We start from the raw sequence: 57,671 nt of genomic DNA on the forward strand, positions 1-57,671 counted from the left end.
GGTACAGTGACTCATGCCCAAGCTGATGCTGCCGCAGATATTGCAAGTAAAATCAGTGGCGTGCAAAAAGTAATTAAAGTTTTCAAATATCTCAACTAATCGTCAAAGTGCGGTAAAAATTCAACGAATTTCAATCGCACTTTTCTCATTTTTACAAGTAAAAAATTTAATTTTTGCTCTTTCGAAAAAAACATTTATTTTTAAATAAGTTACCTATTGTCAATAATTCAAGCAAAAAATTTATTGCTTGATCTCAATCAAAAAACACATTACCTTGTGCGTGTTTTTATTAAAAACACTATATCTTGTGTTTAACATCGCATAATAACAAGGGTCGTACAATGAATAAAAGCTTAATGGTAACCAAGCGTGATGGCACGCAGGAACAAATCAATCTTGATAAAATCCACCGTGTGATTACGTGGGCTGCAGAAGGACTGGAGAATGTATCCGTCTCACAAGTGGAATTGCGTTCTCACATTCAGTTTTATGAAGGCATTCGTACTTCAGACATTCACGAAACCATTATTAAAGCAGCTGCGGACTTAATCAGCAAAGATACGCCTGATTATCAATACCTTGCTGCGCGCCTTGCGGTGTTCCATTTGCGTAAAAAGGCTTACGGTCATTTCGATCCGCCGCGTTTATACGATCATGTGAAAAAACTCGTGCGCATGGGCAAATACGATCACGCCTTGTTGGATGATTACACCCGTGAAGAATGGGACACTATGGACGGATTCATCGACCATTGGCGTGATATGACGTTCTCTTATGCTGCCGTAAAACAATTAGAAGGTAAGTATTTAGTTCAAAACCGTGTGACGGGTGAAATCTACGAATCAGCACAATTCCTCTATTTACTGGTTGCCGCTAGTTTATTCTCTAAATATCCAAAAGAAACGCGTTTGGATTATGTAAAACGTTTCTACGATGCAACATCCACCTTCAAAATCTCATTACCAACGCCCATTATGGCGGGCGTGCGTACACCAACTCGTCAATTCAGCTCTTGCGTATTAATTGAATGTGATGACAGCTTAGATTCAATCAATGCAACGGCATCAGCTATTGTGAAATATGTTTCACAACGTGCGGGGATTGGTATTAATGCAGGTGCAATTCGTGCACTAGGCAGTGAGATTCGTGGCGGTGAAGCATTCCATACGGGTTGTATTCCATTCTATAAATATTTCCAAACTGCAGTGAAATCTTGCTCACAGGGTGGCGTTCGTGGCGGTGCTGCGACACTTTATTACCCAATTTGGCACTTAGAAGCAGAAAGCTTACTTGTGTTAAAAAATAACCGTGGTGTAGAAGACAACCGTGTTCGTCATATGGATTATGGCGTCCAATTAAACAAATTAATGTATCAACGCTTAATTAAAGGCGGCGAGATTACTTTATTCAGTCCATCAGATGTACCTGGACTTTATGAAGCATTCTTTGCGGATCAAGACAAATTTGAAGAACTTTACGTAAAATACGAACAAGATCCAACTATCCGCAAACGTACTGTCAAAGCCGTTGAGATTTTCTCTTTATTAATGCAAGAACGTGCATCAACAGGCCGTATCTACATTCAAAACGTAGACCACTGTAATACTCACTCGCCGTTTGATCCACAAGTGGCACCAGTTCGCCAATCTAACTTATGTTTAGAAATCGCGTTACCAACAAAGCCACTTCAGCACATTAATGATGAAAATGGAGAAATCGCACTTTGTACCCTTTCCGCATTTAACTTAGGTAAGATTGAAAACTTAGATGAATTAGAAGAACTTGCCGATCTTGCAGTGCGTTCACTTGATGCATTATTAGATTATCAAGATTACCCTGTGGTGGCGGCAAAACGTAGTTCACTTGCTCGTCGTTCATTAGGTATCGGTGTAATTAACTATGCTTATTATCTTGCGAAAAATGGTGTTCGTTATTCTGATGGTTCAGCTAATGATTTAACTCACCGCACTTTTGAGGCCATTCAATACTATTTATTGAAAGCCTCTATGAACTTAGCAAAAGAGCAAGGTGCTTGCGAATACTTCAATGAAACCACTTATGCAAAAGGCATTTTACCTATTGATACCTATAAGAAAGATTTAGATGCCTTAACTCAAGAGCCGTTACATTATGATTGGGAAAGCTTACGTAAAGATATCCAAGAATTTGGTTTACGTAACTCAACCTTAACTGCCTTAATGCCATCAGAAACATCATCACAAATTTCCAATGCGACTAATGGTATTGAGCCACCGCGTGGTCATGTAAGTATTAAAGCGTCAAAAGATGGCATCCTAAAACAAGTTGTACCTGAATACGAAAACTTAAGCGACAACTACGAATTACTTTGGGATATTCCAAGTAATGACGGCTACTTACATTTAGTCGGTATTATGCAAAAATTCGTAGACCAAGCGATCTCCGCCAACACCAACTACGATCCAAAACGTTTTGAAGACGGTAAAGTACCAATGAAAGTGTTGTTAAAAGATCTTTTAACCGCTTACAAATACGGCTTGAAAACCCTTTACTATCAAAACACCCGTGACGGTGCCGAAGATGCTCAAGAAGATCTTGATGACGGCTGTGCTGGTGGGGCGTGTAAGATTTAAGGAGAAACGCTATGAGTACTGAAGATATTGAAAGAGGTTTAAATCTTATAAAAGCTGATACCCCAACGAATATTCAAGCGATGCTAGATAGTGATAATCCTGATTTAAATGAAGCCGGAAAAATAGAGGCTAGATTAAGAAGAAAAGATGCTGAGAACAAAGAAAAAATTAGAAACTTTCTTCCTTCAATCATCAATAAAATAAAGGATGGAAAAGCTCTTAAAAATATTTCTGATAATTTCAACGATCTTCCAGAGTCAAGAAAAAATAGTATTGCAAATAAATCTTTGAGACTAGCTGAATGTGACAAGCACATTGAAATATCATCGATTCCTGCATTTGCAGATAGTGTAGAAAGATTGCACTATCTAGAAGATGAACCTAATTTAGCAGAGCTATTTGAAGAACTATTGATAAGTATTATTGATTCGTCAAAGAAATATATAAATCATCCAGCGTATGTTGAAGTTCTAAAGCAAATTAGTAATCAGGAAGCACACAATCTTAAGTTAATATTTTCCCATTCGCCAAACTCAATCGCTATATGTAACTTTGGATTTGAGCATCATAATGGTGGAACAATTCCTTTATTAAAATATTGTTTACCCATTCCATTTTCAGAAATACCCGCTCAAGCATTAGAGAACTGGGAAAGGCTAAAACTAATAGAAATTGTAATAGATTTAGAATGGATAACCGATGATAGTTCATATAAGTACATACAAGATATACTAGCTGCACTAGAAAAAGAAAATGCTTCTTACACTGAGCATTTAGAAATAAGAAAAGGTGTTTTAAGATTTACTGAATTTGGCAAAAATTTTGCCAAAGCTGTTGGCATAATAGAATAGGAAAACAAAAATGGCATACACTACTTTCTCACAAAACAAAAACGACCAATTAAAAGAACCGATGTTCTTTGGTCAAAACGTTAACGTTGCGCGTTACGATCAACAAAAATATGAGACGTTTGAAAAGCTCATTGAAAAACAACTCTCTTTCTTCTGGCGTCCAGAAGAAGTAGATGTGTCGCAAGACCGTATCGACTACGCAGCGTTGCCTGAGCATGAAAAACACATTTTCATCAGTAACTTAAAATATCAAACCTTGTTGGATTCCATTCAAGGCCGTAGCCCGAACGTGGCGTTGTTACCGTTGGTATCAATTCCGGAATTAGAAACCTGGATTGAAACTTGGACATTCTCTGAAACCATCCACTCTCGCTCTTACACTCACATTATTCGTAATATTGTGAACGATCCGTCTATTGTGTTTGATGATATCGTGACTAACAAAGAAATCATCAAACGTGCACGTGATATTTCTTCTTACTACGACGATTTAATCCGTGATAGCCAACTTTATAGCCTGTACGGCGAAGGCACTTACACCGTAGATGGCAAAGAATGTGTCGTCACATTGCGTAATTTGAAAAAACAACTTTACCTTTGCTTGATGAGCGTGAACGCACTTGAAGCCATTCGTTTCTATGTGTCTTTCGCGTGCTCCTTTGCCTTTGCAGAACGTCAATTAATGGAAGGTAATGCGAAAATCATTAAATTTATCGCACGTGATGAAGCCTTACATTTAACTGGTACACAGCACATTTTAAATATCATGGCAGCAGGTCAAGACGATCCGGAAATGGCAGAAATTGCGGAAGAATGTAAACAAGAAGCCTATGATTTATTCTTAGCTGCTGCGGAACAAGAAAAAGACTGGGCAGATTATTTGTTCAAAGACGGATCAATGATTGGTTTGAACAAAGATATTTTGGTGCAATACGTGGAATATATCACCAATATCCGTATGCAAGCTGTTGGTCTTCCATTACCATTTGGTGCGCGTTCTAACCCAATTCCATGGATTAACGCATGGTTGGTTTCTGACAATGTGCAAGTGGCGCCACAAGAAGTGGAAGTAAGTTCTTACCTTGTTGGTCAAATTGATTCCAAAGTAGATACCAAGGATTTTGGCGATTTTGATTTATAAAATATTTAGAATCTAGAATCACTTCATATAAAAGGCCCCGCAATAATAACGGGGCCTAATTTATATTTCATTTATCCATTACTCTTGCTGAGCCTTTACTGCCGCATAGGCTACCATATTAATGATTCTACGAACGGATGCACTCGGATTAAGAATATGCGCAGATTTATTCATACCCATTAAGATTGGGCCAACGGTAATTGCCGTAGTGGTGCCGCGTAATAAGCTATAACTAATACGTGATGAGCTCAAATCAGGGAACACCAATAAATTTGCACTTCCTTTTAATGGACTATCAGGCATGACTTCTCTTCTGTGTGCTTCATTCATTGCTAAATCGCCACGCATTTCACCATCAATCATTAAGTGTGGATTGCGCTCATTGACCATATACAATACTTCTCGCATTTTGGGTGCCCCCAATGAATTCGATGAGCCAAAGTTAGAATGAGAAAGTAATGCAATAGCAGGTTCAATACCAAAACGATGAATTTCTTCCGCTGCCATTAACGTAATCTCTGTAAGCTCTTCCGCTGTTGGGTTAGTATTTACATGAGTATCGGTTAAAAATACATTTCCTGTTGGTAATACAAGACTATTTAATGCAGCCGCAACTTTAACGCCATCTTTTAACCCAATAATATCCTTAATAGATGCTAAATGTTTACCATAAGAACCAAATAAACCACATACCAAGCCATCAGCATAGCCCAGACTCACTAAAGTAGATGCAAGCACAGTTGTATTAGAACGCACGACACGTTTTGCGATTGCAGGTGTAATGCCTTTACGTTTAGTAAGTTCGTAGTAATGTTTCCAACATTCTTCATAACGAGGATTATCTTCGTTATCCACAATTTCAAAATCAACACCCGCAGTTAAACGCAAACCAAGTTTTTTAATTTTTTCTTCAATCACACTGCGGCGACCAATTAAGATTGGATTTGCCAAGCCCATTGAAATCACTTCTTGGGTGGCATGCAATGCTTTATTTTCTTCTCCTTCCGCCAAAATAATGCGTTGTTTTGCCGCTTTTGCTTGGCTGAAAATAGGACGCATAAACAAGCTCGTTTTGTAAACAAACTGAGTTAGTTTTTCAACATAAGCATCCCAATTTTGAATTGGACGAGTTGCCACACTAGATTCCATTGCGGCTTTTGCTACCGCTGGCGCGATACGCACAATTAAGCGAGGATCGAATGGACGAGGAATCACATAATCTGCACCAAATGTCGCCCCTTCACCACCGTAAGCAGAAGTTACAACTTCGTTTTGCTCTTCTAACGCAAGGTCAGCAATGGCATAAACTGCCGCACGTTTCATTTCTTCGTTAATAGTAGTCGCGCCCACATCTAATGCGCCACGGAAAATGAATGGGAAACAAAGCACGTTATTTACTTGGTTTGGATAATCAGAGCGACCTGTACATACAATCGCATCAGGACGAACGGCTTTCGCTTCTGGCGGGGTAATTTCAGGATTTGGATTAGCTAAAGCAAGAATAATTGGATGCGCAGCCATGGTTTTCACCATATCTTGTGTAAGCGCACCAGCCGCAGAACAACCTAAGAAAATATCTGCATTTGGAATCGCATCACCAAGTTTACGCCAGCCATTATCTTCAATTGCATAATCTTTTTTGGTTTGATCCATTTTGTCATCACGGCCTTTATATACTACGCCTTTCGAGTCACAAACTGTGATGTTTTCACGTTTCATACCTAAAGAAAGCAATAAGTTCAAGCACGCAATAGATGCAGCGCCCGCACCAGAGGCAACAAGTCGAACATCTTCAATTTTTTTACCTACAATACGAAGAGAATTGATAATCGCAGCAGCACTGATGATCGCCGTACCATGTTGGTCATCATGGAAGACAGGAATATTCATTCTCTCACGCAATTTTTGTTCAATATAGAAACATTCTGGTGCTTTAATATCTTCTAAATTGATCCCACCGAAAGTCGGCTCTAACGAGGCAATAATATCGACAAGTTTATCGGGATCATGTTCATTCACTTCAATATCAAATACGTTGATACCAGCGAATTTTTTGAACAATACGCCCTTCCCTTCCATTACAGGTTTGCCCGCAAGCGCGCCAATATTACCAAGACCAAGTACCGCTGTACCATTGGAAATCACCGCCACTAAATTGCCACGCGCCGTATATTTGTAAGAGGCTGCAGGATCTTTTTCAATTTCTAAACAAGGCTCTGCCACACCCGGTGAATAAGCTAAAGCAAGATCGCGTTGCGTTGCTAATGATTTTGTTGGGGTCACTTCGATTTTTCCAGGAATTGGAAATTCGTGGAAATCCAAGGCTGCTTGACGTAATTGTTCACTCATAATAAATGCTCCATTTTATTGAAACAGGATTGAAATATTACGTCGATTATAGCGGTTTTTTATTCAAAAAATTGTGACAGACTGCAAATTTTCACAAAATCATTACAAAATTTTTTGATGCGAGACATTAGCTAGACTTTTCATTTTTCAGCAAAAAAGGTAGGATTTTCACAAGAGAATCATTGAGGATAATAAAATGAATCCATTTCAAAAACTTAAAAGTGCGGTAAATAAATGTCAAAGATTTTTTATCAATCGTTCATTACAATGTAAATTGACTAACCAAGGCATGACTGTCATTTCTGCCAATTGCGTGGGAGCTTTTATCTTACATGATTTGCACCAGCCGTTTAATTCCCCTTTTGTGAACCTCTATCTCTCACCACAGGATTTTTTGCGTTATTTACAAAATATGGATTTCTACCTCACTCAACCTCTCACATTCGTACAAACAGAAAAAAGTTATCCAGTGGGAAAACTTGCCGATCTTGAAATTCATTTTATGCACTATCACAGTGAGCAAGAAGCCAATAAAAAATGGCAACTTCGCACGTCACGAATGAATTTCGATAATCTTTTTATTATGATGACAGATCGAGACGGAGTCACCGAAAAAGACATTCAACTTTTTGATCAACTTCCTTTCAAAAATAAAGTAATTTTTACTCACAAGCCCTACCCAGCTTTTAAATCGGCTTATTATATAAAAGGCTTCGAGAAGCAAAATCAGGTAGGAGATATTTTTGAATATTCTGGTTGGAATGGGAAAAAATATTACGATCAATTCGATTATGTGAAGTGGTTTAATCAGGCTTAATTGATAAAGGCTGCATTGCAGCCTTTTTTGTTTCGTTCTAAAAGCAAAAACCTGTACAATGCCTAGCGAATTTTAACAAGAGAAAACATAATGAGATTAGATAAATTTATTGCTGAAAATACGGGATTAACGCGTTCTCAGGCAACAAAAGCGATCCGCCAAAGTGTGGTAAAAATTAATGGTGAAATTGTCAAAAGTGGTTCGGTTCAAATTTCACAAGAAGACGAAATTTATTTTGAAGATGAATTATTAACTTGGGTGGAAGAAGGCCAGTATTTTATGTTGAATAAGCCACAAGGCTGTGTTTGTTCTAATGATGACGGCGACTATCCAACTATTTATCAATTTTTTGATTACCCTTTAGCGGGCAAATTACATAGCGCGGGTCGCTTAGATGTGGATACGACAGGTCTCGTATTGCTTACCGATGATGGACAATGGTCACATCGCATCACTTCTCCAAAACATCATTGTGAAAAAACCTATTTGGTGACATTAGCTGATCCCGTAGAAGAAAATTATGCCACAGCTTGTGCAGAAGGCATTTTATTACGCGGAGAAAAAGAGCCCACTAAACCAGCAAAATTAGAAATTTTAGATGATTACAATGTGAATCTGACCATTTCTGAAGGTCGCTATCATCAAGTAAAACGTATGTTTGCCGCACTTGGGAATAAAGTCGTTGGATTACATCGCTGGAAAATTGGGGATGTTGTGTTAGATGAATCCTTAGAAGAAGGCGAATTCCGCCCATTGACTCAAAGTGAAATCGAAAGTTTGGTGAAATAAAATGAGTCAGCAAAAATCTACTTTTATCTTTATTCTTACGCTCGGCATTCTCTCCATGCTACCGCCTTTTGGCGTGGATATGTATTTGCCGTCTTTTTTAGAAATTGCAAAAGATCTCGGCGTGAGTCCAGAACAAGTACAATACACGCTCACCTCTTTTGCTTATGGCATGGCGTTTGGTCAGCTTTTCTGGGGGCCTTTTGGTGATAGTTTCGGACGAAAACCAATTATTTTACTCGGTGTCATTGTAGGCGCACTAACAGCTTTAGTACTCACCGAAATAAATTCAGTCGGAAATTTCACCGCACTTCGTTTTGTGCAAGGTTTCTTTGGTGCCGCACCTGTTGTGCTTTCCGGCGCATTATTGCGTGATTTATTTAGTAAAGATCAGCTATCCAAAGTGATGTCCACCATCACATTAGTATTTATGCTTGCACCTTTAGTTGCGCCAATTATTGGTGGTTACATCGTTAAATTTTTCCATTGGCATGCGATTTTTTATGTTATTTCACTTGTGGGATTATTAGCCGCAGCATTGGTCTTTTTCATCATTCCAGAAACCCATAAAAAAGAAAATCGCATTCCACTGCGCCTAAATATTATCGCTCGCAATTTCCTTCTACTTTGGAAGCAAAAAGAAGTGCTCGGCTACATGTTTGCCGCCTCTTTTGGATTTGGTGGGTTGTTTGCTTTTGTTACTGCAGGATCAATTGTCTATATCGGCATTTATGGAGTTCCCGTCGATCAGTTCGGTTACTTCTTCATGATGAATATCATTACAATGATCTTTGCCTCCTTTTTGAATAGCCGATTTGTCACTAAAGTGGGCGCAGAAACAATGTTACGGATAGCCCTCACAATTCAATTCCTTTCTGGAATGTGGCTAATTTTAACCGCACTTTTAGATCTCGGATTTTGGCCAATGGCAATTGGCGTTGCCTTTTTCGTCGGTCCAAACCCTGTGATTTCCTCAAATGCAATGGCATCAGCTTTAGAAAGATGTCCTCAAATGGCGGGAACTGCAAATTCTTTGATTGGCAGCGTACGTTTTGCAGTGGGTGCAATTATGGGAAGTTTAGTTGCGTCAATGAAAATGGATACCGCCGCACCAATGCTCTTTACTATGGGGGCATGTGTCGCGATTTCTGTATTGGCATATTACTTTCTAACCAGCCGAAATCTTAAAAAATCTGTGGGAAAATAAGCTCACAATTCATTAATGTTCCCTCAATGTTAGTGAGGGAACATTAATTTCTAACGTTTCGATCCTAAATAAATCGCAAATAAAGTGAGCAATGCACCAAGCCATTGCCAAAGATTAATCGCTTTATCCAAATAAAAATAATCAATCAACAATGCAGCTACTGGCTCAGTGAATAACAATAATCCAGTAACACTTAGCGAAAGCAAAGGGATTGAATAAGCAATCATACCCCAAGCAATGCACTGCATTACTGCACCGTAAATGAAGACTAATCCCCAATCCTGCCATGTTGTTGGATAAAGATTGTTTGAATTGAAAATTAAAGACGGGATAAACAGCGCTAAAGCACCGCTCAGACTGATCATTAACATCAACGGAAATAATGCTATTGGCTCTTCTTGATGGACTTTTTTCACCATCACCATAGAACCAGCTAACATTACCGCTGAAATTAAACCAATCACAATGCCATAAATGCCGTCAATATTATGCTGTAATTCTTCAACTGAAATTAACGCCACACCAAGCACAGCTAAAAATAAGCTAAGTATTTGTAGTTTACTTTGACGTTCTGCAAAAAAGACAAAACCAATGGCAGCTAAACAAAAAATTTGCAAGCTATTTAATAAAGTTGAAATGCCTGGGCCTACGGCGTAAATACTTTCATGCCAAAAGGCAAGATCAAACGCTAAAAATACTCCAGAAAGTGCGGCAAAAAATAAGGCTTTTTTACTTTTGGGAAAAGGTTGGCGTTTTAGTTTCATTAAAAAATAGAAAATGCCTGATGCAATTAATAATCGCCAAAAAGCAATTGCATAAGCACCGACAGGCACAAACTTAACAATTAAGCTACCTAACCCAAATAAAATACAGCCTACCATCAACATCAAAGAGGCAATATTATTTTGCTTTTCCATTAAACAAAGACCATCCATAACGGCAAGCAAACCGCAATAAATAATAGGATAAATAAACTATTGGCAGATAATTTCCACTTTTGGAAACTATGTAGAATCAGAATAGCTGCAATAACAAAATGGCAAACAAAATAAATGATGTAAGCGAAAATACTGTCAGAATAAACCGCACTTTCCATGCCATTTAAAAGTAAAAATAAAAACATTGCCAAAGCATTCAAGACGAGCAATATAATCATGGCTAAGGGAAACAATGCAATAAAACCTTGTAAACGATTTCGTGCAATAACCAGCGCAAGATTTGCCAAAATCACGCCAGATAAAATCGGTGCAAACGGGTTATATTCCGCAAAATTACTCGCAGAAAGCACGGTAAAAATCATTAAGTAACTCAAGCAACCTAAACCCGCAATTAATGCAGCCATCAATAAAAAACTGTTACGGATTTTTTCAGTTTTTGGTTGTTTCCAAATAAAATACACGACGGAAAGACCACATACGCTCATCACATTAGTAAGCGTGTAATTATTCTGTAATAGGCTTATCAGCAACCACACCGCCCAATAAATAGCAAAAGTCAGATTCACTTTAATTAAACGACCACGTTGTCCTGGGCAAATTTCGCCGCGATAAAACACCAACAAAGAAATTAACTGTGCAACCAACACACCTACACCTAAATAAGGCATTGTTTGCTTTTCAGGTTGCAAAGAAAAAATAAATAGATCGATGCCAAGCACCATTGAGATCGATAATACCGCAAGCAATGCCGCGATATATTTAGAAGATTGTTCTGACATAATTTTGACGTCTGAAAAAATAATGCGCCATTATGCTAAAAATTCATTAAATTTTAAAGTAGAATGAAACCAATTATAACCGCACTTAGGTACATGAATGTTACTTAGTATTTTATATATCATCGGTATCACCGCTGAAGGAATGACTGGTGCACTTGCGGCTGGTCGTGAAAAAATGGATATTTTTGGCGTGATAATTATCGCATCCGTTACTGCCATTGGTGGCGGCTCTGTGCGTGATGTACTACTCGGACATTACCCTCTCGGCTGGGTTAAGCATCCAGAATATTTTTTAATGGTGGCAAGTGCTGCGGTGATTACCGTATATGTCGCGCCATTCATCAACCATTTTATGCGCTACTTCCGCACTATTTTCTTGGTGCTCGATGCCATGGGTTTAGTGGTGTATTCCATTATTGGTGCACAAATTGCGATGGATATGGGACATAGCCTCACCATTGTAAGTATTGCAGGCTGTATTACAGGTGCCTTTGGCGGGGTTCTACGCGATATGCTATGCAATCGAATTCCTCTCGTGTTCCAAAAAGAACTCTATGCCAGCATTGCGCTATTTGCCACACTGACTTATTACGCATTAAGCACACTTCAAGTAGAACATACACTTGCTGTGTTACTCACACTTATTAGCAGCTTTACTTTACGCCTTTTAGCTATTCATTTCGAATGGGGATTGCCAGTGTTTAATTACCAAGAACTCACATCGGAAGAACAAGATAAGCTGCCAAATAAAAAGAAATAAATACAATAAAGGAAATAACTATGTTAGAACAAATGGGTAAACAAGCCAAAGATGCGGCATTTATCTTGGCTCAACTCACCACTGCTGAAAAAAATCGTGCATTATCCATTATTGCAGAACAACTCGAACAACAATCACCGCTTATCTTAGCTGAAAACGCAAAAGATATTGACCTTGCCAAACAAAATGGATTATCAGATGCCTTGATTGATCGCCTACTGCTCACGCAAGAACGTTTGCAAGGCATTGCTAATGATGTACGCCACGTTATTTCACTTTCAGATCCTGTGGGGAAAATCATAGACGGCGGTACATTGGATAACGGACTTAAAATCGAACGCGTACGCACTCCGCTCGGCGTCATTGGCACAATTTATGAGGCTCGCCCAAATGTAACCATTGATGTGGCAAGTCTTTGCCTTAAAACGGGTAATGCAGTAATTTTACGCGGTGGTAAAGAAACGCAGTTTTCTAACAAGATCTTAATCGAAGTTGTGCAAAATGCTTTAGAGCAAGCAGGCTTACCAAAATTTGCTGTGCAAGCCATTACCGATCCAAACCGTGAACTCGTTATGCAATTATTAAAACTAGATCGCTATGTGGATATGATTATTCCTCGTGGTGGCGCGGGTTTACATGAATTGTGTAAACAACATTCGACTATTCCTGTTATTGTAGGTGGCGTGGGTGTTTGCCATACTTTCGTTGAAGAAAGTGCGGATCAAAATAAAGCGATTTTTGTTATTGATAACGCCAAAACACAACGCCCAAGCACCTGTAACACATTAGAGACATTGTTAGTTCAACATTCTATTGCTGAAGAATTTTTACCCAAACTCGTCTCTCACCTCGCATCCAAAAATGTAAAATATCATGCAAAATCCACCGCACTTAATATATTGAAACAAGCAGGTGCGAATGTCCGCGAAGTGACTGAAAAAGAATTACGCGAAGAATGGGGATCATTGGATTTGAATGTCGTTGTTGTAGAAGATATTCATGCCGCTATTGGGCATATTCGCCAATATGGTACGCAACATTCTGAAAGTATTTTAACTTCCTCACAAAACTTAGCGCGTCAATTTATCAATCAAGTCGATGCCGCTGCCGTTTATGTGAATGCAAGCACACGCTTTACTGATGGCGGACAATTTGGATTAGGCGCAGAAGTTGCCGTGAGTACCCAAAAACTTCACGCTCGTGGCCCAATGGGATTAGAAGCATTAACAAGTTATAAATGGGTTTGTGAGGGAGACTATACTGTACGTGGATAATGCGTTCTGAATAAATAAAGATCAAGCTATAGCTAAACTGGACGAATACTCTCTACGTCTAGTTTAGCATCAAACTCTTTCTGTAAAAGTAGAATTTTATTGTCTTGTTGAAGTGCGGTTCTCGCTTGCTCCCGTAAGGTTTGATAAATATTACGGCGATATTCCATCGGTGTGGTGACAGAACTGTCATCAATATTAATTTTTATATGAATAGCCTTACCTTGAAGTTTACTTAATGCTTCAGTTAAATGCTTGATACTTCTCTCTTGGCGTAGATGGGATTTTTCTGAATGTAATCCAAGATTGATTTCATCATCAGTTTCACTTTGTAAGAAACAATTTAACGCTAATTCTTTGCTAAATCCTGTTACCCCTGAACGTTCCACTATATCAGCCCACTCATCTTGTTGTTGAGTTTGGGTAATGATTTTTAAACGTAATTCAGGCGTAATATCTTTTAAAATCGCCTGTTTTATATCAGAAGGGCGAACGCCTGTATCGGCTTTAGCAAGCTCTGGATTACTCCATTCCCAACGATAAGTCTCTGCATCTAAAATCTCCCGTTCTTCCTGCATTATTTCGGCATTATCCTCCATAGAATTTTCAACAATAGCTACGTCTTTAGCCATACTAGCTATTTGAGGAGAAAAAGAGGAAAGTTTTTCATTTTTTAATTTTGGTACAGACATTTCGCGCACAGGAAGTGCGGTCATTTTTTTATTCGATTTTTCTTCGTCTAGTTCTTGGATGTGATGTAAAGTCTCACTTACTGCAGCTAATGATTCAGCTTTATGTTCTTGACGTTCTTGATTTTCCAGTTGTGTTAAATGTTCAAGCGCATCTAAAGCTGAAAAACTTGCCAAATTTGGAATGCCTGTTTTATTTGATTTTGCTTGAGAATAAGCTGATTTGATATTTTGCGACAGTACTGGCACATCGACATAATTACCTGTATTTTCAACCGCACCTGGAGTTGATAGCGGTGGAGTAATTGTAGTGTTAGCCTTTGGTACTGCCGTAAGGAACTTTGGGTGGAATGCCAATGCCCTCAATAATGTCATTTCTGTGCCAATACGACGGTTTGGCGCATTTGATAAGTCTTTTCTACCAGAAACAATCACTTGATAAAAAAACTGAACATCTTCTGGAGAGATATGTTTGGCTAAAAATGAAAAATGTTCATTGTCATCTGAAGATTTTTGTGGAAGAAGTTGCATGAGTGCAATTTGATGTAATTTTTCTGCACATTCACCAAGTAATTTATCCCAATCACCTGCCGCATCTGCAACTTTTTGCAGTGTTCGCATTAATAGTTCACCATTACCTTGGTGTAAAGCGTACAAAATGTCAACAGAATAGTTATCATCAAGCAATCCTAACATATTGCTTACAACACTATTAGTAACTTGTTGGTCACCCATAGCAATGGCTTGATCGGTTAAACTTAAGCTATCACGAATACTTCCTTGCGCCGCTTTTGCAAGTTTAACTAACGCAGGATCTTCAAAAGGAATATTTTCTTGCGTCAAAATACCGGCAAGATGCTGGGAGATTTGCGTTTCATCTAATGCTTTGAGATGAAATTGTAAACAGCGAGAAAGAATAGTTACAGGTAATTTTTGTGGATCCGTTGTCGCGAGTAAGAATTTTACATATTCTGGTGGTTCTTCCAACGTCTTGAGCAACGCATTAAATGAATGACGAGATAGCATATGGACTTCATCGATTAAGTAAACCTTAAATCTGCCCACAACTGGTTTATATTGCACGTTATCTAATAATTCGCGCGTGTCTTCAACTTTTGTGCGGGATGCCGCGTCAATTTCAATTAAATCAATGAAATTGCCTTGCTCAATCGCTTTACAATTTTCACATTCACCACAAGGCGTAGCCGTTATACCATGTACGCAATTTAATCCTTTTGCAAATAATCTGGCAATAGAGGTTTTCCCTACACCACGGGTGCCTGAAAAGAGGTAAGCGTGATGTAGTCGATTATCTTTTAATCCATTTGCTAATGCCGTGATAATGTGTTCTTGCCCAACAACATCAGAAAATGTTTTTGGCCGCCACTTTCTGGCTAAGACTTGATAGCTCATCGAATCCTTAATTAATGACCTTCAAAATTGACGAGTGTATAGCAATCAACGCCCAAATTATTTAAGCGTTTTTCGCCACCTAATTCAGGTAAATTAATCACAAATGCAGCGTGTTTTACCGCTCCACCTAAACGTTGCACTAATTTTACTGTTGCTTCAACGGTGCCGCCTGTTGCTAATAAATCATCAATGATTAAAACATTGTCACCTTCTGAAATTGCATCAACGTGCATTTCCAAAGTATCTTGACCATATTCTAATTGATAAGATTGAGAAATAGTTTCGCGCGGTAATTTTTTAGGTTTACGTACTAATTCAAAAGGTAAACCAAGTGCTAGGGCAACAGGTGCGCCAAAAATAAAACCACGAGATTCGGTTCCAAGCACTTTGGTAAGTCCTTTGTCACGATATTGTTCCACAATAAGATCTATTGTTGCTTTAAAAGCTGATGGAACTTCTAAAAGGCTGGTAATATCACGAAAGATAATGCCTTCTTTTGGATAGTTAGGAATTGATTTGATAGAAGATTTTATTAAATCAAGTTGTGTCGTCATAAATATTGCTCACAAAGTGCGGTTAAGAAAATAAATATTTTTGGATAGGCATTCTATCATAAAAACGCAAAAAATATGCGTCATACCAAAATTTCATACAACCAAAGTTGAATTTAAATAAAGTATAACGCATATCTGTATTTAACGTTTTTATAAAAACTAAATTTCCAATAATAATCTTGTTGGGTCTTCCAATAATTCTTTAATCGTTACCAAGAAACCAACAGATTCACGGCCATCAATTAAGCGATGATCGTAAGATAAAGCAAGGTACATCATCGGACGAATCACAACTTGACCATTAAGCGCAATCGGGCGTTCTTTAATTGCATGCATTCCTAAAATCGCACTTTGTGGTGGATTGATAATTGGGGTGGACATAAGAGAACCAAACACGCCGCCATTTGTAATGGTAAAGTTGCCTCCTGTGAGATCTTCTACAGTCAATTTGCCATCACGACCTTTTTCAGCTAATGCTTTAATTTGTTTTTCAATATCAGCCATACTGAGCTTATCGCAATCACGAAGCACTGGTGTGACTAATCCACGTGGAGTGGAAACCGCGATACTAATATCAAAATAGTTATGGTAAACAACATCATCCCCATCAATAGAAGCATTAACTTCAGGATAACGTTTCAATGCTTCCACAACCGCTTTGATATAAAAAGACATAAATCCTAAACGAACACCATGCTGTTTTTCAAATTTTTCGCCGTAGGTTTTGCGCAAAGTCATTATCGGCTGCATATCCACTTCATTGAAAGTAGTAAGCATTGCTGTACTATTTTTGGCTTCCAGTAAACGTTCAGCAATACGTTTACGCAAACGGGTCATTGGCACACGTTTTTCAGAACGTGCACTATAAGCTACCGTACTAATTGTATTTTGCTCAGTGGCAACTTCTTGTTTCGCTTGCAGTGCTTGTCGTTTTGCGATTTCACGTTCAATATCTTCACGTGTTAAACGACCGCCAACACCCGAACCTTGAATTTGATCGGCTTGTAAATCATGTTCTGCCAATAAACGGCGAATCGCAGGGCCTTGATCCGCATTATGATTATGACTATTTTCAATCGCTGCATGTTGACGATCAGATGGTGTAGGTTCATTCGTTGCTTTTAACGTCGTGGAACTGACATCCCCTTCTTGAGCCGTAGAAATTTTTCCTAGCAGCTGTTTACTCACCACAGTTTCGCCCTCAGCTTGAACAACTTCTGCCAGTACGCCATCAGAAAGTGCGGGTACTTCTAGCACGACTTTATCCGTTTCAATTTCTACAATAACTTCATCACGTTTCACAGTATCGCCTACTTTTTTATGCCAAGTAGCAACGGTTGCATCCGCAACTGATTCAGGTAGGTCTGGAACAAGAATTTCAATGGTCATTTTATTTTCCTTATCTCTTAAAGTGCAACTTATTGCACTGAATTACTCTTTTACTTTTTATCCAGGATGCAACAAGTACACCTGTAAATTTATAAAAATATCTTAATTTTTAACCGCACTTTATAGGGTTAACGCATCTTCCACTAACTGTTTTTGCTGTTTAGTGTGAAGCGACATATAACCCACAGCAGGCGAAGCTGAAGCTGGACGCCCTGCATATTTGAGTTTAACGGATTCTGGAATTGCTGATTCAAAATTATGTTTACTGCAATACCAAGCCCCTTGGTTAAGTGGTTCTTCTTGACACCATACGAAATCAGTCACGTGTGCATAAGGCGCAAGTGCTTTCTTCACATCCTCATGCGGGAATGGATAAAGCTGCTCAATGCGGATAATCGCTACATCTTTCTGATTATTCGCACGACGTTGTTCAAGTAAATCGTAATAAACTTTACCTGAACACATTACCACACGTTTTACGTCTTTAGGATCAAGCTCGTCAATTTCTCCAATTACCGTTTGGAAAGCTCCATTAATCAACTCATCTAAACTGGATACAGCCAATGGATGACGTAACAAAGATTTTGGAGAAATGGCAATCAATGGACGGCGCATTTTACGTAAAGATTGACGGCGCAACATATGGTACACCTGTGCTGGCGTTGATGGCACACAGACCTGCATATTTTGTTCAGCACAAAGTTGCAAATAACGTTCAAGGCGGGCGGAAGAATGTTCTGGACCTTGTCCCTCATAGCCATGAGGCAATAACATAACTAAACCACACATTCTGCCCCATTTTTGTTCGCCAGAGCTAATAAATTGGTCGATAACAATTTGTGCACCATTAGCAAAATCGCCAAATTGCGCTTCCCAAATGGTTAAAGTTTTTGGATCTGTTGTTGCATAGCCATATTCAAAAGCAAGTACGGACTCTTCTGAAAGTACAGAATCCCATACTTCAAAACGACCTTGGTTAGCATGCAAATGTGTCAATGGCACATATCCCGTACCATCATTTTGATTATGCACAACGGCATGACGATGGAAAAAGGTTCCGCGCCCTGCATCTTCACCTGATAAACGAACATTAACACCTTCATCAAGTAAGGTTGCATAAGCCATGGTTTCAGCCATACCCCAGTCGAGCAACTTCTCGCCTTGATACATTGCTTTACGATCATTATAGATTTTTTCTACACGAGGATGCGCACGTAAACTTTCTGGATATTCACACACACGTTTAGCAAGCGTTAAAAAACGTTCCTGTGAAAATTTGCTTTCATACGGCGCAGTCCAATCATAGTTGAGATATTGCAACCAATCCATTTTTGCCGTATCCATTTCTCGCCATTCTGATACAACTCGATCACCATTATCTAGCGCATCACGATAATCATTCGCCATCTCGGTGACTTGTTCTTCAGTCATCACGCCTTCTGAAACTAAGCGATCTGCATAAACTTTACGCGGTGTAGGATGTTTTTTGATGATGCTATACATCATTGGCTGAGTAGCTAATGGTTCATCAGCTTCGTTATGACCATGACGGCGATAAGAAATCAAATCAATAAAAATATCTCGTTTGAATAAATTACGGTATTCCACCGCCATACGCGCAGCAAAAGCCACCGCTTCAGGATCATCACCATTAACATGAATAATCGGCGCTTGAATCATTTTCGCAATATCGGTGCAATACTCTGTAGAACGCGTGTCATTCGGATTAGATGTCGTAAAACCAATTTGGTTATTAATCACGATACGAATGGTACCGCCCACACTGTAACCACGGGCATTTGACATATTCAATGTTTCTTGAACAACACCCTGCCCAGCTACAGCGGAATCACCATGTACTGTAATCGCTAAAACTTGACTACGCGTTGTATCATTAATGCGAGTCTGCCTTGAACGCACAGAGCCCACCACAACTGGACTTACAATTTCCAAATGAGATGGATTAAATGCCAAAGTTAAGTGAACTCGCTTATCATCCACTGCGAAATCAGAAGAAAAACCTTGATGATATTTCACATCTCCCGTACGTTCACTCGAATGTTTACCCGCAAATTCATCAAATAAATCCTCAGGCTTTTTACCTAATACATTCACGAGCATATTCAAACGCCCACGGTGTGCCATTCCCATTACCACATCATTTACCCCTTGGCGACTGGCATGACGGATAATTTCTTTCATCAATGGAATAAACGCATCACTTCCTTCTAAGGAAAAGCGTTTCGCCCCCGGGAATTTTGCACCTAGATAACGTTCTAAACCGTCTGCAGCTGTCAGTTCACGAAGAAAATTGACACGTTCCTCTGATGTAAAAAGCGGTTTCTCTAACACACTTTCCATCTTGCTCTGAAGCCAAGTTTTCTGTGCCATATCTTGCACATGCATAAACTCCAAACCAATTGAGCCACAATATGTCTCTTTCAACATTTGAGCTAACTCACCAAGCTTAATGGTATCGCGTTTGTAAACGTAATGATTAATATTGAAGGTTTCGTTGAGATCTTGTTCAGTAAAACCGTGATGACGATAATCTAATTCAGGGACGGAAGAGACTTTCCAACGATAATAATTGAGGGGATCGAGATTCGCCTCTAAATGGCCACGAAAACGATAGGCATTGATAAATTGTAGAACTTTCACCAATTTTGCACCAGCAGCAGGATCTATCACTGTCACCGCTTCATTATGATTTTCTCGCGCCAAACGACGAAAATAATCTCGCACTGGTGTATGAGGCTGTTCAAGTGCGGTCATTTTTGGTAAAGAATCAAAAGTGGCTCGCCAGCTTTCCTCCACCGACTGCGGATCACTCAAATAGCTTTCATAAAGTTCTTCTATATAAGATTGATTTGCACCGCCTAATGCTGTGCTAGCTAACCAATCATCAAATGCCTTGTTTTGTTGCATAATTACCTCTTAATTATCAGTGATGTCTCACTTCTTTTTTTCATTATACATAGGATTTCATTAGAAATAATCCCCAAAATCGAAATTGTTATAGATTTATTAGCCAATTCAAATATTTAGTCTAGTAGATTTCTATAAAATACTCATATAACGAAAAAGGCGGAAAATCCGCCTTTTATAATTTAGTCTAGTAATATCTACTTAAAAACTTAAGAATGGTGCTATTTTTTCAATGGTTGTTGAACCTAAACCATCAATTTTTGACAATTCTGCCATATCTTTAATTTTGCCAACCTTATTACGATAGTCGATGATTGCTTGCGCTTTTTTCTCACCGATACCAGAAAGCTGTTGTAATGTTTTAGCATCCGCTTTGTTAATATCGATCTTAGCTGAATCGGCAACAGACTTAACTTTATCTTTTGCACTATTCATTTTTTCTGCGGCTTTTTCTTTCGTTTCTTTCACTTTCTCCGCTGCTTTGTGTTTTAAAGCTTTGTGACTATCTTCTGATGAAGAATCTTTTAATGATTTTACTTTCTCTTTTACTGAATCAACTTTTTCTTTCGCAGCAGCCATTTTTTCTTTCACAGAAGAAACGCCTTCAGTTGCTTTTTCTTTTGTTGAAGAAACTTTTTCTAAAACATTTCGTTTCGCAGCTGACGCAGAATCTTTTACTGATTTCACATTTTCTGAAACGGTTGTTTTAACATTATCTTTAGCCACATCTTTTAATGTAGCCAATGGATTTTCATTTGCTAATGCAGAACCTGAAATAGCAAGGGTAAGTGCGGTAACACTTAAAAGAGATTTTAAAGATTTCATATAAACTCCTATTATAAAATTTGCCAAAGGCATGCTTAAGACTTCCTCTCTGGCAATTAGTTCAAAATACCATAAAAAATTCACCGCACTTTTAACGATTTAAAAATGGGTTTGTCTGTTTTTCTCGGCCAATGGTTGTATAAGGCCCATGCCCAGCAATAATAATAAGATCATCATTCAACGGTAATAGTTTTGTTTTAATTGAAGAAATCAATGTTTCATAATCGCCACGAGGAAAATCGGTGCGACCAATTCCGCCTTGAAATAATACATCTCCTGTAAATGCCACTTTTTTCTCATGTTCAATAAAACCAATATGTCCAGGTGTATGCCCTGGTAAATGTAAAATCTCGAAATTAAAGCCATCTAATTTTAAGATTTCTCCTTCTTGATTAAACCAACGATCAGGTAAAAAGGCCTTAATATTTGGTAAACCAAAACGTTGGGCTTGTTCTGGCAAACTCTCAAATAAAAATTTATCTTCTTCATGAGAACCCCAAATTTCAACACCAAAATGTTGTTTTAATTGCATCGCTGCGCCAACATGATCTAAATGACCATGGGTAAGTAAAATCACTTTAAGATTTAAATCCAGTTCTTCAATACGCTGAATTAGGCGTTCGGCTTCGCCACCTGGGTCAATGATTGCTGCATTTTTGTCTTCATCCCAAATCAAAGAACAGTTTTGTTGAAATGCGGTGACTGGGATAATTTCGATATTCATGTTTGCTCCTTATAATCGATAAAATTGTTGAGTATTCAAAAGCATTTGCTCTTGAACATAATGCAATGGTAAGGATTTTAACTCAGCTACTTTCTTCACGACTGCGAATAATTGCTCAGAAATTACCGCACTTTCAAATCCTTCGTATGGCCAGGGACTATCCGTTTCAATCATCAAACGGTTTAACGACAAATGTTGAGCAACATATTGCGTTTTATAATTCCATAAAATATCAGGTGTTAGACTCGCAAAATATGGTGTAGATAAAAATTTCTGAAAAGATTTTTCATCTGTCTTAAACCAATGAAAATGAACTCGTTGGATATTATGTTTCTGTAATAATTCGAGGGCAATATCCACATCATTATGCACAATATGTAAATTTAACGGCAAATCCCATTTTTTCGCTATCAGAATAAATCGTTCCAGTAATTCAATGTAAGGTACGTAATCCAAATTTGAATTTTCACGTTTAGAATAATGTGGCAACCCCACCTCGCCAATCGCAGAAATCGATGAATGATGTTCATCAATCCATTGAAATAATTCTTCTCGCTCTTCTAAATTGAGCAAAGGCTGTTCAGGATGAAAACCAGCTGCAATATAAAGTTTCTCGGGATAAGCCTGTTTTAAATTCAATAGTTTTTTAGCACTTTTTAGATTCGTACTTACCGCAAGCATACCTGTAATCTTTGGCTCACCAAGTGTTTTCTGAATATTCTCATCAGAGAGTTGATCCAAATGAAGATGACTGTCAAATAGCATAGTATTTTCCAATGAAAAACCGCACAAAAGTGCGGTCAATTTTAAATTTATTTTATACCCCTTTCCAGGTTCTAACAGGGCCTGTATCCACATGAATAAAATTACTTGTCGGATAATATCCTACCCCACCATTACTCAGATTTTCTGCAGTAGCTTTTACTTTAGCCAAAGGCACACCTGCAATACGAAAATCAATGGCCTTACCTTTAATATGATAACTATTACTTGCTACTCCGCTACTTTGACGATGACGCATTGCATTAGTTGCAGCAGAACGATACCCACAAATTACTTCAATTTCAGCATTACGTAACCCTAAATTACTTTGAATGTCATAAAACTTGTGGAACAAATTTGGATCCATTTTACAAACTTGGTTTGTTCGTTTATCGCGCATAAAATGGTCTAATTTTTTTAATGTGGCACTTGCGAAACCTTTTTGAGCCGAAAACTCACCGCTTAATTGCTCTCCCGTATTAATGTTACGGAAAGTCAAAATACGAGGCTTAGGTGTTGAAACCATTGCTAATACAGAATTTGGTACAACTGATGCACCTAAAACAATGCCACCGAGCGACAGCCACTTACGTTTCTGTTTATCAACTTTGTGCATCCTCTCTCCTTTCTATTTTTTGATGGACTATTAGAGATATTTTTTGACGACATTCCAGTTAATTCCACTGAAATTCATCAATCCATCATATTTATAAATATCTGGCAATGTCTGAATTTTTCCATTCTCAACCCAAGATGTCACATAGTATATAAATACTGGGTTTTCTGAACGAATTGGGGCAGAAACCGTTTTTTTACTTTCTAAAACATTCTTTTTACGTTCATCAGACCACCCCGCTTCTTTCAATAAAATACTAGCAAGTTGATCAGATTTTTCAACACGCACACAACCAGAACTTAATGCGCGATCTTTACGGCTAAATAGCCCATGATTTGGCGTGTCATGTAAATAAATGGCATCTGAGCTTGGCATATTAAATTTATAATTACCCAGTGCACTATCACCTGCAGCTTGTCGAACTCGATAAGGGAATTTATTACCAATAGATGCCCAATTTATCGAGTAAGGATCAATCACATTTCCAGCACTATCCAAAATGGAATAATTATGAGCGGCAATATAACTAGGATCTGCTTTCATTTTTGGCAATAAATCTTCATTGATTAAGCGAGTGGGAGCATTCCAAGGTGGATTAACAACAACACTACTTAATTTACTATACATCACCGGTGTGCGACGCTCATCCTTACCAACAATAACACGGGATTCCAAAGTTAAATTACCATCGCGATAATACTGCAATTTATAACTTGGAATATTTACAAAGATGCCATTATGAAAATCAGGAATTACTCGCAAACGCTGTGCATTAATTGCAAGTTTCTGCCCAACCTCTGATAAGCCTGATGCAGATACCATTGATGATAACGCTTTAACAGTTTGATGATATAAGTGATTATCGCCCGATAAACTTTTTACAAAACCTAAAAGTTGACCATTTTCTACCGCACTTAACCAACGTTGAATATGCTCATCTGCAGGTTGTTGAACTTGATAAGCACTAGATGAATACAACCAACGTTGAGCTTGCGCGCCTACATTTTGAGTATAATACAAATAATCTAGCAATATATCGCTCAATAAAACATCATAAGTTAATCCACCTTGTTGTTCGATCAATTCAAAGGATTCTAAGGATTTTGCTGAACGTTTAGAAATACCGCTAGCTACCATGGCGGCATAATCCTGTAATAATTGGTGAGCCGCAGCATTATCTTTCCATAGTGGCGTATATTTACGTTCTGCATATAAACGAGCTAACAAAGGCTTAAACTGTAAAGCATGCTCACCTATTTCATGGGTGAGAGACATTTCTAAAATTGCTTGCTTTTCCTGTGATAAGCGAACTTGATCTAATTTAATTTCCTCTTCAAGCTTTTGTTTTTCTTCTGGAGATAAATACGAAACATCAACGCCATGAAGTTGCGCCGATTGTCCATTTCTTACAAAATCTGCTAAAGCGCATCCAGATGTCATCATTGATAATGACAACGCAAATACTGAGAGCTTTGCAGTGCTTTTAAACATAGCCATTCCTTAAACATTTCCTAAAACAACCGCACTTTATTTAAGTTCTAAAATAAAGTGCGGTTAAAATAATTTTATTTTTTCTCTTCTACTGTTTCTGTTGATTTCTGTATTTCTTTACCAACATCTTGCCCAGTTGAATTCAACATGACAAAATCCGCAGCCATTTTTTCTGCTTCTTTTAAGAAGAAATCTGGCGCTTCATAATCTTTCGGTAAATCATCAATATCATTTAATGCTTTTTTACCTTCGCGTTTGAAACGCTCATTAATATCTTTTAAACGTCTTGCATCATCTTTATCATTTTCAGCTTTACGCATTTGATAATTCAGCGATAAGAATTTGCGATCACGGCGCTCATTACGAATTTTTAAATCTTCATTCAATGCAATAAATTCAGGATCTTTAGCAATACGCTCAAGATGCTTTTTATTTAATACATCAACATCTTTGCGAGCATTGCCAACTTCAGTATAAGTTGCAGATGGAATTTTATCCCATGGCAATGCATTATCTTCCTTATCTTCGCCGTACTCTTTGGCATCGATAATTTCAGGGAAATTAATATCTGCAGCAACGCCTTTTAACTGAGTTGAACCACCATTAATACGATAGAACTTTTGAATCGTATACTGTAATAAACCTAATGGTGTTTGATCTAAATCATAGGTAAAATTTAATGAGCGACTTTGCTGAACCGTACCTTTACCAAAAGTATTCTGACCAATGATAATACCACGATTGTAATCTTGCATTGCGGCAGCAAAAATCTCAGATGCTGATGCGCTATAACGATTAATCATCACCAATAAAGGCCCTTTATATTGCTGTGCTGAATCATCATCTTCATGTACCCGAATACGCTGATAAGCATCTCTTACCTGAACTACAGGTCCATCTGTAATAAACAGACCACTTAATGCAACAGCTTCTGTTAATGCGCCACCACCGTTCTCACGCAAATCAACAATTAAAGCATCCGCCTTCTGATTTTCTATATTAGTGAGTAATTTTTTTACATCACTTGTTAAACCGATATAAAAACTAGGAATTTTAATCACTGCAATATTTTTACCATCAATTTTATTCATGGTTAATTTTGCAGCTTGATCTTCAATACGCACTTTATCGCGCACTAAAGTAATAATACGAGATTTTCCACCTTTAGACGGCTCAATTTCCAACCGAACTTTTGTGCCTTTTTTACCTTTGATTTTCTCAACGATATCTTCTAAACGCCAGCCAACAATGTCTTCAATCTCGCCTGTAGCTTGTCCCACACCGATAATTTTATCTCCGGGATGTAATTTTTTGCTTTTTTCAGCTGGTGCGCCAGGAACAAGTGACTTGATGCTTGTTTCATCATCTTCTGATTGTAAAGTTGCCCCAATCCCCTCAAGAGAAAGATTCATGCTTTCGTTAAAACTTTTCGCCGTTCTTGGTGCAAGATAGCTTGTATGTGGATCAATTTCGCGAGCAAATGCATTTAAATAAGTTTGAAGAATGTCATCTGCCTTCGTTTGAGTTAAACGGCGAATTGCCAAATTATAACGTTTGGTGAGTTTTGACTTAATTTCTGACCATTTTTTATCTTTTAATTTAAGATTAATAATGTCATTTTTTACTCGTTCTTCCCAAAGTTTGTTGGCTTCCTCTTCGTTTTTCGGAAATGCCGCTTTTTCACGATCAATTTCAATTTGATCCTGGCCATTCAAATTAGGCTCTTTATCTAATAAAGACAACGCATAAGCATAACGTTCATAACGACGCTTCATCATTACATCATAAATATCAAAAGCAGCAGAAAGATCACCTTGATTTAACTGGTCATCCAACTTAGTGCCATATTTTTGACGAAGTTCATCTACATCAGATTGCAAAAAGGTGTTATGGCTAAAATCAATATTTTTAATATAACGATCAAAAATCTTCTCAGAAAAAGCATCATCCAATGAGATCTTTCGATAATGCGATTGGGTTAATCGAGTCGTTGCACGCTTAGTCGCCAACTGATTCTCTTCGCTTGCTGTTGGAATAGTGATATCGCTCAGTTTTAATTTAGGCTGCACAGCCAAAGCAGGCACAGAGCCGATTAACAATACCGATAACAATGCGCTAGTAATCACATTTTTTGAAATATTAGATCTCATAACCTTTCCCGAGTAGAATTAAATCATTATGCAAATAAACGATCTGCAGCTACGCTCATAACCAAACCGTTTTCAAGTTCAACACGTGCTGAGTCTTTTAGCACTTCCACTACTGTTGCTTTTTTCGCATGATCACCAGCTTTCACTTTCACCACAGAACCAACAGAAATTTGTGAAAAATCAACCGCACTTAATGAGGGCTTATTGAAATGTTTAGCATTTTTATTTGCAGGTTTACGTGGGCGTTGTTTTTGTTGTGCTTTTTTCGCTACAGCCTCAGCTTTACGTTTTTCGGCAACACGCGCTTTAGCATCTGCAAGCTGTTGAGCTGCATGGGCTACATGTTCAGCTTCTAACACGCCGGCTGGATTACCTTGCAAATCTACGCGCACTGCGCCTTCGCGACAGCCATGTAAATAACGCCAATTTGATGTGTATTGACGAAGAGCCTGACGCAACTGAGTTTTGCTTACACGCTCATCATCTTGTAATGCTTCCGCTAAATCTTGGAACAGACCAATTTTTAATGGTTTTGCTTCGCCTTCTAAAATAAAGCAAAGTGGGAATTTTTCAGCCAAATACGCAATAATATCTTTTGTATTGGTTAGTTTTTGTGAATTTACTTGCGCATCAGTGGTCTGAACGCCAGATTGAGAATCAGTCATGTTAGTTATCCTAGGGTAAATATAAACCGACCTAGTTTATCGCACTTTTTACAAAATTTACAATGAATCAAAACATTGTGAATAAATTTTGCACAAAAATAGTCAAGAACACTTCCCATATATACTTAAACAAGGCTAAAATGACCCGTTTTTAACAACCGAATAAAAGATAATCTTTCGTGCAAGAATCAAACCTCACACAAAAATCATTTCAAATTATAAAATGCGAAGAATGTGATGTTAACGTAGAAACACCTTTAATATTAAATAAAGATGAACAAGCTGAATGTCCACGTTGTCATCACCATTTAGCGACAGGTGGGCGTTGGTCTGTTCATCGTTGTGCTATGGTTGCTTTATCGATCCTTATTTTGATGCCATTTGCCTTGGGTTATCCCCTATTAAGTCTTCATTTGTTAGGTGTAAAAATTGATGCATCTATTTGGGAAGGTATTTGGAAAATGTCAGTGGCAGGCTATGAATACACTGCCTTTATGGTGTTTATCTGTGCCGTTGTGATGCCAATTACCTTTGCAATTTTAGTCATCATGCTCTGGATTGCAAAAATTTTGCATATTAAACCACGTAGTGTTTTGCTTTTTTTAGGTTATATAAAACCTTGGGTTATGTTTGATGTTTATTTAGTTGCGCTAGGCGTGACGATGTTCAAGGTGCGTGAATATGCAACACTGGAAATTAATGTTTATTTAATTCCCTTTATTTTCACCGCACTTTTGACAACCTTACTTTTTATCAAATTAAACCTTAAAGCATTATGGAAAGAGTTTTATCCCGAAAATGAACCCGCTTATGATGCAAACAACATTGAATTATGTAATGCTTGTAACTATACATTTTCAAAAAACGGTATTCATTACGATAAAAAGAACAACCCACGATGTCCGCGCTGTTTATCGCCTGTTCATATTTCAGATAATATTAAGTTACAACGCACTTGGGCAAGTTTAATTGCAGGGATTATTATGCTTTTCCCAGCAAATTTATTACCCATATCAGGCATTTATTTAACAGGAGCACTCTCTGAAGATACATTAATATCTGGTGTAATTTCTTTTGTTAACATGGGCAGTTATTTTGTTGCTTTCGTGGTATTCTTTGCGAGTATTTTTGTCCCAATCAGTAAAGCGGCAATTTTACTTTATTTACTAAGTTGTGTTCATTTTAAATGGCGACATTCTATAAAATGGCAAATACGTTTATTGCATATTGTGCATTTCGTTGGGCGCTGGTCGATGCTTGATTTATTTGTATTAGCCTTAATGATGTCACTAGTAACACGCGGTGAAATTATTAATTTTACCGTTGGTCCTGGCGCATTTTACTTCGGCGCTGCCGTATTTTGCAGCATGATTTCAACCTCACAATTTGATAGTCGATTAATTTGGAAAATTTATGACAGAGAAAAATAGTTCTTCAATGAAAGATCAACATACAGAAATGACAGCGGCAGTACGAAAAACTCGTCGTATTTCTCCATTTTGGTTACTTCCCTTCATTGCATTATGTATTGGGGCAATTTTATTCTTCCAAATTGTTAAGGAACGTGGCACAAGCATCACGATTACCTTCACCAATGGTTCTGGTATCGTTGCGGATAAAACACAAGTTCGCTACCAAGGTTTACAAATTGGTGTGGTGAAAAAAGTAAATTTCACAAATAACATGCAAAAGGTGGAAGTTATTGCCAATATCAATCCTGAAGCATCAAGTATTTTGCGTGAAAATACAAAATTCTGGCTTGTTCAACCAAATGTTTCACTTGCAGGCATTTCAGGTTTAGATTCTCTCGTATCAGGCAATTACATCACTCTTCAACCGGGTGATGGCGATCGCGAAGATGAATTTATTGCGGAAGAACAAGGCCCCATTGCCCAAGTTTCGCCTGGAGATTTATTGATTCACTTAATTTCTGATGATTTAGGCTCAATTTCTATCGGAGCATCCGTCTATTTTAAAAAATTACCTGTGGGAAAAATTTACGATTATCGCATTAACAAAGACAATAAAGTGCAAATAGATGTTGTGATTGATAAAGCCTATGCACAGTTTGTGAAAAAAGATTCACGTTTTTGGAACATAAGCGGCATTAACGCCAATATTAGCCCATCAGGCTTAAATCTAAATGTAGAAAGTTTAAATGCGGTTGTGCAAGGTGCTGTTTCTTTTGACTCTCCAGCTGACAGCCCAAAAGCAGATGAAAATAGTCATTTCACGCTCTATACCAATTTAAAAGCGGCAAAACGTGGGATTGAAGTCAACGTAAATATCCCAGCATCTTCTGGTCTCGTTGCAGGACAGACCGAAGTTTATTCTCAAGATAATCCTATCGGGATTCTTTCTAAAATAAGTGCGGTTGAAAATAACGATGAAATTTTAGAAGGCAGTTTATTGATAGATCCAAACCAAGCCTCTTTATTTAAAGCGAATAGCAAAATCGTACTTCGCAATAAAAAAACGGATCTTGGTAATTTAGCTGATCCCAAAAAATTCTTTCGTGGCGAATATTTTGATGTCATTGCTGGAGATGGTGAAACTAAGCACCAATTTGATGTCGTTAAAGAAAATGAGTTATTACTCAATGCACCTAATACATTAGTTTTAACACTCACCGCACCAGAAAATTATGGTGTAAGTGAAGGGCAAAATGTGTTTTATAACAACATGCCAATTGGACAAATTGTTTCACAAAAAGTGGATATAAATGGCGTGCAATTTAAAGCAGCAATTGCATCTGAATATCGCAATTTAATTCACGAAAATACACAATTTGTCGCAGCAACCAACTTTGATATCAGCGTTGGATTAGACGGATTGCGTTTTGAGTCCGCGACACCAGAAAAATGGTTACAAGGTGGCGTACGAGTATTAACGAAACAAGGTCAGGGAAAAGCTAAAAATAGCTATCCGCTTTATCAAAATATTAGCAATGCTGAACATGGCATCATCGGAAATATTCTTACGCCAACGATAACCTTACACACCCAAACGTTACCAAGCATTGATAAAGGCTCTCTCGTACTATATCGTCAATTTGAGGTGGGAAAAATTTTAAATATTAAACCTAAAACTAATAGCTTTGATGTGGAGGTTTATATTTATCCCGCCTATCAACATTTGTTGACCGATAAAAGCCGTTTTTGGGTAGAAAGTGCGGCGAAAATTGATATCACACCTAAAGGAATTAGCATTCAAGCGACGCCACTTGCGCGTTCATTAAAAGGTGCTATTAGCTTTGATAATAGTGGTTCAGGTAATAATCGAACACTTTATGCAAATGAAAATTATGCAAAATCCATCGGGCTTGCAATCACCTTAACGGCAGATGATGCAACCAATCTGAGCAAAGGAATGAGTCTGCGCTATTTGGGTTTAGACGTAGGGCAAATTGACAGTATTCAGCTTGATGCAAAATCTAAACGCATCACTGCAAAAGCGTTAATCAACCCTAATTATATGAATATGATTGCAAAAGAAGGTTCTAACTTTACGATTATCTCACCACAAATTTCAGCAGGTGGAATAGATAACCTTGATAGCTTATTACAGCCTTATATCGATATTGAAATTGGGAATGGTAAAGCAAAAACGCAATTCAATTTAGCTCAAACAGCTCCACAACGTAATAAATTTAGTAATGGTACGCCATTTATTTTAGAAACACGTGATGCAATGAATTTAAGTGAAGGTTCACCAATTCTTTATCGAGGCGTAGAAGTGGGTACCGTGAAAAAATTTGAGCTTAACAGCCTTGGTGATCGCGTCTTAGTTCATATCGCAATCATGCCGAAATATAGTCATCTTGTTCGACAAAATACAGAGTTTTGGATTGCATCAGGTTATGACTTTACCTTAGGCTGGAAAGGTGCGGCATTTAATACAGGAAGTGTTCAACAGTTGCTAAAAGGTGGTATTTCTTTCTCCACGCCAGCAGAAAAAGAAATTCAACCACAGGCGCAGCCAAACAAACGTTTCTTACTTCAAATAAAACGCCCTGAAGAAGTGCAAACTTGGGGAAGCGGCGCGTTACCACAATAAATAAAAAATGGATTAAACGGTAAAAGGTTTAATCCATTTTTTATTATCGATTTAAATAGTCCAATAAATTTTCCCACTGTAATTGCATATCTTTCATACCCAGCTCATACATTGCCTGCAATTTATTGGGATCTTTTTCAATACGCTTAATCTTCAAATCAACAGAAGGTCGAATAACAAAAATATCGCCTTTTTCTGCTAGCTTAAGCACATTTTCAACTTGTCGATTATACATGGCATAACGCTGATTTACGGCATCTGCAAAATGTGGATAACGTCGATAAAACCATTTGGCAATCCAAGTCATTGGCTTAGATTTTCTATAATCTAAAGTGCGGGTAAGAATAACAATGATTTTATCGTATCCTAACTTCTGCATTTGTTCGACAGGAATAGAATCTGCAATGGCACCATCCAAATAAGGAATACAGTCTATCTCAACTGGCGTAGAAACATAAGGCATAGCAGAAGTAGCACGCAACACCTCCATTTGGGCCAAAGGATCTATTAATTTGATATATTCTGCTTGTGCAGTTTGTAAATTAGTCATAGCTACATAAAAATCGATATCTGATTCTTTAAATGTTTTATTATCAAACACATCATATTTGAAAGGTACTTCATAAAAAGCAAAATCTTTATTCACGATATTTCCAGTGCTCACCAAACTTTTAAAACTGATATAACGCTTATCTGATATAAATTTCTTGTTATAACGAATTGCCCGCCCTTTTTGCCGAGAAGGATAATTAACACCAAACAATGCACCTGCAGAAACAGAAATGATACCATCAACCCAAAAATCTTTATCTAAGAAGGTATCTAGTACACCCGCCGTGTACATGCCTCGCATCGCCCCACCTTCTAATACTAAGCCAATTTTCATTGATTTTTTAACTTCTTCCATTTAAAAACTACACATAAAAATATTGCGTGTCATTTCTGAACACGCAATTACTTGAACAATCTGGATTAATCCCGTTTCCGACTCAGCAACCACCAAATCATCACGATAAATAGTAAACTTGGCATTAGCGCACCGAAAACAGCAGGCATGTTATAGACAACGCTCATTTGCCCGAAAATTTCATTTACGACATAGAACAAAAAGCCAAAACAGATGCCTGTTACAATTCTAGCTCCCGCTGTCACGCTGCGTAGCGATCCAAAAATGAAAGATAATGCCAATAACATCATTACGCCAACAGACACTGGTTGAAAAATTTTCCGCCAGAATGTAAGTTCAAAACGACTCACATCCTGACCTGTTTCACGTAAAAATGAAATGTAATTATACAAACCTGAAATAGACAGTGATGTAGGACGTAAAGAAACAGCGCCTAATTTATCTGGCGTTAAATTTGTTTCCCATTTTTCCGATAAGCGATTACTTGTCGTGATTTCATCTTTGCTAATCATAGAATGGTTCACTTGACGTAAAGTCCATTTACTTTCATCTTCCGAATAACTTGCTTGGTTAGCATGTTTCAACTCCGTCAAATTACGATGCTGATCAAAAGTATAAATATAAATATCGTTTAATTTTGCATCATCAGTAACACGTCGAACAAACACAAAATTATTACCATCTTTTGCCCAAACGCCATTTTTCATGGAAAGCATTGAACCACCAGAAAGCGCTCGAGCACGCATATCACGTGCGAACTGTTCTGTTTGCGGAATCCCCCACTCACCAATAACCATCGTTAATAAAACTAACGGTAATGCGGTTTTCATCACTGCCATACCAATTTTAAAACGAGAAAATCCAGCGGCTTGCATCACAACGAGTTCGCTTCGACTAGCAAGATTACCCAAAGCCATTAGAGCACCAAGCAATGCTGCCATAGGAAAGAAAGTTTCAATATCTTTTGGAATAGTTAAGCCAGTAAAAGCCACCGCTTGCCAAATATCATAAGTACCTTTACCTACGCTACGAAATTGTTCCACAAATTTGATAATAGCAGACAGCCCAACCAATGTAAGCAAAGTAGCAAAAATCGAACCAAGAATACTTTTTCCAATATAACGATCGAGGGTATTCATCATTTTGCTTATCCTTTTCTACTGAATAAATGGCGGAATTTATACATGGCAGCGCTATCCCAACCGTTTAACACGATACCAAGCAACAAAAAGCCAATATTAACAAGAGGCATAAAAATAGCCGCATCTAATTTTCCTGCTGCCCCCGCAGATTTAAAGGAACTTTGTAATAAAAAATAAATTAAATAGAGTAAAAGTGCGGGTAAAATTTTGGCAAATCTACCTTGTCGAGGATTTACACGACTTAATGGCACAGCAATTAACGCCATGAGTGGAACAGCTAGGATTAATGTAATACGCCAATGCAATTCAGATTTCGCGGAAGGAGAATCTAAACCGATAAGTTGAGACAACGTTAATTCCGCGACTTCATCATTCGTATTTTCTGTTTCCTGATGACCTAAATAGGCTTGATATTCATCAAAATGCGTAATGCGAAAATCTGGCAAAACAGACGTGCCTTCGACTCGTTGCGTATTTTGTAAATTCAGAATTTGATCTCCATTTGGCAGCGCTTTTAATTCGCCTTTTTCAGCAGTCACAACTGATGGTTTCGTTTGTCCTTTTGGCGCAGTTTGGAACAAATACACGTCATTAATTTGATTTCCCTTGATACTATCAATAAATAAAACAAAATTGTTGTTATTTGTTGACATAAACTGACCAGAAGAAAGCGCCCCCATCGTTGGATTCGCTTTGGCATCTTCTACGATCGCAGCTTGTTTTTGAATTGACCAAGGCGAAAGCCACAAGACGTTATAAGCAGCAAGTCCCGCAGTAATCAATGAAAGCATTAATGCCACACGCACTAAAACACGCTGTCCGACACCACAAGCACGCATCACCGTTATTTCACTTTCAGCGTAGAGACGACCAAAAGTGAGTAAAATCGCAATAAACAAACATAATGGCAACATTAATTGCGCCATAGCAGGCATACCAAGCCCAAGCAAGGAAAATACCAAATCAGCTGGTACTTTACCATTAGCCGCAGATCCCAGTACGCGCACTAACTGCTGAGAGAAAAATATCAGCAATAAAATGAACAAAATGGCGACTTGGCTCTTAAATACTTCTTTCGTTAAATATCGAATTAAAATCATCTTATTTCGTTTGTTTTTCTAAATCTAGAATGGGGGAAAACTGGATAAAATCGGTCGCGTATGATACCTTATTTTCGCTGAATTAAACAGAAATTTAAGGACATCAAATGAAATATCAAGCAAAAAACACCGCACTTTCTCAAGCCAGTGATTGCATTGTTTTAGGCGTATATGAGAACAATGAATTTTCAAAAAGTTTCCATGAAATCAATCAATTAACCCAAGGCTATTTAAACGACTTAGTAAAATCAGGTGAGCTAACTGGCAAATTAGCCCAAACTATTTTACTTCGAGATCTTCAAGGTCTTGCTGCCAAACGCGTGTTAATCGTTGGCTGTGGCAAAAAAGGAGAACTCTCCGAGCGTCAATATAAACAAATCATCCAAGCTGTATTAAAAACCTTAAAAGAAACCAACGCGCATGAAATCGTTTCTTATTTAACTGAAATTGAATTAAAAGATCGCGATCTTTATTGGAATATCCGCTTTGCCATTGAAACGATTGAACACACCAATTATCAATTTGATCATTTCAAATCTCAAAAAGCAGAAGCCTCTGTTTTTGAATCTTTCATCTTTAATACGGATTGTGATCAAGCACAACAAGCCATTGCTCATGCCAGTGCGATTAGCTCAGGTATAAAAGAAGCTCGCGACATCGCAAATATGCCACCAAATATCTGTAACCCCGCTTATCTTGCTGAACAAGCAAAAAATTTAGCAGAAAATTCTACCGCACTTTCATTGAAAGTTGTGGATGAAGAAGAAATGTCAAAACTTGGAATGAACGCTTATCTTGCCGTCTCAAAAGGCTCTGAAAACCGTGCTTATATGTCTATTTTGACATTCAATAATGCACCAGATAAAAATGCCAAACCCATTGTACTTGTAGGCAAAGGATTAACCTTTGATGCAGGCGGTATTTCACTTAAACCGGCCGCTGACATGGATGAAATGAAATATGACATGTGTGGTGCAGCCTCTATCTTCGGCACAATGAAAGCCATTGCAGAGTTGAACTTGCCATTAAACGTTATTGGTGTTTTAGCCGGTTGTGAAAATTTGCCTGATGGCAATGCTTATCGCCCAGGCGATATTCTCACTACCATGAACGGTTTAACCGTAGAAGTGCTCAACACCGATGCAGAAGGCCGCTTAGTCCTTTGTGATGCCCTTACTTATGTTGAGCGTTTTGAACCTGAGCTTGTTATTGATGTTGCAACCTTGACCGGGGCTTGTGTGGTTGCCCTTGGCCAACACAATAGTGGCTTAGTTTCTACAGATAACGATCTTGCCAATGCATTACTCCAAGCGGCAACAGAAACCGCTGACAAAGCGTGGCGTTTACCATTAAGCGAAGAATATCAAGAGCAACTGAAATCACCTTTCGCCGATCTTGCCAATATTGGCGGTCGCTGGGGTGGCGCAATTACAGCGGGTGCATTTTTGTCTAACTTCACGAAAAAATATCGCTGGGCACATTTGGACATCGCCGGTACAGCTTGGCTACAAGGAGCAAATAAAGGCGCAACTGGCCGTCCTGTTTCTTTATTAACCCAATTTTTGATTAATCAGGTTAAATAAAATAGGCATGAAAATAACCGCACTTTTAAAAAGTGCGGTTATCCAAGAATACCGAGGAGCGTATTAATTTGAAAAACGGTGAATATATCGATTATTCACCGTTATCAATAACATTTAACAATCAATAAAACGCAATATTCACATCACTGACACCGCTTTAATTTGAACATAAACATCTTGCCCAACAGCAAAACGCAGTTCATTTTGCGCCCATTTACTGATACTTGCCCAAATCTTATGTCCATCCACCAGCACCGCAATATCCACTCGAGAATCTTGTATCTCAATTTGTGCAACTTGGCCACGTAAAATATTACGAATACTTGTTTGTTCTGGCTTTTGCAGAGTGATAGAAACATCTGAACTATAAATACAAACTCGCACTCGCTCGCCTACATTCGCGGGCACTAGATGAATCCAAAGTGCTTGTTCGCCTAAGAAAAGTGCGGTCATTTTATAAGGAGGATTATGCAAATGAACGGGCAAGGCAAGTACACTACTCTGTTCGCTTTCTCCTTTCCAAGGGGCAAAAATAGCACTATTCCAGATTTTTTCTACGCTGTCATAGGCTTTCACGATGCCGTTTTCCATCAGTACGACCCGATCAGCTAAACGTAACAGTTCGTCTAAGCTATGTGTAACATATAAAATCGGGATATTAATTTCTTTAGAAAGACATTCCAAATATTGCATTAGCTCGCGTTTACGGGGAACATCAAGGGCAGAAAGTGGTTCGTCCATCAGTAAAATATCAGGATCAGTCAGCAGCGCCCGCCCGATTGCCACACGTTGTTTCTCTCCGCCAGAAAGCGTAAGCGGATAACGCTTTAATAAGTGAGTAATCCCGAGAAGATCGACAATATAATTAAAATCATCTTGCGAGACATTTTTCATGCCATAGCGCAAATTACCTTTCACGGTGTAGTGAGGAAATAAACGCGCATCTTGGAACACATAGCCAATTTTACGCAAATGAGTCGGCAATGATTCTTGGGTTTCCATATCCACTAAAGTGCGGTCATTTAAACGGATGAATCCTTCGTCTGGTTGTATCAAACCACTCACGAGATTAATTAGCGATGTTTTGCCTGAACCAGACAAACCGAAAATTGCGGTTACGCCTTGATCTGGCACTTGTATATTCGCTTGCAAGGCAAGTTGCCCGAGCTGTTTTTTCACATTAATCTGCAACATTTCCTTGTCCTAATTTTTTCTGCATTCGCTTGCTCAACCACTCTGACAATAGCAAAGAAATCAATGACAGAATGATAGCAAATAAACATAAGCGAGCGGTTTGTTCTTCTGCTCCCGGTGTTTGAATAAAAGAATACATCGCAAGAGGAATAGTTTGAGTTTCTCCTGCAATGTTCGACACAAAGGTTATAGTCGCACCAAATTCCCCTAATGATCGCGCAAAACCAAGAACAAGCCCAGCTAAAACCCCTGGTAAAGAAAGTGGCAAGGTTATTGTAAAAAATACACGCCAAGCAGAAGCGCCGAGTGTTTGCGCTGCTTGCTCCAATTTAATATCAATATTTTCTAAAGAAAGTCGAATCGCACGAACAACCAATGGAAAAGCAACCACTGCAGAGGAAAGCACCGCCCCCTTCCAACTAAAACCAAAAGATAAGCCAAACCACTGATATAAATACTTGCCAATGAAACCGTTACGCCCCATTGCCACAAGCAATAGATAACCGATAACCACAGGTGGCAACACTAAAGGCAAATGAATTACGCCAGTAATCAGGGATTTTCCATAGAAATTTTTACGCGCTAAGAGCCACGCAACAAAAATGGCTAAAGGTAAACTCCAAAGCATGGAACTGACGGCGACACTCAAGCTTAAATTAATCGCTGAGATTTCCATTGGAGTCAGATTGAAAAATGAAAAAAATTGGGTAAGCAAAATGAATCCTTATCTGAATAGCCTCTCTTTAAATTCCTTGTTTATGAGAATATCCCATATTGATGAGAGGTAAGATGCTCTATAATAACAAAAGGGCAGAAATATCCGCCCTTCATGACTATTAAGATTCTATCTTATTTTGCAGAGAAACCATACCCTATAAGCACTTTCTTCGCAGCATCTGACTCTAAATATTTCAAGAAGTCACGAGAATCCGCATTATCATGACCTTTAACAATAGAAACGGGGTAAACAACGGGTTTATGGCTATCCGCAGGGAAAATACCAACTGTTTTTACTTGTTGGCTTACTTTTGCATCAGTGCTGTACACAATACCGTAAGGTACTTCTGCACGTTCAACTAAAGCTAATGCGCCACGCACATCTTTAGCACGCGCTAAACGATCTTGTACTTTATCCCATAAATTTAATTTAGTTAATGCTTCTTCTGCGTATTGACCAGCAGGCACGTGCGCAGGATCGCCAACAGATAAATAGCTATCTTTTAATGCATTAATCCATTCGCCTTTTGCAATATCCAAAGAATTTACCGCACTTTTTGCTGGTGCGATTAAGACTAAATCATTACCCACTAAAACTTTTTCAGTTTCTTTCACAGTTAAATCTTTTTCAGAAAGATATTTCATCCATTTATTGCTTGCTGATACAAAAATATCCGCTGGCGCGCCTTCTTCAATTTGTTTTGCTAAAGTTGAAGAAGACGCGAAAGAAAACACCACTTCATTTTTCGGATTTTGTTTTGCGTAATCTTTTGCTACTTGTTGTAATGCATCGGTCATTGAAGCAGCTGCAAATACAGTCACTTTAGCGGATGCCGCAAAAGAAAAGCCTAATCCTGCAATTAAAAGTGCAGTTGAAATTTTAGTTAATTTTTTCATGAATCATCTCCTATGATTATCGATATATAATTTATTATATATCAATTTCAATATATAAAGAAAGTAGCAAATATAAAAAATAACTAATCATTTCAAGTGATTCACCGTATATAAAAAGGTATTTACTGATTAAATTTATCTTCTGTTTTCTTCAAATTACCATTTTCATCTTCTTTCGCTGACATAGGCACGCAGCTACAATTAGGTTGATCTAATCCCCATTCTTTAATGAAATTATCATATTTTTCAAGTGCACGTTTAAACCAGCCTTTTGGTTTTGCGATTTGTTCTGTCATAAAGTTCCTCCTTCTAAGTATTGTTTAATTTCTAAACGCAAACATTCTACGCCTTTCCTCTTGTTAATAGGAAGTTGTTTTTTTGTTAAATAAGCAGAAATTAATGGAAAATTTTCTTTGCCCGCTAATTTTAATAAACGCCTTATCGCAGGAATGCTCGAAAATAAAGTGCGGTGAAAATTAGCGAAGTTTTTTAAGCTCACCCAATCGAACTCATCGAGCTGCCAATCAAGCTGATTTTGCTGAAAATTTATGGCGAACGGATGAAAAGATAAAAGGATATTACGCTGAAATTGTTTGTGCGCAGTATCAACTAAAGCCAATCCATCTTTAGAAATACCTTTAAGGGCAATCGCTGAATAACAACCACTACTCGCTTCTTGGTGCTCACCTAAATGTACCAAAACAAAACCGCACTTTTGCCAAAATTTTGCCAGTTCGTCGGTGTAGCCAAAACTCACCGAAAGAAAATCAACTTCTGAATTTTCCATAAATTTCATTAGATTTTGACCAATACCCTGTTTTTGCCAATTTGGCTGAACCGCGATACGAGAAATGCGTAAGGAACGTAATTTACAGGCTTGAGGCAAGTTTTCATAGAAACATAATGCCTGCGGCACCAGATTCCCTTTCGGACGACGTTTGCCTTGTTGAATTTGAATAATCAACTCATCATCAGCCATATTTCCTTCTTCTAATACCCAAATTGCACCGAGCAAATTCTGTTGATATTCGGCAAAATAAAAACGTTGATTTTCCCCATCCAGTAAACGGCGAAGATCAAGTGGCGACGTTCGATAATGCGCCAATGTCATTAAGCCATAAAAATCTGCAATATGATGAGGTTTTTGCACTTCTCGAATTTGATAAGGGAGATGAGGTCGAAAAGGAAATTGCTGAAAATCATCTTCGGCATTTAGCAACAAAAGATCATCAATAAAATGTTCTAACGGATCATTTTCTTGCCAACGTAGGGGATGTTTAAGCTCAAAATGCTGAAAAGTGCGGTGGATTTTCCGTTTAAATTTTAATTCGAAACCACGCCCCGTTCCTTCATAGCTATGAATTGTAGTACTGAAAATAATATGTTGAAAATATTGAGAATATTCTTGTAATAACGGCAACGGGAGCATCGCAGCTTCATCTACGAGCAACCAAGCAGATTGACTAAATTCGGGTTTATATTGTAACTTCAAAGCTAATTCATCGGGAGCAATAAATTCAATGCCCCCTTCTGAAAATTCGATAACCGAATGCACCGCACTTTTATTTGGTGCGGTGAGATAAACTGGCGCTTGAATTTGGTTAGCAAGCATTCCCAATAATGCAGATTTCCCTCTTCCTCGCTTAGCGGTTAGAAAATAAATATCCTGCTCGGACTGTAAAATAGTCTCGATAATTTGTTGTTGCGCTAACGTAGCATTTTTATGAAGTTCGTTAGAATAAAAAACCGTAGGAAATTCAACCGCACTTTCCTCTCTCAAAATGGGGAAATGATAGCGTTCAATGCACTGTTTGAAATGATCAATAAAATTAGGCGTGGCAATTGCTGACTGATTTCCATTCCAACGTAAACTATCTTGATCAAGTTGCAGAGATAAATTTTCCCAATCGGATAACACTAAACAAAGTGTGCCACCCATTTTCAGTGTTCCAGCCGCAATAGCTAGTGCTTCAAGATGAATGCCATTTCGTCCATCAAATAAAATATGTTCAAATTCTTGTCCAAGCAAATTCGTTGCTTTAGAAAAAACAATGCCACTTTCACCGATAATCAATACGCTATCATGCACAAGCGGCAAAGTTTTGCTGATTAAAATTTGAAGCTGGCGAGATGGCATCTTTTATTTTAAATAGGCAATTAAGATCGCACCAATAAAACTTACGCAAGCAAGCCAAAAGAAAATGCTCTTGGGTTGAGAAACTTTTTTACTGAAAAATTTCGCAGCAAACACGATATACAAAATGAGTAATGCGAATTTAGCAACCAACCACCATTCAATATCAAAAGCAAAGAGATATAAAATGACAACACCAGAAACAATCAATAAGGTATCTGATAGGTGCGGTAAAATTTTTAATAATTTTATCGAACGCCAGTTTTTGCCAGTAAGTTGCATTGCGCCACGAATCACTAACAATGCTAGACTTAAAAAGGCGAAAAAAATATGTAAATAAACTAGCATAATCACTCCCAAAAAAGTAAGAAAAGTGCGGTCAACATCAACCGCACTTTCTCAATATAAATTACTTCGCAATACGTTTATATTTAATACGATGTGGCTGAGTCGCTGCATCGCCTAAGGTTTTCTTTTTCCACTCTTCGTAGTCTGAGAAGTTACCTTCATAGAACGTGACTTTACCTTCATCACCGTAATCTAAAATATGCGTTGCGATACGGTCTAAGAACCAACGGTCATGGGAAATTACCATTGCACAGCCTGGGAATTCTAAAATCGCATTTTCTAAGGCACGCAAGGTTTCAACGTCTAAGTCATTGGTTGGTTCGTCTAATAACAATACGTTACCACCACGCTGTAGAAGTTTAGCTAAGTGTAAACGACCTCGCTCACCACCCGATAATTCACCAACACGTTTTTGTTGATCCACGCCTTTGAAGTTGAAACGGCCCACATACGCACGGCTTGGAATTTCAAAGTTACCAATAGTGAGAATATCTTGTCCGTTAGAGACTTCTTCCCAGACGGTTTTCTTGTCATCCATTGAGTCACGGAACTGATCTACCGAAGCAAGTACAACGGTTTCACCCATGGTTACAGAACCTGAATCTGGTTGTTCTTGACCTGACAACATACGGAATAAGGTTGATTTACCCGCACCGTTTGCTCCGATAATCCCTACGATTGCACCTTTTGGAATACTAAAAGATAAATCATCAATTAAAGTGCGGTCGCCATAAGATTTGGTTAAGTTTTGCACTTCAATCACTTTATCACCCAAACGTGGACCAGGTGGAATAAAGAGTTCGTTAGTCTCATTTCGTTTTTGATATTCACCAGAGTTCAATTCATCAAAGCGCGCCATACGTGCCTTACTTTTTGCTTGGCGACCTTTAGGATTTTGACGCACCCATTCCAACTCTTTCGCAATAGATTTTTGACGCGCATTTTCAGCCGCTTGTTCTTGTTCTAAGCGTTTCTCTTTTTGCTCTAACCAAGAAGAATAGTTACCTTCCCAAGGAATACCCTCGCCACGGTCAAGCTCTAAGATCCAGCCCGCTACGTTATCTAAGAAATAACGGTCGTGGGTAATTGCCACAACAGTGCCTTCATAATCATGTAAGAATCGCTCTAACCATGCCACAGATTCCGCATCTAAGTGGTTAGTTGGTTCGTCTAATAAGAGCATGTCTGGTTTTTCGAGCAATAAGCGGCAAAGTGCTACACGGCGACGTTCGCCCCCTGATAAATGTTCGATTTTGGCATCCCAATCCGGTAAACGTAATGCATCTGCTGCACGCTCTAATTGGTTATCTAAATTATGCCCATCATGCGCTTGAATAATGGCTTCAAGGTTCGCTTGTTCTGCGGCTAATTTATCAAAATCCGCATCTGGATCCGCATAAAGCGCATACACTTCATCTAAACGAGTAAGTGCATTTTTCACTTCAAAAACAGCCTCTTCCACAGCTTCACGCACGGTTTGTTGCGGTTCTAATTTTGGTTCTTGTGGAAGATAACCGATTTTAATTCCTGGCTGCGGACGCGCTTCCCCTTCAAATTCTTTATCTACGCCCGCCATAATGCGTAAAAGGGTTGATTTACCCGCACCATTTAAACCCAACACCCCGATCTTAGCGCCAGGGAAAAAGCTTAAAGAAATATCTTTCAAAATATGACGCTTCGGTGGTACCACTTTACCGACACGATGCATCGTATATACAAATTGAGTTGACATATTTATCCTTTATCTAATAAAAAGTGCGGTCATTTTACTTGAAGTTTCTTTATTTGCCTAACAATAGGCAAATAATAGATAAAAAAAACCACCCGAAACGGGTGGCAGGAAAGTAGTTTAGCTATATTTATGATTATTTTATTTAGGAACTTTATGAATATCAAGCAATCACTTGACGGGAGCTATGTTACTGAATATTCAGAGACGAGGGAAATGCTATTGAGAGTTTTTTTGATTTACATCAACATTTTTGACAGAAAAATTCGTTTTTGCGTGTAGAATAAACAACTTCTAACGCTAATGTTCAAAATAATTAGGATTTTTTGTGAAAACGTATTCATTATTACTCGGTCTATTCTTCAGTTGCAGTGTTTTAGCTCACCCCCATGCATTTATTGATATGCAAACCACGCCTATCATAGAAAATAATCAACTCACCGGCTTATCAATGAAATGGACTCTCGATGAACCAAGTTCGTCCGCGGTTATTTATGATATGAAACAGGCTAAAACAAAAAATGATCAGCAAAAACTCATCGATGATGTCATGGGAAATGTTGTGAGTGAACATTATTTTAGCTATTTATATGACGCTCAACATAATAAAATCAAATACTCTCCTCACCCCAAAAATTACGGAGTAAAAACCCAAGGATTACAACTGCAATATTATTTTGATGTGCCACTCGCCCATCCACAACAGTTAGAAAAAAATACATTTAGCTTACAAACTTACGATCCTACTTATTATGTGGCGATGACTTACACCTCAAAAAGTGCGGTAGATTTTTCCGCACTTCCGAAAAATTGCCAAGGAAAATTAATTGAACCTAATGTGGATGAAAAAATCCAAGCCTACGCATCTTCACTTGATAAATCCCAAAAGAACGAAGATGATTCCTTAGGTGTGATGTTCGCGCAAAAAATAATAATTCAATGTGAGTAGAAATGAAAAAATATAAAACAGGGCTCGTGTTATTAGTGATTGCACTTGCCTTACTTGGCTATTTTTCCCCTTGGTTTTTCTTACATATTGCTGCATGGCAAAAAGATTTTAATCAACTTATTTCGGAAAATTTACATCAAATTCAAAATAATAGTATCAAGGCAGGCATCACGCTTATTTTTGCCAGCTTTGTTTACGGCGTACTTCATGCCCTCGGGCCAGGACACGGCAAATTTATTATTGCTAGCTATCTTTCCACTCATGAAAGCCAATTAAAACAAAGTACTATCTTGAGCTTACTTTCTTCCTTAATGCAAGGCATTGTCGCGATTACAGCAACAACATTGCTCGTTGTAGTGCTAAATCTATCATCACGTTATTTCAAATTAAGTCAGCTTTGGTTAGAACGATCTGCCTTGCTACTATTGGTATTTCTCGGCTGTTATTGGATTTGGCAAGGTTTACGTGCCTATCGTAAAAAAGCTAAATTAGCCATTAAATCCCTAAATCCCCTCCACCTACACGAAAAAAGTGCGGTGAAAAATAACCGCACTTTTCAAGCAAACACTTGTAGCTGTGGACACCAACATTTGCCAAGCCCTACGCAAACTGCACAAGCAACCAATCTAAAATCACAATTTCTCGTGATTTTAACAATTGGTATGCGCCCATGTAGTGGTGCTATTTTCGTTTTATTTTTAGCTTATATGCTTGATCTTTATGGCTGGGGAATTTTAGCTGTATTAGCTATGTCTTTCGGCACAGGACTTATGCTGTCAGCCTTCGCAGGGATTGTACGTTATGCGCGAAATACCGCAATTCACTTAGGGCGTTGGTATAGTTCAAAAAATACGAAAGGAAAAAACGAAAGTATCGTGAAACTAATCGCAGGTGGAATAATGCTATTTTTTGCCTTGAGCTTGTTATATGGCACAACCATCTCAACTGGCGGAAGCAAAATCCTATTTTGAAGTTAAAAATAAAGCCCATCAACATGATGGGCTCAAAATCTTTTGGTTGCTAATTTAGAATTTGTAAAAGGAGACAAACAAACTCTAAACCAAAAGAAAAATTGGCTCCTCCTGCTGGACTTGAACCAGCGACATATGGATTAACAGTCCACCGTTCTACCGACTGAACTAAGGAGGAATAAACTTTGTATCACAAGGAATAGGGCGCGCATTTTAATGGTCGTTCGGTAGCTTGTCAATGCAAAATTAAAAAAATTTCATAAAAAAACAAAAAATTTTCTCATCTTTTATATACCACCTAATATTTATTTTTCTATCCACAGAGCCTGTGGATAACTTTGTGGATTAACTTTTTAAAATTTTGCGGATCCCTTGTTCTTACAAGGATTATTCGATCTTGATTACAGATTAGTCTAAAATTATATTTTAATTTAAAATCAATAAGTTAAGTTTTGTCTAGTGAAAAATTAAAGTTTTTTTTATGAATTTGTGACATCTTCCTCTTGACATCGCTAAGTCTGTGTAAAACTTACATTTTTGCCTGATCAATTTTACACATTAAATATGCTAAAATAGACATTATTCAAAACTATGAAAAAACCGACCGCACTTTATGTCTGAAAAAATCAACACAAAGCCATTCATTCTGCATTCCGACTTTCGTCCCTCTGGCGATCAGCCGCAAGCTATCGAAAAATTAGCTGAAAATTTAACGGATGGTTTGGCGCATCAAACTTTGCTCGGGGTAACAGGATCGGGGAAAACCTTTACTATTGCCAACGTAATTGCCCAATTAAATCGCCCCGCCATGTTACTTGCACCGAATAAAACCCTTGCAGCCCAGCTTTATGCAGAAATGAAAGCCTTTTTTCCAGAAAATGCGGTGGAATATTTTGTGTCTTACTATGATTATTATCAGCCAGAAGCCTATGTGCCGAGCAGTGATACCTTCATTGAAAAAGATGCGTCTATTAATGATCAAATCGAACAAATGCGTCTTTCTGCGACGAAATCTTTTCTAGAACGTCGAGACACCATCGTAGTGGCTTCTGTTTCAGCTATTTATGGTTTGGGTGATCCTGATAGCTACTTACAAATGATGTTGCATTTACAACAAGGTGCCATTATCGATCAGCGCCAAATTTTAGCGAAGTTAGCGGAATTACAATATACCCGCAATGATCAAGCATTTCAGCGTGGAACTTTCCGTGTTCGCGGAGAAATTATTGATATTTTCCCTGCGGAATCTGATGATCTAGCGGTGCGTATCGAATTATTCGATGATGAAATTGAGCGTTTAAGTTTATTTGATCCGCTTACTGGTAGTAGTTTTGGTGCTGTCCCACGTTTTACGATCTATCCTAAAACTCACTATGTGACGCCCAGAGAACGTATTTTAGATGCGATAGAAAACATCAAAAAAGAACTCGTATCACGCCGTGAATACTTCATTAAAGAACATAAACTTTTAGAAGAACAGCGTATCAGCCAACGTACCCAATTTGATATTGAAATGATGAATGAATTGGGCTATTGCTCGGGTATTGAAAACTACTCTCGCTATCTGTCGGGCAGAAATGAGGGCGAGCCACCACCAACATTGTTTGATTATATGCCCTCTGATGCGATTTTAATTATTGATGAATCTCATGTGACTGTGCCTCAAATTGGTGGAATGTATCGTGGCGACCGTTCGCGAAAAGAAACCTTAGTCGAATATGGTTTCCGATTACCGTCAGCATTGGATAATCGTCCGTTACGCTTTGAGGAATTTGAACGCTTAGCTCCACAAACCATCTATGTTTCCGCAACACCAGGGCCTTATGAATTAGAAAAATCAGGCAGTGAAATCATCGATCAAGTGGTTCGTCCAACTGGTTTGCTTGATCCGCTCATTGAAATTCGTCCAGTCTCAATTCAAGTAGATGATTTACTTTCCGAAGCTCGCCAAAGAGCGGATAAAAATGAGCGTGTTTTAGTGACAACACTCACCAAGAAAATGGCGGAAGATTTAACAGATTATTTAGATGAACACGGGATTCGTGTGCGTTATCTACATTCTGATATTGATACCGTGGAACGCGTCGAAATTATCCGTGATTTGCGTTTAGGCGAATTTGATGTATTGGTGGGAATTAACTTATTACGTGAAGGTTTAGATATTCCGGAAGTGTCTCTTGTGGCGATTTTAGATGCCGATAAGGAAGGTTTTTTACGTTCTGAACGTTCTTTAATCCAAACCATCGGCCGAGCTGCACGAAACTTAAATGGTAAAGCGATTTTATATGCGGATAGCATCACCAAATCGATGGAAAAAGCCATTACCGAAACCAATCGTCGTCGTGAAAAACAAACCAAATACAATGAAGAACATGGCATTGTGCCACAAGCATTAAATAAGAAAGTCGGTGAATTGTTAGATATTGGACAAGGTGCAAACCAAAAAGCGAAAGCCAATAAACAACGTGGAAAAATGGCGGCAGAACCAACCGCACTTTATAATGCACCGAAAAATGCCAAAGAATATCAACAACAAATCAAAAAACTGGAACAACAAATGTATAAATTTGCGCAAGATTTGGAATTTGAAAAAGCCGCGACAATTCGCGATCAATTACATCAATTACGTGAACAGTTTGTTTTTGATAACTAAAAGAAACGCCAGCTTAAGCTGGCGTTCTGTTTATTTATTTTCACCTGAAGAATACAAGCGATTCTTATATAAATAACTACCTAATAAAGCGTGAGCCAATGCCTCTTTTTTCATCGCATCAGGTACGTCTTTTGGCGTTAAAGTTTCTGAAGCTTTATCATAATGATAACCTTGCGCTGCTTTATTTGGCATTTGAATTACCACATCATTATTGCCTTTCATCATTGCTTGAGTTTGATCATATTGCATAAAGGCACGATCTGGGTTTACATCTTGCGTTAAATCAAAACCAATCATTGGATAATTGCCACTTACGCCGGCTAAAGAAAGTAACGTGGTTGGCATATCAATTTGGCTCACAAGACGACTGTCACGACGTGGCGCAACTCCATCACCAAGAATCAAGGCTGGAATATGGAAATGCTTAATTGGCACAAGACTTGCTCCGCCTACACGAGAATCGTGATCCGCAACAATTAAGAAAATCGTATCTTTCCAATAATTAGACTGTTTTGCCATTTTAAAGAAATGACCTAACGCATAATCCGCATATTTTGCTGCATTATTACGAGTGGCTTTTGGTTGCTCATAAAGCTCAATTTTGCCATCTGGATATTCAAATGGATCGTGATTGCTGGAGCTAAACACTAAACTAAAAAACGGTTTACCTTCATTTTGTAATTTCGTGAAGGTTTCATTGGCTTTATCAAATAAATCCTCATCACTCACGCCCCAAGTGCCAGTAAATGTTGGATTTTGGTAATCTTGTTGATCCCAAATATCTTTAAAACCATTGCCGTAGAAAAAGCTCGCCATATTGTCGAAGTGCTTTTCACCGCCATAAATAAAGGAAGTGTTATAACCTTGTTTATGTAATAAATCCGCAATAGTAAAGAAACCACTTTGGGCATTATTAAGTTTCACCACTGCGCGAGCTGGCGTTGGAGTAAAACCTGCGGTTGTTGCTTCAATACCGCGCACTGAACGCGTACCTGTTGCATAAAGATTTTCAAATAACCACCCTTCTTTTGCGAGCTGATCTACATTTGGAGAAAGTGGTTTGCCACCGAGTGTACCAATAAACTGAGCACCGAGACTTTCTTGTAGCAAAATCACGATATTTTTAGGTTTCCCCTGATAAGTCGCGATATTTTTCGTTAAAGTTGGATATTTATCTGAAATGTAATCGCTGTCTGGGCGGCCACGGCTTGCTTTAACAATACGAAACATTTCATCTGCATCCATTTTTCCGTACATTTCTGAAGATTTTTCTTCATCTTTAAATTGCTGTGCCGCATAAATGACGGAATAGCCCGAATTAAGCACCAAAGAATTCACTAACGCATCAGAAGAAAATGCCACCATAGCGGGATTAATACCGCGGTGTTGAAAACTTGAACGCGCCCCAAGGAAACTCACTACAATAACAAGCAAAGCAATCACAGGACGAAGTTTCCAACTCACTGAGCGTAAATTTTTGACCGCCCAACCAGAAATTTTCCAATAAACCACAGAGGCTAAAATCGTGAAAACAAGGCTAAAAATCACCGCACTTAAATGCCCTTCCGCAAGCATTGAAAAAACTTCTTTCGGATAAATCAAGTACTCGATAAATAAACGATTTGGTCGGTAATCGTAGGTTTCAATAAAGGCAGGTGTGGCAATTTCCATAAAGATAATAAACACGCTGCCAAGGGTTAACCAAACGCGTAAAATTTTTACCCAAACTTTGTTGCTATGGAACAAGGTTGTGAGTAATGCCGGTACACCAAACAAATAACAGAGAGCTACAACATCCATTCGTACGCCTTGCAAAAATAATTGCAACCAGCCATCTACGGCAGATACACGCTCTGATTGCCATACTGCAAGTCCCAAACGGGATAAGGAAAGGATAATGAGATTAATCAACACGAAGGTGAAGATCGGAAATAAAGGAGAATGCGCTTTTTTCATTGTAAAAACCACTAACAAAACGGCATCCAAGCCGTATTAAATTGAAGAAAGATAGGCAACTGTCTATCGGTCGGTTCCTTTTCGACACGACAAAAGTCTTAAAGTGCGGTCAATTTTCGCATAGTTTTACTTAATCTCAAATGTATTCATAGATTATCAATCAATTTCACCGTTAAAATCTTAACGCCCCATGTTAAAAAATAACATTTGCTTTACTGATATAAAAAAAGCGAGTTTAACACTCGCTTTTTCTTGTACTTAGAAAATTATTTTTTCTTCGCTTTTGCATTTGGAAGGTCGGTGATTGAGCCTTCAAATACTTCCGCAGCTAAACCAACAGACTCGTGTAAAGTTGGGTGAGCGTGGATAGTTAATGCAATGTCTTCTGCATCGCAACCCATCTCGATAGCAAGACCGATTTCACCTAATAATTCACCGCCGTTAGAACCAACGATTGCACCGCCAAGTACACGATGAGTATCTTTATCAAAGATTAACTTCGTCATACCTTCTGAACATTCGGATGCAATAGCGCGACCTGATGCTGCCCAAGGGAATTTAGCGACTTCGTAGTTTAAACCTTCTTGTTTACATTCTTTCTCAGTTTTACCTACCCAAGCCACTTCTGGTTCGGTATAAGCGATGGATGGAATAACTTTTGGATCGAAGTAGTGTTTTTGTCCTGCAATGACTTCTGCAGCAACATGGCCTTCGTGAACACCTTTGTGCGCTAACATTGGTTGACCAACAATATCTCCGATTGCAAAGATATGCGGCACATTAGTGCGCATTTGTTTATCAACATGAATGAAACCACGATCATCAACTTCAACGCCTGCTTTACCTGCATCGATCAATTTGCCATTTGGTGTACGGCCAATCGCAACAAGTACTGCATCATAACGTTTGGTATCATTGCATGCTTTGCCTTCCATTGAAACGTAGATACCATCATCTTTTGCTTCAACAGCAGTCACTTTGGTTTCAAGCATTAACTTGAATTTTTTCTCGATTTGTTTGGTGTAAATTGCTACAACATCTTTATCTGCGGCAGGGATAACTTGGTCGAACATTTCCACAACTTCAATTTCTGAACCTAATGCGTGGTAAACCGTACCCATTTCTAAACCGATAATACCACCACCCATAATAAGAAGTTTTTTAGGTACTTCTTTTAATTTAAGTGCATCTGTTGAATCCCAAATACGCGGATCTTCATGTGGAATGAAAGGTAATTGAATTGGGCGAGAACCTGCTGCAATAATAGCATTATCAAATTTGATTGTTGTTGGGTGACCATCACGATCACGCGCCACTAAAGTATTAGGATCAGTAAATGCTGCTAAGCCTTCAACAACAGTGACTTTGCGTGCTTTTGCCATACCCGCTAAACCACCGGTTAATTTAGCGACAACCGCTTCTTTACCCGCACGGACTTCATCTAAATCAATTCTTGGCTCACCAAAGTAAATACCATTTTTACTTGCGTGTTTTGCTTCTTCAATCACTTTTGCTACGTGCAATAATGCTTTAGATGGGATACAACCTACATTTAAACATACCCCACCAAGAGTTGAATAACGTTCAACTAATACAGTTTCTAAGCCTAAATCCGCACAACGGAACGCCGCGGAATAACCTGCTGGGCCTGCACCAAGTACGACGACTTGGGTTTTAATTTCTTTACTCATTTTTACCTCGTAAAAACGTTCAAAATATTGACCGCACTTTTTGCGATCATAAGGAATTTGCTAAAACGCCCTTTCTTCTAATTAGAAGAAAGGGGCGTTATTACATAATCAAACGGCGTAAATCTGCTAATACAGCACCGATATAGCTAATGAATCGTGCACCATCCGCACCATCAATGACACGGTGATCGAATGATAATGACATTGGAAGAATTAAGCGTGGTGCAAATTCTTTACCATTCCATACTGGTTCCATCGATGATTTAGACACACCAAGGATAGCAACTTCTGGCGCGTTTACGATTGGTGCAAAGTGAGTTGTACCAATACCACCAAGACTTGAAATGGTGAAACAGCCACCTTGCATATCAGATGCAGTCAATTTGCCTTCACGTGCTTTTTTCGATACTTCCATTAATTCACGCGAAAGTTCGATAATGCCTTTTTTGTTCACATTCTTGAATACAGGCACGACTAAGCCATTTGGCGTATCTACTGCGACACCAATGTTAATATATTTTTTCAGGATTAAGCGTTGTGCATCTTCGGTAATTGAGCTGTTGAAACGTGGATACGCTTCTAATGCCTTTGCCACCGCTTTCATAATGAACACAACTGGCGTGATTTTTACGCCAAGTTTTTGTTTTTCTGCTAACGCATTTTGTTCTTTACGGAATGCTTCTAAATCCGTGATATCTGCTTTATCGAAGTGAGTAACGTGTGGAATCATTACCCAGTTACGATGTAAGTTAGCGCCTGAAATTTTATTAATACGGCTTAATTCGACTTCTTCAATTTCGCCAAATTTACTGAAATCAACTTTTGGCCATGGTAATAAGCCTAAGCCAGCGCCATTCGCTACGCCATTGCCAGCAGGTTGTGCTGTTGCACCGCTTTCATAAGCTTTAACTGCTGTCTTCACATAAGCTTCGATATCTTCTTTAACGATACGCCCTTTACGGCCTGTACCCTTTACTTTATCTAAGTTTACGCCAAATTCACGTGCTAAACGACGAATAACTGGAGTAGCATGCGCATAGCCAGCGCTTGCCACCACTTGTTCTTGGCTTAAGCCAGATACATTGCCAGATTGAGCTGGTTGTGTCGCTGGCGCAGGCGATGCAACTTGTGGTGCTGGAGCAGATGTTGACGCAGCTGGCGCTGCACCTGCTACTTCAAAGCGCATAATTAGTGAACCAGTCGATACTTTATCACCTGATTTCACGAGAATTTCTTTTACTACACCGCCGAATGGAGCAGGAACTTCCATTGAGGCTTTATCGCCTTCAACGGTAATTAATGATTGATCTTCTGAAACAGTATCACCAACGGCAACCATAATTTCAGTCACATTGACTTCATCACCACCAATATCTGGCACATTCACATCTTTAATTGCAGATGTTGTGGCAGCAGGCGCAGCTGTTTGAGCTGGTGCAGCCGCAGCAACTGGAGCAGATGATGCAGTTTCAAATTTCATGATGAGTTTACCAGTTGAAACTTTATCACCGACATTAATTAAAATTTCTTTTACCACACCTGCGATTGGTGCTGGAACTTCCATTGAAGCTTTATCGCCTTCAACATTGATGATTGATTGATCAACTTCAACACTATCACCCACTTTAACCATAATTTCAGTAACATTTACCTCATCAGAACCGATATCTGGTACGTTTACTTCAATAACATCCGACGTAGTTGGCGCAGTCGCAGCTACTGGTGCTACTGGTGCTTCAGCCGCAGGTGCAGTGCCTGCGGCTTCTAATACGAGCATTGGGGTGCCCGTTGTGACTTTATCACCGACTTTGACTAAAACCTCTTTTACAACACCCGCTTCTGGTGCAGGCACTTCCATTGAAGCCTTATCACCTTCAACGTTAATGATAGATTGATCAACAGAGATGGTATCGCCTACGTTTACCATGACTTCTGTTACGGTAACTTCATCACTACCAATATCAGGAATTTGAATTTGTTTTGACATTTTTTGTTCCTTTTAAAGTACGGTCATAAAACACGATGTTTTTTGACCGCAGTTTTCATCAATTACGCGTAAAGCGGATTGATACGATCTACATTCAAACCGAATTTCGCAATCGCATCTGCAACAACTTGGTTAGATACTGTACCTTCTTTCGCTAATTGAGAAAGTGCAGCAACCACAACATAACGAGCATCAACTTCGAAGTGTTCACGTAGGTTTGCACGGCTGTCTGAACGACCGAAACCATCTGTACCTAACACATGATAATGACGACTTGGTACGAATGCACGGATTTGATCTGCGTATGCTTTAACATAGTCAGTTGAAGCAACAGTTGGTAAATCAGCTAATACTTGAGCAACGTATGGTACGCGTTGTGTCTCTGTCGGGTGTAATAAGTTCCAACGTGCCGCATCGTGACCTTCACGGGCTAATTCATTGAATGAAGGTGCTGAGAATACATCGGAGGTTACGCCATAATCTTTTGCAAGAATTTGTGCCGCTTCACGAACATGACGCATGATAGCACCAGAACCTAACAATTGAACGTGGCCTTTGCCTTTTTTACCTTCCACGGTTTCAAATTTATATAAACCTTTGCGAATACCTTCTTCCGCACCAGCAGGCATAGCCGGTTGATCCATGACTTCATTTAATGTTGTCATGTAATAGAATACATCTTCTTGTTTTTCGCCGTACATGCGGTTAATACCGTCTTGCATAATTACAGCAACTTCAAATGCAAATGATGGGTCGTAAGTGACACAGTTCGGAATGATACCTGCTTGAATATGGCTGTGGCCATCTTCGTGTTGTAAGCCTTCACCGTTTAATGTCGTACGACCTGAAGTACCACCCACCATGAAACCACGAGCTAATTGGTCACCAGCAGCCCACATCATATCGCCCACACGTTGGAAACCAAACATTGAGTAATAGATGAAGAATGGAATCATTGGTTGGTTATTGACAGAGTAGGAGTTCGCTGCAGCTAACCAAGATGCGGTTGCACCTAATTCATTGATACCTTCTTGTAGCACTTGACCATCTTTTGCTTCGCGGTAGTAAGCAACTAAGTCACGATCTGAAGGAACATAGTTTTGACCATGTGGGTTATAAATACCGATTTGACGGAATAAACCTTCCATACCAAAAGTACGTGCTTCATCCGCAATCATTGGAACGATAGTTTTACCAATGTTTTTATCTTTTAATAAGATGTTTAAGGCACGAGTAAACGCCATAGTGGTTGAAATACCACGAGGTTGTTCTTCTAATAATGCTTTAAACTCTTCTAATGCAGGAACTTTATATTCAACATCAAATTTAGTACGACGAGCAGGAACATAGCCGTTTAATGCTTTACGGTGACCATGTAAATATTCGTATTCAGGAGTGCCTTCAGCAAATTTAATGTATTCTAATTTTTCTACTTGCTCATCAGTCAATGGTAAATCGAAGTAGTCACGGAAACCTTTAAGGCTTTCATAAGACATTTTTTTAGATTGGTGAGCGGTGTTTTTACTTTCCGCTTCAGGAATTTTATAACCTTTAACTTGATGCGCTAAAATCACAACTGGTTTCGTTGTATTTTGTGCTTTTGCATAGGCTGCATATAATTTTTCGCTATCGTGTGCACCACGGCGTAATGCCCAAATTTCATCATCCGTCATATCTGCAACTAATGCAGCAGTTTCGGGATAACGACCGAAGAAGTGTTCACGAATATACGCACCATCTTTAGATTTGAAAGTTAAATAGTCGCCATCAAGCACTTCCATCATTAACTGAGTTAATTTACCTGAAGTATCTTTCGCGAATAATTTATCCCAATCGCTGCCCCATAAAACTTTAATCACTTCCCAGCCAGCACCAGTAAATAATCCTTCTAATTCTTGAACGATTTTACCATTACCATTAACCGGGCCGTCTAAACGTTGTAAGTTACAGCTGATAGTGAAGATTAAGTTATCTAATTTCTCACGAGCCGCAAAAGTTAATGCACCTTTAGACTCAATTTCATCCATTTCACCATCGCCTAAGAATGCATAGACTTTTTGATCTTTGGTATCTTTTAAGCCACGGTTATCTAAGTATTTTAAGAAACGCGCTTGGTAGATAGCATTCACAGGACCTAAACCCATAGAAACCGTAGAGAATTGCCAGAATTCAGGCATTAATTTAGGGTGTGGATATGAAGATAAACCATCGGTAAAGGCTTCTTGACGGAAGTTATCCATTTGTTCTTCAGTTAAACGACCTTCTAAGAATGCACGCGCATACATACCTGGAGCAGCATGGCCTTGGAAGAAAATTAAGTCGCCACCGTTTTTCTCCGTTGCTGCTTTGAAGAAGTGGTTATAGCAAACTTCATACATGGTTGCCGCAGATTGGAAAGTTGAGATATGACCACCTAAGTCAAGATCTTTCTTCTGACTACGCAATACCATAGCAATAGCATTCCAACGCACAGCAGAACGAATACGACGCTCAATAGCATGATCACCTGGGTAAGCAGGTTGTTCAGAAGCAGGGATAGTATTGACATAATCGGTCGTTACACCTGTCGGTAATGAAACACCGTTGGTGCGTGCTTGGCCGATAACTTGCTCAATAATATATTGTGCACGTTCTACGCCTTCTTCACGAATCAAAGAATCTAATGATTGTAACCAATCTTGAGTTTCGATTGGATCAACGTCATGTTTTAAAATCTCAGACATAGGTTTTCCTTATCTGTTAATTAAGTGAACATTAGTTTAGTCAGCACTAAACACGAATATCAGAAATGCTTGCCTTTTTACAAACATTTAACAAATCTTGCAAATTTTAGAAGATTTTTTGAGATAAAGATAGTAAATTTTCATCAAATATCCCTGTTGAGTGCTGTGTTAATCGGTAATCTTTTGAAAGTGCGGTAATTTTTTCTCGCCTTTTGTAAAGCCTATTAAAATCATAAGTAAAACATTGCATTCTGTAGGGCTTTGCTTTAAAGTTTTCAAACTTATTTCAAAAAGGAATCAATCATGCATATAACGACTCGAACGCTCACTCAACACAAACGTATTGCACTTGTGGCTCATGATAGCTGCAAAAAAAATTTACTGAATTGGACGCAAAAACACAAAGATGCACTTAAGCCCCATATACTTTATGCAACAGGTACGACAGGGCATATTTTAGAACGAGAAACAGGTTTAAGCATTCAATCTTTATTAAGTGGTCCGATGGGCGGCGACCAACAACTTGGTGGATTAATCGCAGAAAAGAAAATCGACATGATGATCTTCTTTTGGGATCCAATGAATGCCGCACCCCATGATCCCGATGTGAAAGCCCTCATGCGTATTGCAACAGTGTGGAATATTCCTGTTGCCATTAATCAAAGCTCCGCAGATTTTATGTTAACTTCAGTTTTATTTGAACAAGATGTGGAAATTGAAGTGCCAGATTATGAAGGGTATTTAAAAGAGCGATTAAAATAATATTCATATTTTTTCCCCTGATAAACGTACTTTCTAGTGTTCAGGGGGATTTTTCTCTCCTTATTTTTCTTTTTCTCCTCTCTATTTTGTCAATTCTCCTAAATTATCAGAAAGAAATAAAAATTTTTTATTTTTTAATCATTTTAGCTTGCGTTTTTTTTTAGAATGGGAAAGTTTTTATTGGTGTTTTTATAAATAGATTTTTCATTTATAAAGTCTCTTGTTTTCAATAAAAGCATTCCTCTATTTTTTATTATTCCAAAAGGAAAAAATTATGAAACCAACCTTTAAAACAACCACACTTGCGATTTTAGTGTCATTGGGTGCTGTGGCTTGTTCTTCTACTTCCTCCGCAGATCATCCCTTATCTAAGCAAAGTATCCAAGATAACAACAAATCTGAAGCAGAACAAAAACGTTTAGAAGAAGAGGCGAAGATCAAAGCTGAAGAAGCCC

General features: G+C 38.4%; 45 protein-coding genes and 1 tRNA gene (2 of these 46 cut by a window edge). 17 read left to right on the top strand and 29 right to left on the bottom strand.

Annotation, left to right across the window (positions count from 1 at the left end; translation table 11 throughout):
* The 4 genes from dolP to nrdB form a co-directional block, all read left to right on the top strand.
* Positions 1-99 carry the 3' end of a division/outer membrane stress-associated lipid-binding lipoprotein gene (gene dolP, locus KP713_RS02055; protein WP_065264665.1) on the top strand. 483 nt of this gene lie to the left of the window's left edge, so 99 of the gene's 582 nt are visible here — the last part of the coding sequence; its start codon lies off the left edge, out of view; it ends in the stop codon at positions 97-99.
* Positions 100-341: 242 nt separating this feature from the next.
* Positions 342-2,612: a class 1a ribonucleoside-diphosphate reductase subunit alpha gene (gene nrdA / locus KP713_RS02060; RefSeq protein WP_215769705.1), complete on the top strand. Its 2,271-nt coding sequence runs from the start codon at positions 342-344 to the stop codon at positions 2,610-2,612.
* 11 nt (positions 2,613-2,623) lie between these two features.
* A complete protein-coding gene (locus KP713_RS02065) occupies positions 2,624-3,463 on the top strand; it encodes an Abi-alpha family protein (RefSeq protein WP_215769706.1) in 840 nt (279 codons plus the stop codon).
* Between the two features lie 10 nt (positions 3,464-3,473).
* Positions 3,474-4,604, top strand: coding sequence for a class Ia ribonucleoside-diphosphate reductase subunit beta (gene nrdB, locus KP713_RS02070; RefSeq protein ID WP_215769707.1), 1,131 nt, complete (start codon positions 3,474-3,476; stop codon positions 4,602-4,604).
* Between the two features lie 78 nt (positions 4,605-4,682).
* Here nrdB and KP713_RS02075 read toward each other — a convergent pair whose 3' ends face one another.
* Positions 4,683-6,953: an NADP-dependent malic enzyme gene (locus KP713_RS02075; protein WP_215769708.1), complete on the bottom strand. Its 2,271-nt coding sequence runs from the start codon at positions 6,951-6,953 to the stop codon at positions 4,683-4,685.
* 196 nt (positions 6,954-7,149) lie between these two features.
* Between KP713_RS02075 and KP713_RS02080 the strand changes: the two genes are divergently transcribed.
* From KP713_RS02080 to KP713_RS02090, 3 genes are all read left to right on the top strand, one after another.
* Entirely contained in the window at positions 7,150-7,770 is a 621-nt protein-coding gene (locus KP713_RS02080; protein ID WP_215769709.1) for a DUF1919 domain-containing protein, read from the top strand.
* A 90-nt stretch (positions 7,771-7,860) separates the two neighbouring features.
* A complete protein-coding gene (rsuA, locus tag KP713_RS02085; protein WP_215769710.1) occupies positions 7,861-8,559 on the top strand; it encodes a 16S rRNA pseudouridine(516) synthase RsuA in 699 nt (232 codons plus the stop codon).
* A gap of 1 nt (position 8,560) precedes the next feature.
* On the top strand, positions 8,561-9,763 hold the full coding sequence (locus KP713_RS02090; protein WP_215769711.1) for a Bcr/CflA family multidrug efflux MFS transporter: 1,203 nt from the start codon (positions 8,561-8,563) through the stop codon (positions 9,761-9,763).
* Positions 9,764-9,813: 50 nt separating this feature from the next.
* On the opposite strand, the gene KP713_RS02095 is transcribed toward KP713_RS02090, so the two are convergent.
* Entirely contained in the window at positions 9,814-10,680 is an 867-nt protein-coding gene (locus tag KP713_RS02095; protein ID WP_215769712.1) for a DMT family transporter, read from the bottom strand.
* Complete coding sequence (locus KP713_RS02100) at positions 10,680-11,480, bottom strand: HI_1241 family integral membrane domain (RefSeq protein ID WP_215769713.1); 801 nt, start codon at positions 11,478-11,480, stop codon at positions 10,680-10,682. Before KP713_RS02100 ends, KP713_RS02095 begins: the two co-directional genes overlap by 1 nt.
* Positions 11,481-11,577: 97 nt before the next feature.
* Between KP713_RS02100 and KP713_RS02105 the strand changes: the two genes are divergently transcribed.
* Positions 11,578-12,240 (top strand): trimeric intracellular cation channel family protein, encoded by a 663-nt coding sequence (locus KP713_RS02105; protein ID WP_005634779.1) that lies wholly within the window; start codon positions 11,578-11,580, stop codon positions 12,238-12,240.
* 20 nt (positions 12,241-12,260) lie between these two features.
* On the top strand, positions 12,261-13,514 hold the full coding sequence (gene proA / locus KP713_RS02110) for a glutamate-5-semialdehyde dehydrogenase (RefSeq protein ID WP_215769714.1): 1,254 nt from the start codon (positions 12,261-12,263) through the stop codon (positions 13,512-13,514).
* A gap of 32 nt (positions 13,515-13,546) precedes the next feature.
* On the opposite strand, the gene dnaX is transcribed toward proA, so the two are convergent.
* The 11 genes from dnaX to proQ all read right to left on the bottom strand — a co-directional run bounded on the left by dnaX (position 13,547) and on the right by proQ (position 27,717).
* Complete coding sequence (dnaX, locus tag KP713_RS02115; RefSeq protein WP_215769715.1) at positions 13,547-15,613, bottom strand: DNA polymerase III subunit gamma/tau; 2,067 nt, start codon at positions 15,611-15,613, stop codon at positions 13,547-13,549.
* Between the two features lie 11 nt (positions 15,614-15,624).
* Positions 15,625-16,167, bottom strand: coding sequence for an adenine phosphoribosyltransferase (gene apt, locus KP713_RS02120; RefSeq protein ID WP_215769716.1), 543 nt, complete (start codon positions 16,165-16,167; stop codon positions 15,625-15,627).
* A 159-nt stretch (positions 16,168-16,326) separates the two neighbouring features.
* Positions 16,327-17,556 carry a 2-oxoglutarate dehydrogenase complex dihydrolipoyllysine-residue succinyltransferase gene (gene odhB / locus KP713_RS02125; protein WP_215767838.1) on the bottom strand — a complete coding sequence of 410 codons (1,230 nt, stop codon included), beginning with the start codon at positions 17,554-17,556 and terminating at the stop codon, positions 16,327-16,329.
* Between the two features lie 120 nt (positions 17,557-17,676).
* Positions 17,677-20,484 carry a 2-oxoglutarate dehydrogenase E1 component gene (sucA, locus tag KP713_RS02130; protein WP_215769717.1) on the bottom strand — a complete coding sequence of 936 codons (2,808 nt, stop codon included), beginning with the start codon at positions 20,482-20,484 and terminating at the stop codon, positions 17,677-17,679.
* 201 nt (positions 20,485-20,685) lie between these two features.
* A complete protein-coding gene (locus KP713_RS02135) occupies positions 20,686-21,309 on the bottom strand; it encodes a ComEA family DNA-binding protein (RefSeq protein ID WP_215769718.1) in 624 nt (207 codons plus the stop codon).
* Between the two features lie 91 nt (positions 21,310-21,400).
* Positions 21,401-22,033 carry an MBL fold metallo-hydrolase gene (locus KP713_RS02140; RefSeq protein ID WP_215769719.1) on the bottom strand — a complete coding sequence of 211 codons (633 nt, stop codon included), beginning with the start codon at positions 22,031-22,033 and terminating at the stop codon, positions 21,401-21,403.
* Positions 22,034-22,042: 9 nt separating this feature from the next.
* Positions 22,043-22,798 carry a TatD family hydrolase gene (locus tag KP713_RS02145; protein ID WP_215769720.1) on the bottom strand — a complete coding sequence of 252 codons (756 nt, stop codon included), beginning with the start codon at positions 22,796-22,798 and terminating at the stop codon, positions 22,043-22,045.
* A gap of 52 nt (positions 22,799-22,850) precedes the next feature.
* On the bottom strand, positions 22,851-23,411 hold the full coding sequence (gene mepK / locus KP713_RS02150) for a peptidoglycan L,D-endopeptidase MepK (RefSeq protein ID WP_215769721.1): 561 nt from the start codon (positions 23,409-23,411) through the stop codon (positions 22,851-22,853).
* Between the two features lie 30 nt (positions 23,412-23,441).
* Entirely contained in the window at positions 23,442-24,902 is a 1,461-nt protein-coding gene (locus KP713_RS02155; RefSeq protein WP_502793467.1) for a L,D-transpeptidase family protein, read from the bottom strand.
* Positions 24,903-24,976: 74 nt separating this feature from the next.
* Complete coding sequence (prc, locus tag KP713_RS02160) at positions 24,977-27,052, bottom strand: carboxy terminal-processing peptidase (protein WP_215769723.1); 2,076 nt, start codon at positions 27,050-27,052, stop codon at positions 24,977-24,979.
* 26 nt (positions 27,053-27,078) lie between these two features.
* Positions 27,079-27,717: an RNA chaperone ProQ gene (gene proQ, locus KP713_RS02165; RefSeq protein ID WP_005644693.1), complete on the bottom strand. Its 639-nt coding sequence runs from the start codon at positions 27,715-27,717 to the stop codon at positions 27,079-27,081.
* Positions 27,718-27,896: 179 nt separating this feature from the next.
* Between proQ and KP713_RS02170 the strand changes: the two genes are divergently transcribed.
* Together KP713_RS02170 and KP713_RS02175 are read left to right on the top strand one after the other, a co-directional pair.
* Positions 27,897-29,147 (top strand): PqiA/YebS family transporter subunit, encoded by a 1,251-nt coding sequence (locus KP713_RS02170; RefSeq protein WP_215769724.1) that lies wholly within the window; start codon positions 27,897-27,899, stop codon positions 29,145-29,147.
* Positions 29,131-31,773: a PqiB family protein gene (locus KP713_RS02175; RefSeq protein ID WP_215769725.1), complete on the top strand. Its 2,643-nt coding sequence runs from the start codon at positions 29,131-29,133 to the stop codon at positions 31,771-31,773. The genes KP713_RS02170 and KP713_RS02175 overlap by 17 nt, the downstream gene beginning before the upstream one ends.
* 43 nt (positions 31,774-31,816) lie before the next feature.
* Here KP713_RS02175 and KP713_RS02180 read toward each other — a convergent pair whose 3' ends face one another.
* From KP713_RS02180 to lptF, 3 genes are all read right to left on the bottom strand, one after another.
* Positions 31,817-32,659, bottom strand: a complete 843-nt coding sequence (locus KP713_RS02180) for a patatin-like phospholipase family protein (RefSeq protein ID WP_215769896.1) — start codon at positions 32,657-32,659, stop codon at positions 31,817-31,819.
* A gap of 86 nt (positions 32,660-32,745) precedes the next feature.
* Positions 32,746-33,822 (bottom strand): LPS export ABC transporter permease LptG, encoded by a 1,077-nt coding sequence (lptG, locus tag KP713_RS02185; protein ID WP_046942840.1) that lies wholly within the window; start codon positions 33,820-33,822, stop codon positions 32,746-32,748.
* 5 nt (positions 33,823-33,827) lie between these two features.
* Complete coding sequence (lptF, locus tag KP713_RS02190) at positions 33,828-34,922, bottom strand: LPS export ABC transporter permease LptF (RefSeq protein WP_215769726.1); 1,095 nt, start codon at positions 34,920-34,922, stop codon at positions 33,828-33,830.
* A gap of 107 nt (positions 34,923-35,029) precedes the next feature.
* Between lptF and KP713_RS02195 the strand changes: the two genes are divergently transcribed.
* A complete protein-coding gene (locus KP713_RS02195) occupies positions 35,030-36,505 on the top strand; it encodes a leucyl aminopeptidase (RefSeq protein WP_065264639.1) in 1,476 nt (491 codons plus the stop codon).
* Between the two features lie 138 nt (positions 36,506-36,643).
* Here the strand turns inward: KP713_RS02195 and modC are convergent, their stop codons facing one another.
* The 7 genes from modC to ettA form a co-directional block, all read right to left on the bottom strand.
* Positions 36,644-37,699: a molybdenum ABC transporter ATP-binding protein ModC gene (modC, locus tag KP713_RS02200; protein ID WP_065264638.1), complete on the bottom strand. Its 1,056-nt coding sequence runs from the start codon at positions 37,697-37,699 to the stop codon at positions 36,644-36,646.
* Positions 37,686-38,414: a molybdate ABC transporter permease subunit gene (gene modB / locus KP713_RS02205; RefSeq protein WP_005654374.1), complete on the bottom strand. Its 729-nt coding sequence runs from the start codon at positions 38,412-38,414 to the stop codon at positions 37,686-37,688. The genes modC and modB overlap by 14 nt, the downstream gene beginning before the upstream one ends.
* Before the next feature lie 134 nt (positions 38,415-38,548).
* Positions 38,549-39,313: a molybdate ABC transporter substrate-binding protein gene (modA, locus tag KP713_RS02210; protein WP_215769727.1), complete on the bottom strand. Its 765-nt coding sequence runs from the start codon at positions 39,311-39,313 to the stop codon at positions 38,549-38,551.
* A gap of 122 nt (positions 39,314-39,435) precedes the next feature.
* Positions 39,436-39,609 carry a DUF5363 domain-containing protein gene (locus KP713_RS02215; protein WP_215769728.1) on the bottom strand — a complete coding sequence of 58 codons (174 nt, stop codon included), beginning with the start codon at positions 39,607-39,609 and terminating at the stop codon, positions 39,436-39,438.
* Complete coding sequence (locus KP713_RS02220) at positions 39,606-41,450, bottom strand: tRNA(Met) cytidine acetyltransferase TmcA (protein ID WP_215769729.1); 1,845 nt, start codon at positions 41,448-41,450, stop codon at positions 39,606-39,608. The genes KP713_RS02215 and KP713_RS02220 overlap by 4 nt, the downstream gene beginning before the upstream one ends.
* Before the next feature lie 3 nt (positions 41,451-41,453).
* Positions 41,454-41,795 carry a SirB2 family protein gene (locus KP713_RS02225; protein WP_215769730.1) on the bottom strand — a complete coding sequence of 114 codons (342 nt, stop codon included), beginning with the start codon at positions 41,793-41,795 and terminating at the stop codon, positions 41,454-41,456.
* Between the two features lie 61 nt (positions 41,796-41,856).
* Positions 41,857-43,527, bottom strand: a complete 1,671-nt coding sequence (ettA, locus tag KP713_RS02230; protein WP_046939298.1) for an energy-dependent translational throttle protein EttA — start codon at positions 43,525-43,527, stop codon at positions 41,857-41,859.
* A gap of 325 nt (positions 43,528-43,852) precedes the next feature.
* On the opposite strand from ettA, the gene zevA reads away from it, so the two are divergent.
* Together zevA and zevB are read left to right on the top strand one after the other, a co-directional pair.
* The gene (zevA, locus tag KP713_RS02235) at positions 43,853-44,473 is read left to right on the top strand and encodes a zinc transporter binding subunit ZevA (RefSeq protein ID WP_215769731.1); all 621 of its coding nucleotides are present in this window, start codon (positions 43,853-43,855) and stop codon (positions 44,471-44,473) included.
* A gap of 2 nt (positions 44,474-44,475) precedes the next feature.
* Positions 44,476-45,444: a zinc transporter permease subunit ZevB gene (zevB, locus tag KP713_RS02240; protein ID WP_215769732.1), complete on the top strand. Its 969-nt coding sequence runs from the start codon at positions 44,476-44,478 to the stop codon at positions 45,442-45,444.
* 102 nt (positions 45,445-45,546) lie between these two features.
* Here the strand turns inward: zevB and KP713_RS02245 are convergent.
* A tRNA-Asn gene (locus tag KP713_RS02245) sits at positions 45,547-45,622 on the bottom strand.
* Between the two features lie 435 nt (positions 45,623-46,057).
* Here KP713_RS02245 and uvrB point away from each other — a divergent pair.
* Positions 46,058-48,097 carry an excinuclease ABC subunit UvrB gene (uvrB, locus tag KP713_RS02250; RefSeq protein WP_215769733.1) on the top strand — a complete coding sequence of 680 codons (2,040 nt, stop codon included), beginning with the start codon at positions 46,058-46,060 and terminating at the stop codon, positions 48,095-48,097.
* A 30-nt stretch (positions 48,098-48,127) separates the two neighbouring features.
* On the opposite strand, the gene KP713_RS02255 is transcribed toward uvrB, so the two are convergent.
* From KP713_RS02255 to aceE, 4 genes are all read right to left on the bottom strand, one after another.
* Positions 48,128-50,053, bottom strand: coding sequence for an LTA synthase family protein (locus tag KP713_RS02255; RefSeq protein WP_215769734.1), 1,926 nt, complete (start codon positions 50,051-50,053; stop codon positions 48,128-48,130).
* 266 nt (positions 50,054-50,319) lie between these two features.
* Positions 50,320-51,744 carry a dihydrolipoyl dehydrogenase gene (gene lpdA / locus KP713_RS02260; protein ID WP_111407254.1) on the bottom strand — a complete coding sequence of 475 codons (1,425 nt, stop codon included), beginning with the start codon at positions 51,742-51,744 and terminating at the stop codon, positions 50,320-50,322.
* Between the two features lie 100 nt (positions 51,745-51,844).
* Positions 51,845-53,731, bottom strand: a complete 1,887-nt coding sequence (gene aceF, locus KP713_RS02265) for a pyruvate dehydrogenase complex dihydrolipoyllysine-residue acetyltransferase (RefSeq protein ID WP_215769735.1) — start codon at positions 53,729-53,731, stop codon at positions 51,845-51,847.
* Between the two features lie 62 nt (positions 53,732-53,793).
* On the bottom strand, positions 53,794-56,454 hold the full coding sequence (gene aceE, locus KP713_RS02270) for a pyruvate dehydrogenase (acetyl-transferring), homodimeric type (protein ID WP_215769736.1): 2,661 nt from the start codon (positions 56,452-56,454) through the stop codon (positions 53,794-53,796).
* 303 nt (positions 56,455-56,757) lie between these two features.
* On the opposite strand from aceE, the gene mgsA reads away from it, so the two are divergent.
* Complete coding sequence (mgsA, locus tag KP713_RS02275; protein ID WP_215769737.1) at positions 56,758-57,216, top strand: methylglyoxal synthase; 459 nt, start codon at positions 56,758-56,760, stop codon at positions 57,214-57,216.
* Positions 57,217-57,490: 274 nt separating this feature from the next.
* Positions 57,491-57,671 carry the start of a hypothetical protein gene (locus tag KP713_RS02280; RefSeq protein WP_215769738.1) on the top strand. 1,058 nt of this gene lie beyond the right edge of the window, so the window shows 181 of its 1,239 coding nt (coding positions 1-181); its start codon is at positions 57,491-57,493; its stop codon lies off the right edge, out of view.

It is taken from the genome of Haemophilus sp. SZY H36, from assembly GCF_018829625.1.
GTDB classification, from domain to species: Bacteria; Pseudomonadota; Gammaproteobacteria; order Enterobacterales; family Pasteurellaceae; genus Haemophilus; species Haemophilus haemolyticus_K.

Excerpts from the sequence above, each read along its gene's own strand:
- aceE (WP_215769736.1), bottom strand. The coding sequence starts at position 56,454 with ATGTCTGAGATTTTAAAACATGACGTTGATCCAATCGAAACTCAAGAT.
- nrdA (WP_215769705.1), top strand. The coding sequence starts at position 342 with ATGAATAAAAGCTTAATGGTAACCAAGCGTGATGGCACGCAGGAACAA.
- KP713_RS02065 (WP_215769706.1), top strand. The coding sequence starts at position 2,624 with ATGAGTACTGAAGATATTGAAAGAGGTTTAAATCTTATAAAAGCTGAT.
- KP713_RS02140 (WP_215769719.1), bottom strand. The coding sequence starts at position 22,033 with ATGAATATCGAAATTATCCCAGTCACCGCATTTCAACAAAACTGTTCT.
- ettA (WP_046939298.1), bottom strand. The coding sequence starts at position 43,527 with ATGTCAACTCAATTTGTATATACGATGCATCGTGTCGGTAAAGTGGTA.
- lptG (WP_046942840.1), bottom strand. The coding sequence starts at position 33,822 with ATGATGAATACCCTCGATCGTTATATTGGAAAAAGTATTCTTGGTTCG.
- KP713_RS02220 (WP_215769729.1), bottom strand. The coding sequence starts at position 41,450 with ATGCCATCTCGCCAGCTTCAAATTTTAATCAGCAAAACTTTGCCGCTT.
- proQ (WP_005644693.1), bottom strand. The coding sequence starts at position 27,717 with ATGACTGATTCTCAATCTGGCGTTCAGACCACTGATGCGCAAGTAAAT.
- KP713_RS02090 (WP_215769711.1), top strand. The coding sequence starts at position 8,561 with ATGAGTCAGCAAAAATCTACTTTTATCTTTATTCTTACGCTCGGCATT.
- prc (WP_215769723.1), bottom strand. The coding sequence starts at position 27,052 with ATGAGATCTAATATTTCAAAAAATGTGATTACTAGCGCATTGTTATCG.
- KP713_RS02145 (WP_215769720.1), bottom strand. The coding sequence starts at position 22,798 with ATGCTATTTGACAGTCATCTTCATTTGGATCAACTCTCTGATGAGAAT.
- odhB (WP_215767838.1), bottom strand. The coding sequence starts at position 17,556 with ATGACCATTGAAATTCTTGTTCCAGACCTACCTGAATCAGTTGCGGAT.
- KP713_RS02180 (WP_215769896.1), bottom strand. The coding sequence starts at position 32,659 with ATGAAAATTGGCTTAGTATTAGAAGGTGGGGCGATGCGAGGCATGTAC.
- KP713_RS02215 (WP_215769728.1), bottom strand. The coding sequence starts at position 39,609 with ATGACAGAACAAATCGCAAAACCAAAAGGCTGGTTTAAACGTGCACTT.
- lpdA (WP_111407254.1), bottom strand. The coding sequence starts at position 51,744 with ATGAGTAAAGAAATTAAAACCCAAGTCGTCGTACTTGGTGCAGGCCCA.
- uvrB (WP_215769733.1), top strand. The coding sequence starts at position 46,058 with ATGTCTGAAAAAATCAACACAAAGCCATTCATTCTGCATTCCGACTTT.
- sucA (WP_215769717.1), bottom strand. The coding sequence starts at position 20,484 with ATGCAACAAAACAAGGCATTTGATGATTGGTTAGCTAGCACAGCATTA.
- modA (WP_215769727.1), bottom strand. The coding sequence starts at position 39,313 with ATGAAAAAATTAACTAAAATTTCAACTGCACTTTTAATTGCAGGATTA.
- modC (WP_065264638.1), bottom strand. The coding sequence starts at position 37,699 with ATGTTGCAGATTAATGTGAAAAAACAGCTCGGGCAACTTGCCTTGCAA.
- KP713_RS02175 (WP_215769725.1), top strand. The coding sequence starts at position 29,131 with ATGACAGAGAAAAATAGTTCTTCAATGAAAGATCAACATACAGAAATG.
- lptF (WP_215769726.1), bottom strand. The coding sequence starts at position 34,922 with ATGATTTTAATTCGATATTTAACGAAAGAAGTATTTAAGAGCCAAGTC.
- aceF (WP_215769735.1), bottom strand. The coding sequence starts at position 53,731 with ATGTCAAAACAAATTCAAATTCCTGATATTGGTAGTGATGAAGTTACC.
- dnaX (WP_215769715.1), bottom strand. The coding sequence starts at position 15,613 with ATGAGCTATCAAGTCTTAGCCAGAAAGTGGCGGCCAAAAACATTTTCT.
- KP713_RS02080 (WP_215769709.1), top strand. The coding sequence starts at position 7,150 with ATGAATCCATTTCAAAAACTTAAAAGTGCGGTAAATAAATGTCAAAGA.
- rsuA (WP_215769710.1), top strand. The coding sequence starts at position 7,861 with ATGAGATTAGATAAATTTATTGCTGAAAATACGGGATTAACGCGTTCT.
- mepK (WP_215769721.1), bottom strand. The coding sequence starts at position 23,411 with ATGCACAAAGTTGATAAACAGAAACGTAAGTGGCTGTCGCTCGGTGGC.
- apt (WP_215769716.1), bottom strand. The coding sequence starts at position 16,167 with ATGACGACACAACTTGATTTAATAAAATCTTCTATCAAATCAATTCCT.
- KP713_RS02135 (WP_215769718.1), bottom strand. The coding sequence starts at position 21,309 with ATGAAATCTTTAAAATCTCTTTTAAGTGTTACCGCACTTACCCTTGCT.
- KP713_RS02155 (WP_502793467.1), bottom strand. The coding sequence starts at position 24,902 with ATGTTTAAAAGCACTGCAAAGCTCTCAGTATTTGCGTTGTCATTATCA.
- KP713_RS02255 (WP_215769734.1), bottom strand. The coding sequence starts at position 50,053 with ATGAAAAAAGCGCATTCTCCTTTATTTCCGATCTTCACCTTCGTGTTG.
- nrdB (WP_215769707.1), top strand. The coding sequence starts at position 3,474 with ATGGCATACACTACTTTCTCACAAAACAAAAACGACCAATTAAAAGAA.
- mgsA (WP_215769737.1), top strand. The coding sequence starts at position 56,758 with ATGCATATAACGACTCGAACGCTCACTCAACACAAACGTATTGCACTT.
- zevB (WP_215769732.1), top strand. The coding sequence starts at position 44,476 with ATGAAAAAATATAAAACAGGGCTCGTGTTATTAGTGATTGCACTTGCC.
- KP713_RS02225 (WP_215769730.1), bottom strand. The coding sequence starts at position 41,795 with ATGCTAGTTTATTTACATATTTTTTTCGCCTTTTTAAGTCTAGCATTG.
- KP713_RS02100 (WP_215769713.1), bottom strand. The coding sequence starts at position 11,480 with ATGTCAGAACAATCTTCTAAATATATCGCGGCATTGCTTGCGGTATTA.
- proA (WP_215769714.1), top strand. The coding sequence starts at position 12,261 with ATGTTAGAACAAATGGGTAAACAAGCCAAAGATGCGGCATTTATCTTG.
- KP713_RS02075 (WP_215769708.1), bottom strand. The coding sequence starts at position 6,953 with ATGAGTGAACAATTACGTCAAGCAGCCTTGGATTTCCACGAATTTCCA.
- KP713_RS02195 (WP_065264639.1), top strand. The coding sequence starts at position 35,030 with ATGAAATATCAAGCAAAAAACACCGCACTTTCTCAAGCCAGTGATTGC.
- KP713_RS02105 (WP_005634779.1), top strand. The coding sequence starts at position 11,578 with ATGTTACTTAGTATTTTATATATCATCGGTATCACCGCTGAAGGAATG.
- KP713_RS02095 (WP_215769712.1), bottom strand. The coding sequence starts at position 10,680 with ATGGAAAAGCAAAATAATATTGCCTCTTTGATGTTGATGGTAGGCTGT.